Annotated in this window: 52 protein-coding genes (2 of these 52 only partly in view); 33 read left to right on the top strand and 19 right to left on the bottom strand. The window is 71.8% G+C overall.

Annotated features, from left to right (window positions below; all coding sequences use genetic code 11):
* Window positions 1–32, top strand: partial view of an MBL fold metallo-hydrolase gene (locus QSK22_RS19820; protein ID WP_285495730.1) — the final stretch only. Its footprint begins 784 nt before the window's first position; 32 of the gene's 816 nt are visible here — the last part of the coding sequence; its start codon lies off the left edge, out of view; it ends in the stop codon at window positions 30–32.
* A gap of 75 nt (window positions 33–107) precedes the next feature.
* On the opposite strand, the gene QSK22_RS19815 is transcribed toward QSK22_RS19820, so the two are convergent.
* The gene (locus QSK22_RS19815; RefSeq protein WP_285495729.1) at window positions 108–794 is read right to left on the bottom strand and encodes a Crp/Fnr family transcriptional regulator; all 687 of its coding nucleotides are present in this window, start codon (window positions 792–794) and stop codon (window positions 108–110) included.
* A 330-nt stretch (window positions 795–1,124) separates the two neighbouring features.
* Between QSK22_RS19815 and nth the strand changes: the two genes are divergently transcribed.
* The 3 genes from nth (at window position 1,125) to QSK22_RS19800 (ending at window position 3,966) form a co-directional block, all read left to right on the top strand.
* The gene (nth, locus tag QSK22_RS19810; RefSeq protein WP_285495728.1) at window positions 1,125–1,853 is read left to right on the top strand and encodes an endonuclease III; all 729 of its coding nucleotides are present in this window, start codon (window positions 1,125–1,127) and stop codon (window positions 1,851–1,853) included.
* A gap of 126 nt (window positions 1,854–1,979) precedes the next feature.
* The gene (locus tag QSK22_RS19805) at window positions 1,980–2,576 is read left to right on the top strand and encodes an NUDIX hydrolase (RefSeq protein WP_502872339.1); all 597 of its coding nucleotides are present in this window, start codon (window positions 1,980–1,982) and stop codon (window positions 2,574–2,576) included.
* Window positions 2,577–2,769: 193 nt separating this feature from the next.
* Window positions 2,770–3,966 (top strand): MarP family serine protease, encoded by a 1,197-nt coding sequence (locus tag QSK22_RS19800; protein ID WP_285495726.1) that lies wholly within the window; start codon window positions 2,770–2,772, stop codon window positions 3,964–3,966.
* 10 nt (window positions 3,967–3,976) lie between these two features.
* Here QSK22_RS19800 and QSK22_RS19795 read toward each other — a convergent pair whose 3' ends face one another.
* The 5 genes from QSK22_RS19795 to acs all read right to left on the bottom strand — a co-directional run bounded on the left by QSK22_RS19795 (window position 3,977) and on the right by acs (window position 9,577).
* Window positions 3,977–4,438 carry a DUF309 domain-containing protein gene (locus QSK22_RS19795; protein ID WP_285495725.1) on the bottom strand — a complete coding sequence of 154 codons (462 nt, stop codon included), beginning with the start codon at window positions 4,436–4,438 and terminating at the stop codon, window positions 3,977–3,979.
* A 49-nt stretch (window positions 4,439–4,487) separates the two neighbouring features.
* The gene (locus QSK22_RS19790) at window positions 4,488–5,411 is read right to left on the bottom strand and encodes an alpha/beta fold hydrolase (protein ID WP_285495724.1); all 924 of its coding nucleotides are present in this window, start codon (window positions 5,409–5,411) and stop codon (window positions 4,488–4,490) included.
* A 7-nt stretch (window positions 5,412–5,418) separates the two neighbouring features.
* The gene (locus tag QSK22_RS19785; protein ID WP_285495723.1) at window positions 5,419–5,850 is read right to left on the bottom strand and encodes a phage holin family protein; all 432 of its coding nucleotides are present in this window, start codon (window positions 5,848–5,850) and stop codon (window positions 5,419–5,421) included.
* Window positions 5,851–6,032: 182 nt separating this feature from the next.
* Entirely contained in the window at window positions 6,033–7,274 is a 1,242-nt protein-coding gene (nhaA, locus tag QSK22_RS19780; protein ID WP_285495722.1) for a Na+/H+ antiporter NhaA, read from the bottom strand.
* Between the two features lie 335 nt (window positions 7,275–7,609).
* Window positions 7,610–9,577 (bottom strand): acetate--CoA ligase, encoded by a 1,968-nt coding sequence (gene acs / locus QSK22_RS19775; protein ID WP_285495721.1) that lies wholly within the window; start codon window positions 9,575–9,577, stop codon window positions 7,610–7,612.
* A 570-nt stretch (window positions 9,578–10,147) separates the two neighbouring features.
* On the opposite strand from acs, the gene QSK22_RS19770 reads away from it, so the two are divergent.
* The 10 genes from QSK22_RS19770 to QSK22_RS19725 all read left to right on the top strand — a co-directional run bounded on the left by QSK22_RS19770 (window position 10,148) and on the right by QSK22_RS19725 (window position 23,633).
* Complete coding sequence (locus tag QSK22_RS19770) at window positions 10,148–10,945, top strand: Fic family protein (RefSeq protein ID WP_285495720.1); 798 nt, start codon at window positions 10,148–10,150, stop codon at window positions 10,943–10,945.
* Window positions 10,946–12,931: 1,986 nt separating this feature from the next.
* Entirely contained in the window at window positions 12,932–14,014 is a 1,083-nt protein-coding gene (ssd, locus tag QSK22_RS19765; protein ID WP_285495719.1) for a septum site-determining protein Ssd, read from the top strand.
* 333 nt (window positions 14,015–14,347) lie between these two features.
* Window positions 14,348–15,505: a TadA family conjugal transfer-associated ATPase gene (locus QSK22_RS19760; protein WP_285495718.1), complete on the top strand. Its 1,158-nt coding sequence runs from the start codon at window positions 14,348–14,350 to the stop codon at window positions 15,503–15,505.
* Window positions 15,506–15,596: 91 nt separating this feature from the next.
* A complete protein-coding gene (locus QSK22_RS19755; protein ID WP_285495717.1) occupies window positions 15,597–16,388 on the top strand; it encodes a type II secretion system F family protein in 792 nt (263 codons plus the stop codon).
* A 480-nt stretch (window positions 16,389–16,868) separates the two neighbouring features.
* Window positions 16,869–17,447, top strand: coding sequence for a type II secretion system F family protein (locus QSK22_RS19750; protein WP_285495716.1), 579 nt, complete (start codon window positions 16,869–16,871; stop codon window positions 17,445–17,447).
* 114 nt (window positions 17,448–17,561) lie between these two features.
* A complete protein-coding gene (locus QSK22_RS19745; RefSeq protein ID WP_285495715.1) occupies window positions 17,562–17,756 on the top strand; it encodes a DUF4244 domain-containing protein in 195 nt (64 codons plus the stop codon).
* On the top strand, window positions 17,753–18,124 hold the full coding sequence (locus tag QSK22_RS19740; RefSeq protein ID WP_285495714.1) for a TadE family type IV pilus minor pilin: 372 nt from the start codon (window positions 17,753–17,755) through the stop codon (window positions 18,122–18,124). The genes QSK22_RS19745 and QSK22_RS19740 overlap by 4 nt, the downstream gene beginning before the upstream one ends.
* Before the next feature lie 829 nt (window positions 18,125–18,953).
* A complete protein-coding gene (locus tag QSK22_RS19735; protein ID WP_285495713.1) occupies window positions 18,954–19,340 on the top strand; it encodes an Rv3654c family TadE-like protein in 387 nt (128 codons plus the stop codon).
* Window positions 19,341–19,582: 242 nt separating this feature from the next.
* Entirely contained in the window at window positions 19,583–20,917 is a 1,335-nt protein-coding gene (locus QSK22_RS19730) for a hypothetical protein (protein ID WP_285495712.1), read from the top strand.
* Window positions 20,918–23,249: 2,332 nt separating this feature from the next.
* A complete protein-coding gene (locus QSK22_RS19725) occupies window positions 23,250–23,633 on the top strand; it encodes a hypothetical protein (RefSeq protein WP_285495711.1) in 384 nt (127 codons plus the stop codon).
* A 369-nt stretch (window positions 23,634–24,002) separates the two neighbouring features.
* Here QSK22_RS19725 and QSK22_RS19720 read toward each other — a convergent pair whose 3' ends face one another.
* The 4 genes from QSK22_RS19720 to QSK22_RS19705 all read right to left on the bottom strand — a co-directional run bounded on the left by QSK22_RS19720 (window position 24,003) and on the right by QSK22_RS19705 (window position 29,407).
* Window positions 24,003–25,727, bottom strand: coding sequence for an ABC transporter permease (locus tag QSK22_RS19720; protein WP_285495710.1), 1,725 nt, complete (start codon window positions 25,725–25,727; stop codon window positions 24,003–24,005).
* A 1-nt stretch (window position 25,728) separates the two neighbouring features.
* Window positions 25,729–26,460, bottom strand: a complete 732-nt coding sequence (locus QSK22_RS19715; protein ID WP_285495708.1) for an ABC transporter ATP-binding protein — start codon at window positions 26,458–26,460, stop codon at window positions 25,729–25,731.
* 20 nt (window positions 26,461–26,480) lie between these two features.
* Window positions 26,481–27,002: a PadR family transcriptional regulator gene (locus tag QSK22_RS19710; RefSeq protein WP_285495707.1), complete on the bottom strand. Its 522-nt coding sequence runs from the start codon at window positions 27,000–27,002 to the stop codon at window positions 26,481–26,483.
* Window positions 27,003–27,100: 98 nt separating this feature from the next.
* Window positions 27,101–29,407, bottom strand: a complete 2,307-nt coding sequence (locus QSK22_RS19705; RefSeq protein ID WP_285495706.1) for a DEAD/DEAH box helicase — start codon at window positions 29,405–29,407, stop codon at window positions 27,101–27,103.
* A 254-nt stretch (window positions 29,408–29,661) separates the two neighbouring features.
* Here QSK22_RS19705 and QSK22_RS19700 point away from each other — a divergent pair, with 254 nt between their 5' ends.
* From QSK22_RS19700 to QSK22_RS19680, 5 genes are all read left to right on the top strand, one after another.
* The gene (locus QSK22_RS19700) at window positions 29,662–30,015 is read left to right on the top strand and encodes an STAS domain-containing protein (RefSeq protein ID WP_285495705.1); all 354 of its coding nucleotides are present in this window, start codon (window positions 29,662–29,664) and stop codon (window positions 30,013–30,015) included.
* A gap of 14 nt (window positions 30,016–30,029) precedes the next feature.
* Window positions 30,030–30,470, top strand: a complete 441-nt coding sequence (locus QSK22_RS19695) for an ATP-binding protein (RefSeq protein WP_285495704.1) — start codon at window positions 30,030–30,032, stop codon at window positions 30,468–30,470.
* A gap of 356 nt (window positions 30,471–30,826) precedes the next feature.
* Window positions 30,827–31,246 carry a phosphoribosyl-AMP cyclohydrolase gene (locus QSK22_RS19690; RefSeq protein WP_285495702.1) on the top strand — a complete coding sequence of 140 codons (420 nt, stop codon included), beginning with the start codon at window positions 30,827–30,829 and terminating at the stop codon, window positions 31,244–31,246.
* A gap of 647 nt (window positions 31,247–31,893) precedes the next feature.
* Window positions 31,894–34,338, top strand: a complete 2,445-nt coding sequence (locus QSK22_RS19685; RefSeq protein WP_285495701.1) for a sodium-translocating pyrophosphatase — start codon at window positions 31,894–31,896, stop codon at window positions 34,336–34,338.
* A gap of 317 nt (window positions 34,339–34,655) precedes the next feature.
* Window positions 34,656–35,126 (top strand): SixA phosphatase family protein, encoded by a 471-nt coding sequence (locus tag QSK22_RS19680; RefSeq protein WP_285495700.1) that lies wholly within the window; start codon window positions 34,656–34,658, stop codon window positions 35,124–35,126.
* 152 nt (window positions 35,127–35,278) lie between these two features.
* On the opposite strand, the gene QSK22_RS19675 is transcribed toward QSK22_RS19680, so the two are convergent.
* The 4 genes from QSK22_RS19675 to QSK22_RS19660 form a co-directional block, all read right to left on the bottom strand.
* Window positions 35,279–37,540, bottom strand: coding sequence for an FUSC family protein (locus tag QSK22_RS19675; RefSeq protein WP_285495699.1), 2,262 nt, complete (start codon window positions 37,538–37,540; stop codon window positions 35,279–35,281).
* A 104-nt stretch (window positions 37,541–37,644) separates the two neighbouring features.
* Window positions 37,645–38,853: a phosphoserine phosphatase SerB gene (gene serB, locus QSK22_RS19670; protein WP_285495698.1), complete on the bottom strand. Its 1,209-nt coding sequence runs from the start codon at window positions 38,851–38,853 to the stop codon at window positions 37,645–37,647.
* Window positions 38,854–38,934: 81 nt separating this feature from the next.
* Window positions 38,935–39,957 carry an S-adenosylmethionine:tRNA ribosyltransferase-isomerase gene (locus tag QSK22_RS19665; protein ID WP_285495697.1) on the bottom strand — a complete coding sequence of 341 codons (1,023 nt, stop codon included), beginning with the start codon at window positions 39,955–39,957 and terminating at the stop codon, window positions 38,935–38,937.
* Window positions 39,954–41,357, bottom strand: coding sequence for an MFS transporter (locus tag QSK22_RS19660; RefSeq protein WP_285495696.1), 1,404 nt, complete (start codon window positions 41,355–41,357; stop codon window positions 39,954–39,956). Before QSK22_RS19660 ends, QSK22_RS19665 begins: the two co-directional genes overlap by 4 nt.
* A gap of 278 nt (window positions 41,358–41,635) precedes the next feature.
* Here QSK22_RS19660 and QSK22_RS19655 point away from each other — a divergent pair, with 278 nt between their 5' ends.
* From QSK22_RS19655 to QSK22_RS19635, 5 genes are all read left to right on the top strand, one after another.
* Window positions 41,636–42,793 (top strand): GAF domain-containing sensor histidine kinase, encoded by a 1,158-nt coding sequence (locus QSK22_RS19655; protein WP_285495695.1) that lies wholly within the window; start codon window positions 41,636–41,638, stop codon window positions 42,791–42,793.
* A 157-nt stretch (window positions 42,794–42,950) separates the two neighbouring features.
* On the top strand, window positions 42,951–43,646 hold the full coding sequence (locus QSK22_RS19650) for a response regulator (RefSeq protein ID WP_285495694.1): 696 nt from the start codon (window positions 42,951–42,953) through the stop codon (window positions 43,644–43,646).
* 39 nt (window positions 43,647–43,685) lie between these two features.
* Window positions 43,686–44,474, top strand: coding sequence for a PP2C family protein-serine/threonine phosphatase (locus QSK22_RS19645; protein WP_285495693.1), 789 nt, complete (start codon window positions 43,686–43,688; stop codon window positions 44,472–44,474).
* A 676-nt stretch (window positions 44,475–45,150) separates the two neighbouring features.
* Entirely contained in the window at window positions 45,151–45,600 is a 450-nt protein-coding gene (locus tag QSK22_RS19640) for a DUF2752 domain-containing protein (protein ID WP_285495692.1), read from the top strand.
* Window positions 45,601–45,689: 89 nt separating this feature from the next.
* The gene (locus tag QSK22_RS19635) at window positions 45,690–46,385 is read left to right on the top strand and encodes an RDD family protein (RefSeq protein ID WP_285495691.1); all 696 of its coding nucleotides are present in this window, start codon (window positions 45,690–45,692) and stop codon (window positions 46,383–46,385) included.
* 76 nt (window positions 46,386–46,461) lie between these two features.
* Here the strand turns inward: QSK22_RS19635 and QSK22_RS19630 are convergent, their stop codons facing one another.
* Window positions 46,462–47,277, bottom strand: coding sequence for an Rv1486c family protein (locus QSK22_RS19630; protein ID WP_285495690.1), 816 nt, complete (start codon window positions 47,275–47,277; stop codon window positions 46,462–46,464).
* 364 nt (window positions 47,278–47,641) lie between these two features.
* Here QSK22_RS19630 and QSK22_RS19625 point away from each other — a divergent pair, with 364 nt between their 5' ends.
* The 4 genes from QSK22_RS19625 (at window position 47,642) to QSK22_RS19610 (ending at window position 50,053) form a co-directional block, all read left to right on the top strand.
* Complete coding sequence (locus QSK22_RS19625) at window positions 47,642–48,430, top strand: ABC transporter ATP-binding protein (RefSeq protein WP_285495757.1); 789 nt, start codon at window positions 47,642–47,644, stop codon at window positions 48,428–48,430.
* Window positions 48,431–48,515: 85 nt separating this feature from the next.
* Complete coding sequence (locus QSK22_RS19620) at window positions 48,516–49,283, top strand: sulfite exporter TauE/SafE family protein (RefSeq protein ID WP_285495756.1); 768 nt, start codon at window positions 48,516–48,518, stop codon at window positions 49,281–49,283.
* A gap of 64 nt (window positions 49,284–49,347) precedes the next feature.
* Entirely contained in the window at window positions 49,348–49,596 is a 249-nt protein-coding gene (locus QSK22_RS19615) for a DUF8836 family protein (protein ID WP_285495689.1), read from the top strand.
* Between the two features lie 4 nt (window positions 49,597–49,600).
* The gene (locus QSK22_RS19610) at window positions 49,601–50,053 is read left to right on the top strand and encodes a VOC family protein (RefSeq protein WP_285495688.1); all 453 of its coding nucleotides are present in this window, start codon (window positions 49,601–49,603) and stop codon (window positions 50,051–50,053) included.
* Between the two features lie 248 nt (window positions 50,054–50,301).
* Here QSK22_RS19610 and QSK22_RS19605 read toward each other — a convergent pair whose 3' ends face one another.
* Window positions 50,302–51,522: an NsdA family TPR-like regulatory protein gene (locus QSK22_RS19605; RefSeq protein ID WP_285495687.1), complete on the bottom strand. Its 1,221-nt coding sequence runs from the start codon at window positions 51,520–51,522 to the stop codon at window positions 50,302–50,304.
* 81 nt (window positions 51,523–51,603) lie between these two features.
* The gene (locus QSK22_RS19600; RefSeq protein WP_285495686.1) at window positions 51,604–52,824 is read right to left on the bottom strand and encodes a helix-turn-helix domain-containing protein; all 1,221 of its coding nucleotides are present in this window, start codon (window positions 52,822–52,824) and stop codon (window positions 51,604–51,606) included.
* A gap of 155 nt (window positions 52,825–52,979) precedes the next feature.
* Here QSK22_RS19600 and QSK22_RS19595 point away from each other — a divergent pair, with 155 nt between their 5' ends.
* Window positions 52,980–53,267, top strand: a complete 288-nt coding sequence (locus tag QSK22_RS19595) for a hypothetical protein (protein WP_285495685.1) — start codon at window positions 52,980–52,982, stop codon at window positions 53,265–53,267.
* A 21-nt stretch (window positions 53,268–53,288) separates the two neighbouring features.
* Here QSK22_RS19595 and QSK22_RS33785 read toward each other — a convergent pair whose 3' ends face one another.
* Entirely contained in the window at window positions 53,289–53,480 is a 192-nt protein-coding gene (locus tag QSK22_RS33785; RefSeq protein ID WP_352231460.1) for a GntR family transcriptional regulator, read from the bottom strand.
* A 212-nt stretch (window positions 53,481–53,692) separates the two neighbouring features.
* On the opposite strand from QSK22_RS33785, the gene QSK22_RS19590 reads away from it, so the two are divergent.
* Entirely contained in the window at window positions 53,693–53,974 is a 282-nt protein-coding gene (locus tag QSK22_RS19590; RefSeq protein WP_285495684.1) for a hypothetical protein, read from the top strand.
* The gene (locus QSK22_RS19585) at window positions 53,968–54,093 is read left to right on the top strand and encodes a hypothetical protein (protein WP_285495683.1); all 126 of its coding nucleotides are present in this window, start codon (window positions 53,968–53,970) and stop codon (window positions 54,091–54,093) included. Before QSK22_RS19590 ends, QSK22_RS19585 begins: the two co-directional genes overlap by 7 nt.
* 145 nt (window positions 54,094–54,238) lie before the next feature.
* On the opposite strand, the gene QSK22_RS19580 is transcribed toward QSK22_RS19585, so the two are convergent.
* Window positions 54,239–55,165: a Rieske (2Fe-2S) protein gene (locus QSK22_RS19580; protein WP_285495682.1), complete on the bottom strand. Its 927-nt coding sequence runs from the start codon at window positions 55,163–55,165 to the stop codon at window positions 54,239–54,241.
* A gap of 278 nt (window positions 55,166–55,443) precedes the next feature.
* Between QSK22_RS19580 and QSK22_RS19575 the strand changes: the two genes are divergently transcribed.
* Together QSK22_RS19575 and QSK22_RS19570 are read left to right on the top strand one after the other, a co-directional pair.
* The gene (locus QSK22_RS19575) at window positions 55,444–55,947 is read left to right on the top strand and encodes an NfeD family protein (protein WP_285495681.1); all 504 of its coding nucleotides are present in this window, start codon (window positions 55,444–55,446) and stop codon (window positions 55,945–55,947) included.
* Window positions 55,944–56,486, top strand: the 5' portion of a protein-coding gene (locus QSK22_RS19570) for an SPFH domain-containing protein (RefSeq protein ID WP_285495680.1). Its footprint extends 456 nt past the window's final position; the window shows 543 of its 999 coding nt (coding positions 1–543); its start codon is at window positions 55,944–55,946; the stop codon falls past the right edge of the window. The genes QSK22_RS19575 and QSK22_RS19570 overlap by 4 nt, the downstream gene beginning before the upstream one ends.

Genomic DNA, 56,486 nt, shown 5'->3' with positions numbered 1-56,486 from the left:
ACTACCTCAACGAGCGCTCCTCCGGTGCGTGAACCGCGAGGGGAACAGGGGGCGGCCGGCGCTCCCGCAAGATCGCCGGGGCGGTCGCGACCCTGCGGAAGACCGCCTCACTTGGACCGCTTGCGCAGCCGCTCGATGTCGAGGATGACCACGGCGCGCGCCTCGATCCGCAGCCAGTTGCGCTGGGCGAAGTCGGCCAGGGCCTTGTTGACCGTCTCCCGGGACGCGCCGACGAGCTGGGCCAGCTCCTCCTGGGTGAGGTCGTGGTGGACGTGCAGCCCGGCCTCCGAGGGCTGGCCGAACCGCTCGGCCAGGTCGAGCAGGGCCTTGGCGACGCGCCCGGGCACGTCGGTGAAGACCAGGTCGGCCATCACGTCGTTGGTCTTGCGCAGCCGCTGGGCCAGTGCGCGCAGCAGCTGCACCGCGACCTCGGGGTGGCCGGTCAGCCAGGGGCGCAGGTCGTCGTGGCCGAGCCCGGCCAGACGGCACTCGGTGACCGCGACGGCGCTGGCGGTGCGCGGCCGCGGGTCGAACAGCGACAGCTCGCCGAACATCTCGCTGGGGCCGAGCACGCTCAGCAGGTTCTCCCGCCCGTCGGGGGCGGTGCGGGTGAGCTTGATCTTGCCTTCCAGGACGACGTACAGGCGGTCGCCCGTCTCGTTCTCGTTGAACAGCGTCTGGCCGCGTGCCAGCCGCACTTCGGTCACGTTGGCGCGAAGCGCCTTGGCGCCCTGCTCGTCGAGTGCCTCGAACAGCGGGGCTCTGCTCAATACGTCCACGTCGCGGTCGGTCACGCTTTCTCCTTCTACAAACACCTACACGCATAGTGTGACGTACGTCCCACCGCGTACGTGAAGGCAGGCCCACGGCGTACCGGTTCCGCCCCGGCATCCGCGAAGAGCTGGACCGCTCCAGTCCGCTCAGACGCCAGATCCTCCGGCACCAAGTGTACGGACCGCCCGGTGAGGGAGTCACAATCCCGCGAAGCAGGTCATCGCGGGGTGTGCGCGGCGACCACCTCGATTGCGGACGGACCGGCGGGCCGGCCGGGTGCGCCGGCGGGGCGGGACGGCGTGCGGTCATTCCCGGGGCCGCGGCCCCGGGGAGGACGTACTCTTGCCGGCATGGCGAGCAGCACGGACGACGCGGGGCGCGGGCAGGAGACCCGGCTGGCGCTCGTACGCCGCGCCCGGAAGATCAACCGCGTTCTGGCCGAGGTCTACCCCGACGCCAAATGCGAGCTGAACTTCGCCGACCCGTTCCAGCTGCTGATCGCCACCGTCCTGTCGGCGCAGACCACCGACGTGCGGGTCAACCAGACCACCCCGGCGCTGTTCGCCAAGTACCCCACTGCCGAGCAGCTGGCCGCCGCCGACCCCGAGGACGTCGAGCGCATCCTCAAGCCGCTCGGGTTCTTCCGCGCCAAGACCAGGTCCGTCATCGGCCTGTCGGCGGAGCTGTGCGAGCGGTTCGGCGGCGCGGTGCCGCGCACCCTGGACGAGCTGGTCACCCTGCCGGGCGTGGGCCGCAAGACCGCCAACGTCGTGCTCGGCAACGCCTTCGACGTGCCGGGGATCACCGTCGACACCCACTTCGGGCGGCTGGCCCGCCGGTTCCGCTGGACCGCCGAGACCGACCCGGTCAAGGTCGAGCACGAGGTCGGCGAGCTGATCCCGCGCAAGGAGTGGACGATCCTGTCGCACCGGCTGATCTGGCACGGCCGCCGCGTCTGCCACGCGCGCCGCCCGGCCTGCGGGGCCTGCGCTCTGGCCCGGCTGTGCCCGTCCTTCGGCGAGGGGCCGACCGACGAGGAGACCGCCCGCAAGCTGGTCAAGCCCGGCCCGTTCTCCTGACCTCCGCCCGGTCGCGCTGCCAGGGTGGGAAACAAAGCAGGTACTGATCAGGTTGGGAGAGGCGTGAGCGACACTGCAGCCCCCTGTCCGGCATGGCTCGACCGGTTCCTCGCGGAGGCGCCGCGGATGACCGTCCCGCCGGCGATGCGCCCGGCGGCGACGGCGCGTCCGGCGGCGGTGCTGATCTTGTTCGGGGAGGGGCCGCACGGCCCGGACATCCTGCTCACCGAGCGGGCCGCCACGCTCACCAAGCACGCCGGGCAGCCGGCCTTCCCCGGCGGCCGGATCGACCCCGGCGACGACGGGCCGGTCGGCGCTGCCCTGCGCGAGGCGCAGGAGGAGGCCGGCGTGGAGCCGTCGGGGGTGCAGGTGCTGACCACGCTGCCCGAGCTGTACCTGCGGCACAGCAACCACCGGGTCACCCCCGTGGCGGCCTGGTGGCGCACGCCGTCGAAGATCGCGCCCGGCCACCCCGGGGAGGTCGCCACGGTCGCCCGCGTGCCGATCGACGAGCTGGTCGATCCGGGCAACCGGCTGACCGTCCGCTATCCGGACGGCCTGCGCGTCGGGCCGGCGTTCCGGGTCAGCGGCATGCTCGTGTGGGGGTTCACCGCCAAGGTGCTCACCCAGGTGCTGCGCGCGGGCGGCTGGGAACGCCCCTGGGACGACGGCCGCGTGGAAGACCTGCCCCGCGAGATCGTGGACCTGGCCGGCGGGGGCTGACCGCCCGCGCCCGCGTCCGCCGCGGCCCGCCCGGCGCGCATGACCTGCGGGGCCGTGCGGACGCGGGGCGGCAGGCGTTCCGCGGAGCACGGTCGGTGATCGCCCCGAATCGCACTGCGCGGCTACGCGGCACCGTCCAAACTGGTCCACCGAGGGGACGTGCACACGGGCCGTCGCGCTATACGGTGAAGCGATGCTGGGCGACCACATTCTGGATGCGATCTTGCTCGTGTTGATCGTGTTGTTCGCGGTCTCGGGCTATCGGCAGGGGTTCATCGTCAGCCTGCTGAGCTTCGCGGGATTCGTGGGCGGCGGGGTCGTCGGGGTGCTGGTGGCGCCGCCGATCGCCGAGGCGACGGTGGACGGCGCGGCCCAGCAGGCGCTGCTGGCGATCGTGATCGCGTTCCTGGCCGCCACGTTCGGGCAGCTGATCGCCTCGTCCGTCGGCGCGGTGCTGCGCAACCGGGTCACCGGGATCAACGCGCGCGCCGTCGACGCGGCCGGCGGCGCCGTCGTCAGCGCCGTCTCCCTGCTGCTGGTCGCCTGGTTCTTCGGCAGCCTGGTGGCGCGCTCGGAGTTCAAGCCGCTGCGCACGCAGGTCAACGGGTCGGCGATCCTGGGCGGCGTCAACGACGTCATGCCCGAGCAGGCGCAGACGTGGTTCGCCTCCTTCCGCCGGTTCGTGGCCGCCAGCGAGTTCCCGCAGGTGTTCAACGGCCTGGGCGGCGAGTCGGTGACCGAGGTGCCGCCGCCCAACGACGCGGTCCTGCGGACCCCGGCACTGCGCGCCGCCCGGCAGAGCATCGTCAAGGTGACCAGCACCGCGCCGCAGTGCCAGCGCAAGATCGAGGGCACCGGTTTCGTGTTCGCGCCCGAACGGGTGATGACCAACGCGCACGTCGTGGCGGGGGCGCGCGGCTCGTCCACCATCGCGTCGCTGAACGGCACCACCGAGCGCGGCCGGGTCGTGCTGTACGACCCCAAGCGTGACATCGCCGTGCTGTACGTGCCGGGCCTGCAGGCGCCCGCGCTGAAGTTCGCCGGGCCCGCCCGGGTGCGCGACGACGCCATCATCGCCGGGTTCCCCAAGAACCGGCCGTTCACCACGGGGTCGGCCCGCATCCGCGCCCGGCAGACCGCCAAAGGCCCCGACATCTACCACTCGGGCCAGGTCAGCCGCGAGATCTACGCCATCCGCGGGACGGTGGAGCCCGGCAACTCCGGGGGGCCGCTGCTGTCGTCGGACGGCCGCGTCTACGGGGTCATCTTCGCCGCGGCGCTGGACACCCCGTCCACCGGCTACGCCCTCACCGCCGAGGAGGTCGCCCCCGACGCCCGCCTCGGCGCCCAGGCCACCGTCCCCGTGTCCACCCAGAACTGCTCCGACTGACCGCGGGACCTTACGGGGACGAGGTCAGCCGCAGTCGGACGGGGGCGTTGGAATCCGCCGCCCGGGCCGCCAGCGAGCGGGCCTGCCGTACGACACCGGTGACGTCGACACCGTGCGGTGGTTCGGGCGCGTACGGCTCCAGGCGGTCGGCGGCACGGGTCAGCAGGGCCTTGGCCCCCCGCGCGTTGCCGCGCCGCAGATGGGTGATGCCCACGGCGACCTGTGCCAGGCCCCGCCACAGTTCGCGTTCGGGTTCCTCGGCGGACTTCCATGCCGCCTCCAGGACCTCGTGCGCGTGGAAGGGGCGGTCGGCGTCCAGCAGCCGCTGCGCCTCCGTCAGCGCCTCCGCGGGGGTGAGGGACAGGTCGTCCGGCAGGGTGGGCACGCCCACGGCGCCGCGCGGCAGGGGGCGCCCGTACGCGTCACGCGGACGGGCGTTGCGCGGCCTGCCCGCCTCGTCCCGATCACGCATGCCTCCCACCGTACGCGAGCGGTCATCGCGCCGAGGGGCGGTGCGGGGGTCAGTGCTCGGGTTCGGGGTCGGTGAGCCAGCCGATGAGCTGGGAGTCGAACGTCTCGGGACGTTCCTGGTGGGGGAAGTGGCCCGCGCCCTCGATGAGCTTCCAGCGGTACGGCGCCTCCACGTAGCGTCCCGACCCCTGGGCGGAGGCGGGCAGCATGCAGGTGTCCAGGGAGCCGTGCAGTTGGAGCGTGGGCGCCTGGATGGGGCTGCGCATACGGGCGGCGTACCGTATGCCGTCCGGACGCGGCTGGGAGCGGATGAGCCACCGGTGGTACTCCAGCGCGCAGTGCGCCACCCCCGGGATCTGCACGGCCTTCCTCAGGAGGCGTTCGGTGCGTTCGTCGGGCCACCCGGGGCCGGACCACTCGTGCAGCAGCCGCCCCACCAGCGCGGCGTCGTCGCGCACGAGGCGCCGCTCCGGCCACACGGGCAGCTGGAACCCGAAGGTGTGCCGGGCGGCCCACGCCTGGCCGCGCAGGTCGCTGCGTACGGCCTGCCTCAGGCGCAGCGGATGGGGCGCGCTCACCACGGTCAGGCGCTGGACGACCTTGGGGTGGTACACGGCCATCGTCCACGCGAGCAGGCCGCCCCAGTCGTGGCCCACGACGATCGCGTTGGCCTCCCCGAGCGCACGGACGAGCCCCGCCGCGTCCCCGGCGAGGGTCACCAGGTCGTAGCCGCGCGGGGGTTTGTCGCTGCCGCCGTAGCCGCGCAGGTCCACCGCGGCCGCCCGGTAGCCCGCGCGTGGCAGCGACACCAGCTGGTGGTGCCAGCACCACCAGAACTCGGGGAAGCCGTGCAGCAGCAGGACCAGGGGCCCTTCCCCCGCCTCGGCGACATGGAAGCGCGTGCCGCCGGCGCTGACCGCGCGGTGCGTCCAGGGCCCGTCGACCTCGACGATCGACCCGTCGTGTCCGGGCATGGCGTGCTCAGTCCGTCAGCGCGGGGGTGTCGGAGTCGCCTCGGTGCCGCAGCATCGACAGGTCGTCGCGCAGCGTGCGGCGGGTGCGCTTGGCCCCGTCGATCTTGCGGATGCGCAGGTAGCCGAGGCCGAGCAGGGCCAGCGCCAGCAGCAGGTACACGCCGGCCACGATGAGGAACGCGGCCCAGTGCCAGATGCCCAGCGCGACCAGGCCGTACGCCGCGGCCATGGACAGCAGGATCACGATCAGGCCGGCGATGAGCCCGGCGATCGCGAACATCGTCCCGCCCAGCGCGGCTTTCTTGGCGTCGGCCTTCAACTCCATCTTGGCCAGGTCCATCTCGGCGCGGACCAGGTTGGAGATGTTGCTCGACGCCAACGCGACGAGTTCGCCGAGGGATTTGTCCTCGATCCGCTCGCCCGGCAGTGCCTCGGTCATATCGCTACTCCTTCCAGGCCCCCGGCTCCCAGGGGCTGCGCGCCAGCCTGGCAGCCGGGCGGCTCGTCCGGCCACCCGGCATGACCACCGCGGTCCGGATGTGGCCGCGTACACACGGCCGGGCCGCCTGCACACGCAGCCGGGGGGCCGCCTGCGCCGACGTCCGGACCGCCCATGCCGTCCTACCGGTCCGCTGCGTCGGCGGCGACCTCCGCCCGCGCCCGCATCCGCCGCCGGAAGACGATGGTGGCGCCCGCCGACGCGACGAGGCTCGCGATCAGGACCGCTGTCGTCACTCTCTCGAATTGTGCCGGGTCGGTATAGGCCAAACCGCCGATCAGCAGGGAAACGGTGAAACCGACCCCGGCGAGCATCGCGACGCCCGCGATCTCCCGCCAGTGCAGCTCCTCCCCGAGCGTCGCCAGGCCGAGCCGCACGGCCGCCCAGGCGCCGCCCAGGACGCCCACGAATTTACCGATCACCAACCCGGCGATCACTCCCAGGGCTATGCGGTCGGCGGCGACGGCCCCCAGCGACGAGGCGTTCAACGTCACCCCTGCCGACAGGAACGCGAACAGCGGCACGCACACGCCCGCCGAGAACGGGCGCAGCACGTGGTCGGCCTGCTCTGCGTTCGTCCGCTCCGACCCCGCCGTCTCCTTGGACGAGGTCAGCATGCCCAGCGCCACGCCCGCCACGGTCGCGTGGACGCCGCTCTTGTGCACGAAGTACCAGGCCAGGACCGCCAGCGGCACGTAGACCCACGGGGAGCGCACGCTCCGCCTCTGCAACACCCCGTACACCGCGACCAGTGCCACCCCGGCCAGCAGCGGCGGCGCGCTCAGGTGCTCGGTGTAGAAGAGCGCGATGATCGCGATGGCGATGAGGTCGTCGACGACTGCCAGCGTCAGCAGGAACACGCGCAGCGGCGCCGGGCTCGCCGGGAACATCACCGCCAGCACGGCCAGCGCGAACGCGATGTCGGTGGCGGTCGGCACCGCCCAGCCGCGGGCCGCGCCCGGCACTCCCGCGCTCACCGCCAGGAAGATCAGCGCGGGCAGCGCCACGCCCGCGCAGGCGGCGAGCACCGGCAGCGCCGCGCCCCGCGGATCGCGCAGCTCCCCGTGGGTCAGCTCCTCGCGCAGCTCCAGCCCGGCGATGAAGAAGAACACCGTCAGCAGCCCGCCGGACGCCCAGTGCTGCAGGTCCATGTGCCCGAGGTGCAGCCAGGACGGGCTGATCTCCAGCTTCTGAAGGCTCGTGTACGCGTCGGCCCACGGCGAGTTGGTCCACAGCAGCGCCGCCAGTGTGGCGGCCAGCATGACGAAACCGCCGACGGTCTCCAGCCGCAGCGCCTCGGCGACGTGGCGCGCGTAGCGGGCGGTGGGACGAGGCGGCCAGAGCGCGGCGACGCGGCGCTGCATGAAACCCCCGATGGTGACAGCGGGCGGACACGTACCCACGGACCGGTCCGCCGCCGTGCCTGCCGGGACGAAACAGCCCGTCGCCGACCAGACTTCCCGGCACACCTGTCGGGCAGCCTACCCAGATGATCGTCCGATATGTCCGTCCGTCGTCATCGAATCCCGCTGGGGGGCTCCCCTGCGGCACGGAAAAGGGCCTCTGGCGCGCGTGAGCGCGCGCCAGAGGCCCTCGATGCGCCTGTCCCCAGTCCGGCTTCGCACCGCGGCTTCGCAGAGCCGCTGGGCTGCCGAGGCGTCGCGGAGAGTCGCGGGCGGGCCGGTCGGTGTGCTCCGGGTCAGTCCTCCGGCTTGGCGCTGGGGAGCTTCTGGGCGATCAGGTCCATCACGGAGCTGTCGGTGAGCGTCGTCACATCGCCCAGCGAGCGGTTCTCCGCGACGTCCCGCAGCAGCCGCCGCATGATCTTGCCGGAGCGGGTCTTGGGCAGCTCCGGCACGATCATGATCTGGCGGGGCTTGGCGATCGGGCCGAGCGTCTTGGCGACATGGCCGCGCAGCTCGGCCACGAAGTCCTCGCCCTCGACCTCCTCGCCGGCGCTGCCGCGCGGGATCACGAACGCCACGATGGCCTGGCCGGTCACCGGGTCCGTGGAGCCGACCACCGCCGCCTCGGCCACCTTCGGGTGCGACACCAGGGCCGACTCCACCTCCGTGGTGGAGATGTTGTGCCCCGACACCAGCATGACGTCGTCGACCCGGCCGAGCAGCCAGATGTCGCCGTCGTCGTCCCGCTTGGCGCCGTCACCGGCGAAGTACAGGCCGTCGAACCGCGACCAGTACGTCTTGACGTACCGCTCGTCGTCGCCCCAGATGGTGCGCAGCATCGACGGCCACGGCTCCCGGATCACCAGGAAACCGCCGCCGCCGTTGGGCACCGACTGCGCCTGGTCGTCCACCACGTCCGCCTCGACGCCCGGCAGCGGCCGCATCGCCGCGCCCGGCTTGCCCGCGGTCACCCCCGGCAGCGGGCTGATCATGATGGCGCCGGTCTCGGTCTGCCACCAGGTGTCGACCACGGGGCAGCGGCCGCCGCCGATGTTCTCCCGGTACCAGACGTAGGCCTCGGGGTTGATCGGCTCGCCCACGCTGCCCAGCACTCGCAGCGACGACAGGTCGAACCCGGCCGGGATGTCGTCGCCCCACTTCATGCAGGTGCGGATGGCGGTCGGCGCGGTGTAGAAGATCGTGACCTTGTACTTCTGGATGACCTCCCACCAGCGGCCCTTGTGCGGGGTGTCCGGCGTCCCCTCGTACAGCACGCTGGTGGCGCCGTTGGCGAGCGGCCCGTACACGATGTAGGAGTGGCCGGTCACCCAGCCGATGTCGGCCGTGCACCAGTAGACGTCGGTCTCCGGCTTGAGGTCGAACACCGCGTAGTGGGTGTAGGCCGTCTGGGTGAGGTAGCCGCCCGAGGTGTGCAGGATGCCCTTGGGCTTCCCGGTCGTCCCGGACGTGTACAGGATGTACAGGGGGTGCTCGGCGTCGACCGGCTCCGGCGTGTGCTCGTCCGACTGCCGCTCCACCAGGTCGTGCCACCACACGTCCCGGGGGTTCTCGGCCACCTGCTCGCCGGTGCGCCGCACCACCACGACCTTCTCGACCGACGGGGTGTCCTTGACGGCCTCGTCCACCGTCGGCTTCAGCGCGGACGGCTTGCCGCGCCGGTACCCGCCGTCGGCGGTGATGACCACCTTGGCCTGGGCGTCGTCGATGCGGGTGCGCAGCGCGTCGGCGGAGAACCCGCCGAACACCACCGAGTGGGTCGCGCCGATCCGCGCGCACGCCAGCATCGAGATCGGCAGCTCGGGAATCATCGGCAGGTAGATGGCCACCCGGTCGCCCTTGCGCACGCCCAGCTCCAGCAGCGCGTTGGCAGCCTTGCTCACCTCCCGCTGGAGCTCGGCATAGGTGATCGTGCGGGTGTCGCCGGGCTCGCCCTCCCAGTGGTAGGCGACCCGGTCGCCCAGCCCCGCCTCGACGTGGCGGTCCACGCAGTTGTAGGCGACGTTCAGCTCGCCGCCCACGAACCACTTGGCGAACGGGGGGTTGCTCCAGTCCAGCACCGTGTCCCAGCGCTTGGCCCAGGTCAGCCGCTCGGCCTGCCGGGCCCAGAAGCCCAGCCGGTCCGCGGCAGCCTCCTCGTACGCTTCGGCGGTGACGTTCGCGGATTCGGCCAGCTCTGCGGGCGGAGAGAAGCGCCGCGTCTCCTGCAGCAGGTTCGAGAGTGTCTCTTGGCTCTGGCTCAACGCGTACTCCTTGCTTGCGACAGAGGAAGGCGCCTCGGTGTGCCCCACTTCACCAGGCAAGGCACCCTCTTTACAACCCTCACACCGCCACGACCTCCGCTGCATGGCGGGCTTCACCCCGGTTTCCGCCGCTGACGCCCGCTCTGACGCCCCTACACCCACACCAGTCCCACGATTCCCATCGCCGCCCCTGGACGGGCATGGAGGGCGTTAGGGCGTGTTTCGAAGTTGGTCGGAGCCGTTCGTTGATGGTGGCGATGTGGACGGTGGCCTGGTAGCGGACGGCGAGCCTGCCGTTCGGCCGGTTCGCAGATCGCGGCCGCGATGCCTCACTGCGTCCGGCGTGCGACATGCCGCCACTCAGCACACTTCGAGACAGGCTCTAGAGGGCTTCTGGGCGCGGGGAGCCAGGGAATGACGCCATCAGTACCGGGTGACAGGGCAGTCAGCCCTGCCCGGCCCGGCGATCGAGATCGCCCCTCGCCGGGGGCGTGAGGAAGGCAGACGGGCGGTGCCGGGTATCGGCCCCCGCACGCGAGTCGGTGCGGACGACCGCATAAGGTCGGGCCCGTGACCGGATCCGATGCCTTCGCCCAAGTAGCGGCACTGCCCGGAGTGGCCGACGCGGTGGCTGATGCTCGCACGGCGGTGGACCGGCTGCTCGGACATCGCGTCCTGCGTCGGCGCAGTGCCGAGGTCTCCACCGAGTCGGCAGTGCGGGGCGCGCGCGCCTCGGCGGCCTTGGAGGGGGTCTCGGTCCCCCTGGACGAGATGCGCGCGGCCGAGGCCCCCAAGGACCCCGTCGTCCAGGGCGCCCTTCGCGTCTCCGCCGAACTCGGCTCTTTGACGGACACGTGGCGGCAGGCACCCCGGCAGGTGTTGGCGCGGCTGCACGTCCTCGCCGCGGCGGACGCCGTGGACGAAGCCGAGCTCGGACGCCCCAGAGGCGAGGGCCAGGAGGTCAAGGACGTACTCGGCCTCGGACAACCACCCACCGCGCCTGAAGTCGCCGCGCGGTTGGACATGCTCAGCAGCCTGCTCGTGCAACCGACCGAGGCCCCGGCGCTCGTGGTGGCGGCAGTGGTGCACGGCGAGCTGCTCACCCTGCGTCCCTTCGGCTGGGGGGACGGCATCGTCGCCCGGGCCGCCCAGCGCCTGACCATGGTCGAGCGCGGGCTCGACCCCAAGTCGCTCACCGCACCCGAGGTGGGCCATGCCGAGCTCGCAGACGAGTATGCGGCGGCGCTGCGCGGCTACGCCTCCGGCACCCCCGAGGGAGTGGCCGGATGGATCCGCCACTGCGCCGACGCCACGGCCGCCGCTGCTCGGGACGCCCAGGCCATCTGTGAGGCCATCCTGCGGGGCTGACGCGCTGCGCCGCCCCGTCCTCGGCTGCTACGCCGTGCGTCCCGCTCGGAGTCGTACGGCGATGGCATGAGGGGCTGGTGCGGCGTGAAGGCGGGCCGTCTGATGCGAAACCGGGGGGCGGTCTGTTGCATTGAGTGAGAGATGCACCGAGGGTGCATTGCGCGGGTACCCGAACCCGACCGAGAACTGGTCCGTGAACCCTCTGTCAAGCCACTTCCTTGGCCAGTTTTATGGCCTTCTGAGAAAAATGCGAGTGAGAATCTCACAGCCGTCCTGGCGTGCCGTCCTTCCTCGGGCTGCACGGCAGTAACCGCTGCCGTTCGGCCCCCGCCCTCTCGGCCGAACAGCCGGACGGGTGCACGCCTACCCACTCCACGCGCTGCCCGAGGCTCGGCCGAGAGTCAACCCCACCCTTTGCGCCTGCGTCCTCAAGTGGACGTCACCAGCGCGTTCACGTTGACGGCCGCGCACGCGCCGATCGAGCCGCAGAGCCGCGCCGGCACCAGCTGCACGGTGCCGGCTCCCAGGGGGGCCGATGGCCCTACGGGCGACACTCACACGGTCTCAGCGTCCTGCCGCATCCCACCAGCACTCCGCTGATACTCGCCGGACGTGAGGCAAGGCGGCGTTCGATTCCGCTGAGACGAGCCCGGGCCGCTCCACCGTCCGGAACCGACGTGGGACGGCCGCCCGAACATGGCGAACGGCGTCCCATCCGGTGTGGAACGCCGTTCGCCAGCCACGTCACACCGGGTTACCAAGCGTGCACCTCATATTCGTCGGAGCGGGTCAAGCCCGTCACGACGCGCCTCCCGCGGCTGGTCGCGCGTGGGTGCCCGGGTGCCGTGCCTGGACACTTAGTCCTTATGACCTGTCTACGCCTCATTCGTCCAGTTGACAAGCCCTGATGCGTAAAATGAGCGGCTCGCGGCCGCATATCGCGCTCGCATCGTCGGTGGCGGGGGAGGGCTCTGTCGGGCGGCGGCCCGGCATCGCGCCTGACATTTCGGGCGAAACGGATCTTCATTGACAATCTGCAATAGATCACGGAGTGTGATCGGTTCTATTGCGGATCCCGATCCGGCGGTGCAACGGAATGATCTTAGAGATCCCCTGTACGCTCCCACTCTCGGCCGGGAGCTTTCCGGCCGTACGGCAGGTGGTGGGCCGGATGGTGCCGAGCGGCACCGCTTCGCCCGCCGGAGCGGGGATCATCGTAACCAGGTGAGAAAAAACGTTACGCGTCGGGTGACATTACAGCTCGACGGAAGTCACGACGATCGGGCAGCATATGTTGTACCTAGACTAGAGACAGTGAGTTTGCCAGTCCCATAGATCAAACCGCGGCCTGCGCGCCGCGGGTGATCTCCCCCCGAGACTTTCTTGGGAAAACGGCCCGGCTCTACCCCCCCGGAGCCGGACCGTTCGGCGACCCCCGCTCTCCCCCCCGGCGGGGGTCGCCCTGTCTTAACGCAGTCGGGCGGTGACCCGGCCAACGCGCCGAAGCCACCGCCCGACTGCGCCTCCGCGGTGCCCCAATCGGTACGGCATTAGGCGGCTCGGCGGCATGTGCGCCGTACGGGCGGGGCGATGCGGACGACCGGGTCCGGCGGACTGGCCCCAGATGAATTCGCGCGCCGTCTGCCCACGGCGTCGGCCCAGATCACCGACACGCCATTCCCCGATGCCCCTCACATGCCCGCTGACATCCACACAAACGGCGTCAGCCCAGGCATCCATCGTTGACCGGGGCCCTGTCGGCGATTCGCGAGCCGGCCGCACCAGCTCGTCGGAGGCGACCGCCGAAAACCGCTACCGCACCGCCCGGTCCGGACGCGGATCCGCTCGCCGATCATCGCACCCGGCACGCCTCCGAACCATCGTGACCTGCGGTTCCACGAAGTTATCCACATGTTGGGGAAACCCTTTCGCCGCATCCGCGCCGCACCGCAACCTGGTGTCCCCAGGAACGGACGGGAGGGCACGATGACCAACGCGGCAATGATCGTGACGAGCGACTCCATGATCGGTGACGATCTGCTGAGGCTCGCCGCGGCCGCCGACACGGGCGCCGAGATCGTACGGGACGCCGGCGAGGTCCGCGCGGGCTGGCAGGGGTCGCCGCTCGTACTGGTCGGAGCCGAGTCGGCCGAGGAGATCGCAGCCGCCGGCCTGCCGCGCCGACAGGGCGTCGTCCTCGTGGCCAGAGAAGAAGACGCCGACGACGTCTACCGCAAGGCGCTGCAGATAGGCGCACAGGATCTCGCGGTCCTGCCCGACGACGAGAGCTGGCTGATCGACGCGATGGCGGCGGCGTCCGAGCCCGTGGAAACCTGGGGCACCACCGTGTGCGTGTGCTCATCCCGCGGCGGGACGGGCGCCAGCGTCCTCGCCGCGGGACTGGCTCTCAGCGCCGCCCGGATCGGCGCGCGAACCCTGCTCGTCGACGGCGATCCGCTGGGCGGCGGCCTGGAGATCGCGCTGGGCCTGGAAGACCACGAGGGGGCGCGCTGGCCCGACTTCGCCGACCGCCGCGGCCGCCTCAGCGCCGCCACCCTGCGCGAGGCCCTGCCCAGCCTCGGCGACCTGTCCGTGCTGTCCTGGCGACGCGGCGCACCGGTGCCGGTCACCGAGGACGCCATGCGCTCCCTGCTGGACGCCGCGACCCGGGGCTTCGACCTGGTCGTCGTGGATGTCCCCCGCCACCCCGGGGAGATCGGCCGCTGCGCCCTGCGCGCCGCCGACGTGACCTACCTGCTCGTGCCGGCCGAGGTGCGCGCCGCCGTGGCGGGCGACGTCACCGCGGCGACACTCCGCCGCGAGACCGCCCAACTGCGGCTCATCGTCCGGACCCCGGCCCCCGGAGGCCTCACCCCGGAGGTGATCGCCGAGGCCATCGGCCTGCCCCTGGCCGGTGTCCTCGCCTGCGACCGCCGCCTCCCCGCCATCCTCGAAGAGGGCGATCTCGCCCGGGCCCTACGCCGCCGCGGCCCGCTGGCCGACCTCTGCGGTCAACTGGTGTCCGACCTGGGCATCCAGCCGCAAGCCCCGATGGCCGAAGCCGCCTGACTCTCCGAGACCAGCCCACCCCCATCCCGACAGCGCTCAAGGCAGCCGAAGTCGGAGGTCTCGCCAAGGCCCGCCATCGCGGATCACTAGCCGACCTTTGCGGTCAGCTGGTGTCCCGATCAGGGATGCAGTCACAGACCCTGGGGGCTGAAGCCGCTTGCCCCTGGAGACCAGCCCCGCCCGGCCCGGCGGCGGCCAGGGCGGCTGGAGTGGCCGGTCTGCCGGCGGGCGAGCGCCCCGCCGACAGACCAGGCCGCGACGAGGGACAAGAGCACGCAACGCCCTGCCCGACGCCCAGCCGCCATCCCTCTGATCGAACGTGAAGGACGGACGATGAGGAAGCTCTCCGATGCCGTACGTGATCGTCTCCTCTACACCGGAGGCGAGCCCACCGCCGGGCATGTCGCGGCTGCGCTGCGTGCGGAAGAGCGTCTGCTGGGCGACCGTGAGGTGTTGGCACTCGCAGATGAGTTGCGTGCGGAGTTCGTCGGTGCCGGGCCGCTGGAACCGCTGCTGCGCAACCCCGAAGTGACCGACGTCCTCGTCAACGGCCCGGACGAGGTCTGGGTGGACACCGGCAGCGGACTGGTAAGGACCTCGACCCGCTTTCCGGACGAAGCGTCCCTGCGACGTCTCGCCCAACGGCTGACGGCAGCGGCCGGGCGCCGCCTGGACGACGCATCCCCCTACGCCGACGCCCGCCTGCCAGGCGGCATACGACTGCATGCCGTACTGCCCCCGGTGGCGGCCAACGGCACCTGCCTGTCATTGCGGCTCCCCCGGCGCCGGGCGTTCACACTGGACGAGCTGGTCGCGGCAGGCACCCTCCCCTCCAGCGGTGCCGAGTTGCTCGCCGCCCTGGTGTCCGCCCGAGTCGCGTTCCTCATCACCGGAGGCACCGGTACCGGCAAGACAACCCTGCTGAGCTGCATGCTCGGCCTGGTGGACCCCGGCGAGCGGCTCCTGCTCGTCGAGGACTCCGCGGAGCTGAGCCCGGACCACGGCCATGTCGTGCGTCTGGAGGCGCGTCCACCCAACGTGGAAGGCGCCGGCGGTGTCAGGCTGCACGAACTCGTCCGGCAGGCGCTGCGCATGCGACCCGACCGACTCGTGGTCGGGGAAGTCCGTGGCGTCGAGGTTGTGCATTTGCTGGCCGCGCTGAACACGGGGCACGAGGGCGGCTGCGGGACACTCCACGCGAACGCGGCGGCCGATGTCCCCGCCAGGCTGGAGGCGCTGGCGTGTGCCGCGGGCCTGAGCAGGGAGGCCGTGCACAGCCAGCTCGCCGCGGCCCTCGACGTCGTGGTCCACCTCGTCCGCGAACCCGGCGGCGGACGCCGGAGAGTCGCCGAGATCTGCCTGCTGCGGCGAGGACCCGACGGCCTCGTGCAAGCCGTCCCCGCGGTGTCCTTCACCTCTGCCGGCCGAACCCGCACACTGCCCGGCGCCTCCGACCTCGCCGCCCGTCTCGACCACCGGTGGCGCCCATGAACGACGTCGGTGAATCGCCTGCCCCTGTCCTGCTCCGCAGGGGTCCGATTCCTCCCCCGCCTGAAGGCGGGGGTCTCCTCGGAGGTTTTTGATGACCATCACCATCGCGCTGGCCATGATGTGCGCCGCCGCCTGCGCATGGGTTTCGTTCCGCGCTCCCACAGCCTCCGAACGGCTCGTCCGGATGCTCACCACACGGGCTGCCCGCGACCGGCGGCCGTCGGTGTACGGCCTCCTCCAGAAACCGTTCACACACCTGCACGAACTGCGTGAACGTCGAAAACAGCGGCAACGATGGCGCACCGCGGTCATCGGGCTGTGCGACGGAATGGCCGCCGAACTGGCCGCGGGTCGTACGCCCGACGAGGCGTTCCGCTCGGCGGCCGGCGTCCTCGACCGGCGGATCGCGGTCCACCTGCTGAGCGCGTCGCCCGGCCTCGACGGCCCCGCACCGAGCCGACGGCCTCCGGCCTGCGCCATCGACACCCGGGCGGAGGTCCCCACGGCCGACCAGTTGGAGCGGCTCGCCGAACGTCCGGGCGCCGAAGGGCTGCGCCTGCTCGCAGCGTGCTGGCGCATCGGAGCCGAGCGCGGCGGCACGCTCGCCGCGGCCCTGGACGGTCTGGCCGCCGCCCTCCGTGACGAGGAGGAACAACGTCAGGAGATCGCGGCCCAACTGGCGGGACCGCGGGCGACGGCGCGGCTGCTGGCCGGGCTTCCGCTGCTCGGCCTGGCGATGGCGGCCGCGCTCGGCGCCAAGCCACTGGCGTTCCTGTTCGGAACGATCCCCGGCCTGGGCTGCCTGGCCACCGGAGTCACCCTCGACGTGCTCGGCATGTGGTGGACGAGCCGTATCGCCCAAGCCGCGGAGCTTCCCCGATGAACCCCAGCCGCGCACCAGCCCCGCTGCCCAGACAAACAAGAAGCACGTGCCCACAGGCGGAGAGACGAGCGAATGCAGATGCCGCCGCAACTGAAGCAGACAAGGCCGACAGCACCCCCGAGCACCCACCGCCGCCGTCCCAGCCACCGCACGCTCCGCCTGCAACTGCCAAACCCCAAAGCCCGCAGCACAGCAACTCCGTGAGCCCGACAGGAGACGCAAATGATCTTCCTGACCGTCCTGTTCGCCGCGGTGTCCGGCTTCCTATGGCCGAGTGATCACAGGTCCGCCCTCCGCAGATACACCGCCCTCGTTGCCAGCCGCGCGCACCGAACCCCGATGGCCACGCGCAGTCTGAACGGCTCACTGCGCACGGTCCGACTGCGTGGCCGGCCGCCGCCTTCTGCCGAGAAGCCACAAAACGCCCCAGGGCCTGCATCCACGAGAGCCCGGCGCGAAGTACTGACCAGGTACGGGGCGGTGCTGCTGTCCGGAACCGTGTGCGCGGTCGTACTCGGCGGCCTGGTCGGCGTACTGGCGGGCATCGCCGTCGCAGTGGCTGTCGCCCGCGTGTTGGGACGGCTCGAAGACACCGATCAACGACGCAGGAAGGCCCGTCTCGTCGCGGACCTGCCGGTGGCGATCGACCTGCTCGCCGCCTGCCTGCAGGGCGGAACACCCTGGAGCGATGCCGTGGAGGCGGTGGCACGTGCGATCGGCGGACCGCTCGGCGCCGACCTCCAGCGCATCGCCGTACAGATCCGGTTGGGCGTCGATCCGTCCGCGGCCTGGTACGGCCTGGCAGACGAACCGACGCTGGCTCCTCTCGCCCGGACGGCCGTACGCGCGGTCAACAGCGGTGCCGCCATCGCGCCGACGCTCACCCGCCTTGCCCGCGACCAGCGGCGTGAAGCCCGAGCGGAAGCCATGGCCAGGGCCAGAACCGCGGGCATCCGGGTGCTCGCTCCACTCGGCCTGTGCTTCCTGCCCGCGTTCGTCCTGCTCGGCATCGTCCCGACCATCGCCGGGATCGCGTCCACGCTCCTTCTCCCGTGGTGACCACTGGTTGTCCACAGGTCGCCGCTCATCTGTTTCCCGAGTACTCGCCCTTCCAGGCCGGAGCCGGGCAGCGTCTCGACGGCCGGCCACGACATCCAAGAAAAGGAGATCCCCATGCGAAAGATGACGGCTGTCGCACGGCGGTGGCGGCAGGAGGCTCGAGACCTCGGCATGTCCACGGCCGAATACGCGGTCGGCATGATCGCCGCCACCGCGTTCGCCGCGCTCCTCTTCAAGATCGTGACCAGCTCGGAGGTGAGGACCCTCCTTTCGGGAGTCGTCAAGCGGGCGCTCCACCTGGCGGGATGAGCGCCCGTCGCCCCCAGGACGGCGGCATGGTCACGGCGGAGATCGCCGTGGCCCTCCCCGCCCTGGTGCTGGTCCTGGCCGTCTCACTCTGGGCGATCCGGATCGCGTCGACCCAGGTGGCCTGCACGGACGCGGCACGAAGCGGCGCCCGGGCGGCGGCCCGCGGCGAACCCCTACCGGCGGTCCGCGCCGCCGTCGCCCGGGCCCTGCCGCCCGGCGCCCAGATCAGAATCAGCCGCACCAGAGAAAGGACCCGCGTCGACGTGACCGTCCCCACCCGTCCGCCGTCCGCCGGCGGCCTACCCCCTCTCCTGATCAGAGCGCACGCCACAGCCGCCACCGAGCCAGGAGTCACCAGCGACCCGTAGCCGCTGCTGGGTGGGGGACTTTGACCGGCCTGCAGCCTTTGCCGGGTGGGGTGCCATGACTAGGTCGCAGCGCTACCGGGCTAGGAGTCACCAGCGACCCGTAGCCGCTGCTGGGCGGGGGACTTTGACCGGCCTGCAGCTTTTGCCGGGTGGGGTGCCATGACCAGCCCACAGCCGCTACCGGGCCAGAGACGTGGCTCAGCCGCAGCCGCCGCCAGACCACAGCCGTCAATAGGCCGTGGCCGATGCAGGGCCGGGAGGCATGACCGAGCCGCCGCTGCTACCGGGCTGGGAGGCGCGAGCGGGCTGTAGCTGTCGTTGGCTGCGCCTCCACCCGCACTCTAGAACTCTAGAGCTGGATGCCAAGAGACACCGGACGTGGCCTAGAGGTGTGTCCGGTGGATCATGATGGGCTCGCAGCAGTGCGGTGACCGGGGCGATCCCGACCACAGTTGCTCCGTCGGCAGGGCGGCCGCCGCACCGGTCCGCCCGCACATGACGGCGGCGAAGCCGCAGACCCGCAAGCACGCAGCGGATGCCCCGGCCGGCGCCCTGCAACCCGCACTCAAGAGCTGGATGCAAGATCCCCGGACGTGGCCTAGCAGGCGGGAAGGCGTGATCGGACCGTCGTTGCTCTGCGCCGGGGGCATGACCGGGGCGCGGTCGTCCTCAGGGCGAAGCCCCTGCTGAGCCGGAAACACCCCTTGGGGCGAAGCCGCCGCAGCACAGGGGGCCTACAGCTCAGTTCTGCGGAGTATGTGCAGGGGCCGCCAGCAGGTTGAGGGCTGCCTGCTGCCTGTTGGCGGACGTGCTGGAAGGGAGTTGTCACATGAAGAGCGCGGGTGATGAAGGGGCGGGGACGCTGTGGTCGGTCGCCTTCATGGCGATCCTGTGGTTTTCGGCCGTGGCGGCCATGACCGTGGGCGGTGTACGGGTGGCGCGGCACCGGGCGGACGCTGCGGCGGATCTCGCCGCGCTGGCCGCGGCGGCGCGAGTCGCCGAGGGAGCCGGTGAAGCCTGCAGGAGTGCCGCGATCGTTGTGCGCGGTTTCGGTGGGCGGCTGAAGAGCTGCCGGGTACGAGGAGACATCGTCGATGTATCGGTGACCATGGCGGTCACAGGGGCCGTGGCGATCGGCGATATCCGGATCGTTTCCCGGGCCCGGGGTGGTCCCGCAAAGTCAGAAAGCGTACCCTTACCACACCCGACTCGTTGAACGGGGCGTCAATAGCAGGCGGTGATCGTGCGCGCGAGGTGTCGACGACCGGGGACGGCCATCGACGACGCGACATTGTCGCCATACTGTGACGTGGGTTACCCGCTGGTACGTTACGCTGCCCTCAGCCCCCCCGGAATCACCAGACACGGAGCGGTCTCCTCGGCCGCCTGCCGGATGGCCGGGCAGGGTTCGGCGGACGGAGCGAAGTCGGCGGATCGTCCGATGGAGGGATTGAGGCCGTGACCTGGATTCGCAGGATCGGTGCAGTCGTGCTCACGGCACCCCTTGCGATGAGCGTCCCGATTCTCGGCACCGCCGTTCCGGCCTACGCGGCCAGCGCCGGGATCACCAGTCCCAGCGACGGCGCCGTGATCCGCAGCGGTAGCTCGGTCACCGTCTCGGCCACCACGGAGGTGCTGACCGCCTGGCGGTTGGTGGTCGTCAGCCCGAACGGTAACGAGCAGGTCGTCGACTCCAAGGACAGCCTGCGCACCGAGAGCCTGAGCGGAACCGCGGCACTCGGTGACAACGGCCGTTACGAGGTGAAGCTGCAGGAGAAGGTCCTGCTGTCGTGGAGCACCAAGGCGACTCGCAATTTCTACGCGCGGGTCCCGCCCGCGACACCGGGGGGCCTGTCGGCTTCGGTCACGGGTAGCAAGCTCACCGTTCGCTGGAACAAAGGGCTGGAGAACGACCTCACCGGATACTCGATCAGTGCCGGGTCCGTCGGCTCCAAGAGCGGGACGGTGGACGGGCTGTGCTCGGGGACGAGCTGCTCCACCACGTTCAGCGTGCCGTCCGGCACCAGCGGGACGATCCCGGTGCGGGTGCGGGCCAAGCGTTCCGACGGATCCGGAGGGTCGGTCTACTCGGGTTATGCGTCGGCGAGCGTGACCGTCAAGGGCAGCAGCAGTGGTGGAAGCGGCGGTTCCAACACCTCCTCACCGTCCAGTTCCGTGCCGTCCTTGCCGGGGAGCACGTCCCGTGGCTCGACGCCGCTGACGCCTTTCAACAACGCCTCTCCGGTGACCTTGCCCTCGGTCCAGCCGGACGGAGCGACACCCGGCCTGACGTATCCCGCGCCGCAGGTGGCCGACCAGAGCCGGCCCAAGGCCCAGAACGTCGCAGCGCCCGAGAGCCTCCAGTGGGGTACGAGTGTGGCCATCGCCCTCGTCCTGCTGCTGATCGCGGCGCACCTGGGGACGTGGACACGGCGCATGCGGGTCGCCAATTCGGGGCTCAGCAGCCAGGGCATGGCGGCGCGCATCGCGCGGAGCGGGTCTGGACGCAAGCGTGTCGTCAAGGCGAGGAAGCAAATCGCCCGGGCCGAGGCCGTCGCGAGAACCGCGGACCTTTCGTCCCTCGCCAAAGCGGCGAAGGGCGCGCCGACATCGAAGGGCAAGTCGGCGTCCTCACGTAGTGGCAGGGCCCCAGCCCGCGTGGGGCGCCGCCCCGCGACTCTCGGTGGTTCGCGCGCCAGAGGAGCCGGGGGCCGTGTCGCCAAGCCGTCCCGCCAACCCGGTAAGCGCCGAGCCAGCAGAGGCCGCCAGGGCGCACGCCGCAGGGTGAAGTAGAGCGGATCACCTGGTGAGTCGCACGCTGCTGCGCTCGCACCTGCCCACGAGCGACGAACGCAACGGCCCCGCACCGCTGTGCCCCCAGTGGCTGAGGTCGCCCCGAGGTGGCGGTCGTGTGGCCGGGCGGGCTGCCTCGGCCATGTCCGGTGGATCTTGGCATCCGGCTCTTGAGTGCGGGTGGGGCCAGGTCGTCCGCTGCGTGCTGGGCGGAACCGGCCGCAACACCCGCCCTGCTATGGGAGGCCCCGGCGGGCATAGTCTGCGGCTTCGCCGCCGTCGTGTGCGAGCGGACCGGTGCGGTGGCCGCCCTGCCGACGGAGCAACATGGTCGGGGTCGCCCTGGTCACCGCACTGCTGCGGGCCCGTCATGATCCACCGGACACACTCTAGCGCCGGGTAGTCGCGTCACTGGGTCGTGTTAGGGCGTGTTTCGAAGTTGGCCGGAGCCGTTCGTTGATGGTGGCGATGTGGACGGTGGCCTGGTAGCGGACGGCGAGCTCGTCGAACCCGGGTGGTCGGCCACCGCGCACGCCGCGCCGGCGCCGGCCGCCCGCCTGATCGGCTGGTTCGCAGATCGCGGCCGCGATGCCTCACTGCGTCCGGCGTGCGACTTGCCGCCACTCATCACACTTCGAGACAGGCCCTAGGCGGCTCATGGTGGATTTGCGGCAGTGCTGTGATCAGGGGGATACCGGCCCGGCAGTGCCGGGCGAGCGGGCGAGGCGGATGGCGACACCGCGTCATTGCTTGAGCCGGTTGATGCGGCATTCGCACACGTGCGGCGTCGGCCGGGCGGCTTCGCCACTCCTGGTCCGCGGCGGGGCCGCCCGCCGCTCGCTCGCCAATGGCGGCGAAGCTACCGGACTGCAGCAGGCGGCGGACGACCCGGCTGCCGCCCCAGCCACACATGAAGGCATAGGTTCATCGGGGGGGCACCGAGGAACGCTCCGGTTGGCGTGACCATCATGCACACCGCGCGTCCCATGCCGCGTTCCTCGTGCGGTCGTCGTCCTGCACTGCGGGCGAGAGTCCGGCGCGGACTCGGCTCGCGTGGTGGGGAGGGGGCGGACGGTCTTCACGAGCTGGTCAAGGGCTCATGTGAGCGCCACCGGTGCTTCGGGTGTCCCCGCGTACGGTTGCGAGGCGCATCCGGCCAGTGTCTTGCGGGGGATAAGCGGTGCTTCCAAGCACAGCGCGACGGCTCATGTCATCCCGCCGTTCGGTTGCGTCCGGACGGCCTACGGCTCGGACGGCTCACGGAGGCTATCGGTGGGGCGGCCGCAGTGGTTGCATCTGTTCGCCCAACATTTGGTCGGGGTGCCGGATGTTGGTGTCGGGGCGGGTGTGGGGGGTGGTCTGGGAGGATTGGTGTCAGCGTGTGCAGCATTGGCTGGACACCCTTCGTGCCCGGCGCAGAGCTCTTTCGTTGCGGTCGGGTCTTCACCGCCTGGGCTTACACCGTCAGTCACAGTCAGTTGTTGCTGCGTACGCGCACGGCCTGGCGGGGCGGACGCAGGCAGTCCCGCATCGACGTCGTCTACATCGGCCGTTGAAGCCATGAAAATCAGGGTTGAGTACGACGGGCTTGTATTCCGTTGTGCCGCCCCGGCTGAGGAAGAGCGGATTCGCATTGATAACTCCGGCCTTGCTGCGGCCGCCCTGTGTCTGATTTTGGAAAGCGGCAGTAATCAGGACTGCGTCGTGGCCCATGCCGTAGGGTGGGAAAGGGACATGGGGGCCGATCGGGAGCCGAGCAGGCTCGCCGTATTCGCTCCTGGGACCGATCCTGAACGCATTGTGAGATAGTGCGCGGACGTCCTACGGCGCAAGCCGTCCGTGCGCGTGGTTGAGAGGATAGGCGCTGGTCGCGCGGGGTCTCGCTGTAGCGGGCCGTGATCGAAGGCCGGTGGAATGCGGCGTGTTCTGGTCTTATGATGCGCAGGACCATTTCTTTCTGGGAGAAGGGCCTGTTGGGTATATCGGCAGGGGTGATGCCCCGCGTGCGCGTGGTGCGGTGCTGCTTTTCATGTTGACCCTCATGTGAGTGCGATCTTCCGCTGTCGTGGTGATATTTGTCTGTCAGTGGCGCTTGCGCTGTGACAGCCTTTCGGGCTCCGCGATAAGCGGGAGGGGTCGTCGTTCAGGTGGCTGTTTCGGGAGTGATTCTGTTCGGAGGTTGAAGCCGGGACGTGGCAGCGGGTCGGGAGCTTGCTGCAGGTCGGGGGTGCGGCGGATGAAAGTCGCGCGTGGGGATGGCGTCGTAAATGGGAACGGTCTAGGCTCCCTTTCCAGCTGAGATCTCCCCGCGACGGAGAGGAGAACCCTCCGCATGGTCTTCTTGGGGTTGCTGATCATGGCCGCCGCGCTGGTAGTGGGGGCCGGCGTCATCGCGGACAACACCGGCGACGCTGAGCTCACGGTGTTCGGGGAGGCCGTGCCGGGGGTCGCGGCCGAGTGGCAGGTGTTCATGGCGGGTGCCGTGGTCGCCGTCGTGTTCATGGCCGGTGCGGCGATCGCGACGGTCGGGATCAGGCGGGCCGTCGGATTGCGGCGCGAGCTGCGTGAGCTGCGGGACGAGCACGCGGAGTCCATCCAGGCGTTGGAGCAGGAGAAGCGGCGGCTCGAACGCGAGCTGGCCCTTGCTCGGCGCAACGCGTCGGGCCAGCAGCAGGTTCCGGTGGTGTCTGGGCAGGTGGGTATGCGTCGGCCCTGACTTCCGTCGCGTTGTGTGCGGTTGCCTGTCCGCTATGGGGCGGCTGCTTGCGTTGGTGTGATCGGTCCGGGCCTGCGGGTGGGTGTTCTGCGGTGGCCGGGGTTGCTCACGGTTGCAGGTGGTTGGATGGGGCGCTGTGTCGGGGCGGGTGGCGGGAGCTTGGTGGGGGTGGCGGTCAGTGTGGTGACGGCCATGGCGTGGCGCAGTGTCGTTGTTCTGGCAGCTGGTTTCGGTGGGGTGTCTGGGTAGGTGGGGTGCGGCCCCTGACGTGGATGTCGCGTTGTGTGCGGTTGTCTGTCGCGATGGGGGGCGGCTGTGTGTGTTCCGGGCCTGTGGGGCCGTGTTGACGGTTGAGTGGGTGCTGCATTTTCAGGTGGTTGTGAGTGTTGGTGCTATGGGGCGGGTGGCGGCTTGTCTGACGGGGATGGCGGTCAGGGCGGCGATGGCCGCCAGTGCCGTGGGGAGGACGGCGGCCAGCCACAGGATCGGGACGTGGCCGGACGCCGAAGAATGCCCGACGGCGCGGGCCGCCGCGTACACCGCCAGGCCCAGTGGTATACCGCCGGCGGCGGCCGCGGCGGCGGGCAGCATGTGGGCGGCGACGAGGCCGCTGGTGATCTGACGTGGCGTCGCGCCCAGGGCTCGGGCGAGCGCCGAGGTGCGCAGGGTGTCCAGGGACGTGGCCCATGCGGTGAGGACGGCGTTGACCGCGGCGAGCAGCAGCATCGCGACGGCGAGCACCAGGACGATCTGGCTGACGCGTTCGGTGACGGGATTGCCCGCCCCCGGGACGAAGTCGGGCCCGGTCGCCCGGTTGTCCATGCGGGCCACGTCCCGGTTCATGGCGAGCGCGGCGACGATCATGGCGACGGTGACGGCGGTGCTGAGTGCGGCCAGGACCGTGCGGCGGACGCGGCGCGCGGCGATGCGCAGGCCGAGCAGCAGGGTGACCGGCAGCCCGGACGGCACCCCGAGGCGGCGCGGCGGGCGCACGGGGTCGCGCAGGGCTTGCGCCGTGGTGACGCGGGCGCCGCGCAGCGCCGGGAACGCGGTGGCCGTCGCGGTGACGCCCAGCGCGAGCAGCAGGACGGCGGCGACGACGCCGAAGGTGGGGGCGGTGTCACCGGACGCGAGCAAGCCCGCGTTCGGACCCGTCAGCAGGGGCGAGGCGGCCCAGCCCGCGAGCAGCCCGACGACGGCGGCGGCGACCGCGATGAACAGGTGCTCGGCCAGGAGGGCGAGGGCGACGACGGCCGGTGTCGCCCCGGCGGCCTTGAGGAGTCCGACGCGGCGGCTCTGCTCGGCGAGACGGCCGCCGACCAGCAGGGCGACGCACAGACCCGCGAGGATCGCCAGCGCCCAGGAACCGGTGATCAGCGCGTTGTCGGCCAGGCGGAGCTCGGCGGTGGCGTACTCGGACAGGGCCTGCCAGGGCGTGACGCCCGGGTGGCGGGCGGCGAAGGCCGGGGCGGCGGACGGGTCCTCCAGGCGCAGCGGCATGGTCAGCCGCCGCTGCGCGAGCGCGGGCAGGCGGGCGGCGTCGGCGCGGGTCGTCCAGATCAGGCCCGGTGCGGACGACGGGTAAGGCGCCCGGCCGGTCGTCACGGCGATCCCGGCGACGGTGAAGCGGCGTCCGCCCGCAGTGACCTGGTCGCCGGGGCGGACGCGCAGAGCCTCGGCGAACGCCCGCTCCACGACGACCGAGCCGCGGCGCAGCCACGAGCCCGAGGTGACGTAGGGGCGGTCGATCCGGCTCGGCGCGGTGTCGCGGCCCTGGACGACGGCGTTGACCTGGACGTCCCGCACGCCGAGGCGCACGGCGAAGGTCGGGAACGGCCGGACGGCGTCGGCCACGCCGTCGGCCTTCGCCAGGGCCGCCAGAGCCCGGGCGTCGGAGGCGGTGGCGACGGCGTCGGGGCCCGCGGTCGCGGCGCGGGTGCGGTCCCACGGGGCGTCGGCCGCGTTGCGTACCAGCAGGCCGAGCGTCAGCGTCGTCGTGGTGGCCGCGATCGCCACCAGCAGCCAGAACGCCTGGGCGCGGTGCCGCCGCAGGTCGCGCCAGGCCAGGCGGAAGGCGAGCAGGAGGCGTCCCATGTCACACCAGCCCGCTGAGCGCGCCGAGGCCGGTGCCGTGGCCGGTGCGGCCGAGCACGGTCTGGTCGACGAACACGCCGTCCCGCATGGTGATCAGCCGGTCGGCGGCCGCGGCGATCCGGGAGTCGTGCGTGACGATCAGCAGCGTGCGGCCCTCGGCGCGCAGCTCGTCGAACAGCCGCAGCACCTCGCCGGCGGCCGCGGTGTCGAGGTTGCCGGTGGGCTCGTCGGCCAGCAGCAGGCCCGGGTCGTTGACGAGGGCGCGCGCGACCGCGACCCGCTGGCGCTGCCCGCCGGACAGCTGCGCGGGCAGGTGCCCGGCGCGGTGGGCGAGGCCGACGCGGTCGAGCAGGGCGGCGGCCCGGCGGCGGGCGGCGCGCGGGGAAGCGCCGGCGAGCAGGGCGGGCAGTTCGACGTTCTCCCGCGCGGTCAGCTCGTCCACCAGGTGGAACGCCTGGAACACGAATCCGACGGCGCGGCGGCGCAGCCGGGCGGCCGCGGTCTCCGACAGCCGGTCGATGCGCTCGCCGCCCAGCCAGATCTCGCCGCCGTCCGGGCGGTCCAGCATGCCGAGCAGGTGCAGCAGCGTCGATTTGCCGCAGCCGCTCGGGCCGACGACGGCCAGCGCCTCGCCGGAGGCGACGTCGAGGTCGACGTCGTCGACGGCGCGGACCAGGCCGGTGCCCGTGCCGTAGTGCTTGCGCAGGCGCTGGGCCCGCAGGATGGGTTCCACGGTTCCTCACTTCTCTCCGGTCAGCCCCGCGGGCGGTCGGCCCAGTGCGCGGCGCACGCGTCCAGCCAGCGCAGGTCGGCCTGCAGCCGCAGGACGGCGCCTTCCAGGAGCAGCGCCGGGCCGGATCCGGCGGGCTGGGCGAGCGCGGCCCGCTGGACGTCCGCCAGCCGTCGCAGCAGTTCGCGCCGCTGGGCGTCGACGATGTCCACGGGGTCGGCCAGCCCGGACGAGGCGGCGGCCACGAGCTTCAGGTAGAGGTCGGTGGGCGCCGGACGGGGCGCCCGGTCCACGTCGGCCAGCCAGCGGGTCACGCGTTCTTGGCCCGTCGGCGTCAGTTCGTAGACCTTGCGGTCGGGCCGGTCGGTCTGCCCGACGAGCCGGACGGTCACCAGCCCCGCCTTCTCCAGGCGCCGCAGCGTCACGTACACCTGCCCGGCGTTGAGGTCGTCGCCGAGCGGGCCGAGCGCGTGCTGCAGCCTGGCGCGCAGCTCGTACCCGTGCGCGGGCTCCTTGGCCAGCAGCGCCAGCACCACGTCCTGCATCCGACCCCCTAACGGTCAGCCATATAGATAACGGTTAGCTATGAGCGGGTCAAGCGAGCAAGCCCGCTCACGGGTGACGGGGAAGCGCCCCGGCGGCCCTAAGGGGCGGGGGCGTGGCGGAGGAGTTCGGCCAGCATGACCAGGGCGCCGTGCTTGTCCAGCGGGTCGTTGCCGTTACCGCACTTGGGCGACTGGATGCAGGAGGGGCACCCGGACTCGCACTCGCAGGAGGTGATGGCCTCGCGGGTCGCGTGCAGCCACGTGGCGGCGTTGGCGTAGCCGCGTTCGGCGAACCCGGCGCCGCCCTCATGGCCGTCGTACACGAAGACCGTCAGCAGGCCCGTGTCGGGGTGGAGGGCGGTGGAGACGCCGCCGATGTCCCAACGGTCGCAGGTCGCATACAGGGGCAGCAGCCCGATCGAGGCGTGTTCGGCGGCGTGGGCCGAGCCCGCCAGGTCGAGGTCGCCCAAACCCTCCACCTGGGCCTCCGACAGCGTCCACCAGACGGCGCGGGTGCGCAGGGTGCGGGGAGGCAGGTCCAGCGGCTTCTCGCCCAGCATCTCGCCTGTCTGCAGGCGCCGCATCTGGTACGCGACGACCTGCCGTGTCACATCGACGGTGCCGTAGTTGAGGGTCGCCTCGCCCCAAGAGACCGAGCGCAGGCGCTCGACCACGCGGATGTCGGTGACGTCGCGCGCGCTGGTGGAGTAGTCGGGCTCGGCCTCCTCCACCAGCGCGACCGAGTCGTCCAGGTCGAGGGTCTGGACGATGAACGTCTCGCCCTGGTGGATGTACACGGCGCCCTCGTGGACCGTGGTGTGCGCCGACGCCTCGTCCACGGTGCCCAGCAGGCGCCCCGTGGCGGCCTCGACGACCTGGATCGGCGGGCCGCCCGCACCGCGGATGTCGGCCAGGTCGGCGGCCTTGTCGCGGCGCGTCCAGTACCACCCGGCGGGACGGCGGCGCAGCAGGCCGCGGCGCACCAGGTCCGGCAGCAGGTCGGCGGTGGACGGCCCGAACAGGTCGAGATCGTCCTCGGTCAGCGGCAGCTCGGACGCGGCGGCGCACAGGTGCGGTTCGAGGACGTACGGGTTGTCGGGGTCGAGCACGGTGGCCTCGACCGGCGTCCCGAAGATCGCCTCCGGATGGTGGACGAGGTAGGTGTCGAGGGGGTCGTCCCGGGCCACCAGGATGGCCAGCGCGGCCTGCCCGGAGCGCCCAGCGCGGCCCGCCTGCTGCCACAGGGACGCACGGGTGCCGGGCCAACCGCAGACGATCACCGCGTCCAGACCGGACACGTCGACGCCCAGTTCCAGGGCGTTGGTGCTGGCGAGGCCGATGAGTTCACGCGAACGCAGGGCGGCCTCAAGCGCGCGCCGTTCCTCCGGAAGGTAGCCCGCGCGGTAGGCCGCCACCTGGTCGACGAGCTCGGGGGCGGCCTCATCCAGCGCGCGCTTGGCTCCGAGCGCCACCGACTCCGCGCCGCGCCGGGAGCGGACGAACGCCAGCGTCTGCACCCCCTCGACAACCAGATCGGCCAGCAGATCGCCGGTTTCGGCGGTGGCGGTGCGGCGCACGGGGGCGCCCTGCTCTCCGCGCAGCTCGGTCAGCGGCGGCTCCCACAGGGCGAATGTTGCCGGCCCCCGGGGGGACGCGTCATCGTCCACCGCGACCACGTCCAGGCCGGTGAGGCGGGACGCGGTCGTCGCGGGTTCGGACGTGGTGGCCGAGGCCAGGATGAAGACGGGCGACGCCCCGTACCGCGCGCACACGCGGCGAAGGCGCCGCAGCACCTGCGCCACATGGGAACCGAACACGCCCCTGTAGCCGTGCGCCTCGTCCACGATGACGTAGCGCAGCCGGCGCAGGAAGGCGCTCCACCGCCCGTGCGCGGGAAGGATGGAGCGGTGCAGCATGTCGGGGTTGGTCAGCACGTAGTTGGCGTGCTGCCGCACCCAGGCGCGCTCCTCACGGGGCGTGTCACCGTCGTAGGTGGCGGCCCGCACCCGCGTCAACCGCAGTGACCGCAGCGCGCGCAGCTGGTCGACGGCCAACGCCTTGGTGGGGGAGAGGTAGAGTACGGTGCCCTGGCTCCGGGCGTCCTCCTCGTAGATGGAGGCGACGGCGGGCAGCAGATAGGCCAGCGACTTCCCGGACGCGGTGCCCGTGGCGATGATCACAGAGCGTCCCGACCGGGCGTGTTCGGCCGCCTCGGCCTGGTGCCGCCAGGGCGCGTCGATCCCCGCGGCGTTCAGCCGCCGCACCAGCGTCTCCGGGGCCCACTGCGGCCAGTCGGCGCGACGGCCCCGGCGTGCGGGAACCCGCTGGACGTGGGTGATGCGGTCGCGCCGGGACGGCACGGCCAGCAGCCGGTCCAGAGGGGTCGAAGATCTTTGCGGGCCCATCAGGTTTTTCAGTCTGCCAGCCCGGGCACAAGTACGTGAACGCCCCGGCGCCGCAGGGCTGCATCCCCTCGTCACGACCGGCAGATCAGCAGGTCAGACGGCCGTACGAAGTTTCGTCCGACTGGGCGATAACGCGCGTACTCGACGCCGGAGCGTGATTGAATCACGGCGGAGTCCCGGCGCCCGCGAACCGCCCCCCGCGGCCGGTACCGCAGACGACGGGATGAAGTGTGCTGCATGGCGCTGGAGGATCTGTGGACCTTAAGGTGAACGACTACACCACCGACGATGGCCTGACCGTCATCACGGTGGAGGGCGAGATCGACGTCTACACGGCGCCGAGGCTTCGCGAGAAGCTCATCGACCTGGTCAACAAGGGCAAGTTCCACCTCCTCGTTGACATGGAGAAGGTCGAGTTCCTCGACTCGACCGGTCTCGGCGTGCTGGTCGGCGGCCTCAAGCGCGTGCGAGCACACGACGGGTCGCTGGAGCTGGTGTGCACCCAGGAGCGCATCCTGAAGATCTTCCGCATCACCGGCTTGACCAAGGTCTTCGGCATCCACGACTCGATCGCCGAGGCCGAGGAAAAGCGCAAGGGCGCCAAGTAGACGGCCCGGCCGCGATGGGACCCGTTGAGCTCACATTCAGCGCCCTGCCGGCCCATGTCCGCACGGCACGGCTGATCGTCACGGCGGTGGCCCGCCGCAGCGGCGTCGCCGAGGCCCTGCTGGACGAGGTCCGGCTGGCGGTGGGCGAGGCGTGTTCACGTGCCGTCGAGGCGCACCAGCGGCACTGTCCGGACGAGCCGGTGCGGCTGGAGTTGAGCGGCACCGGCCGCCGGTTCGAAGTGACCGTCAGCGACACCGTCCCCAGCGAGGACGCCGGCCGCGGCCTGCCCGCCGAACCGAACGGCCTGGAGTACGCGCTGGGGGACGGGACCGCCGACCTCGGCCTGGCGGTCATCTCCGGCCTGGCGGACGACGTGGAGATCTCCACGACCCCCAAGGGCGTCCAGATCCGGATGAGCTGGCCCGCCGAAGAGGGCGTGCCGCCCCAGAGCTGAGCCCCGTCCGCCGCCCCGGGCAGACCTCGCGGGCCGCCCGGGCAGGCCTCGCCCCCGCACTGGATGCGTAAAGCCGCAGCCCCTGCAGGCGCGCCGCACGGGTGCCGGTGGCTTGCGAGCAGGCGGGCCTGCCCGGCAGTCGGCAACGCGCTACGCCTGGCCGAGGAGGACGGCCCGCCTTCACCGCCGGGAACGGTGAGCCGCCCGGCGGGCTGAGGCCGGGTCGGCGGGGCCAAGGCCGAATCCGCAGACGAGCCAGGAGCCGGTACGAGCGTGGAACGCCGTACCGGCTCCTTGGCGTCTGCCGCACCCGTTCCGCCGCCCCGCCCGGGGCGCCGTCATGGAGGAGGAAGCAGATGAACGAGCTCGAAGAAGGTCTCCGGCTCGAACTCGACTTCGGGAAGCTGGCCGCGGTCGCCGCCACGGGGGCGCAGGTGGTGCCCGTCGTGTTGCAGGACGCCGACAGCAACGAGGTCCTGTTCGTGGGGTATGCGAACGAGACTGCGCTGCGGGCGTCGCTCGACGAGGGCATCGCCGTCCTGTGGTCCACGTCCCGCAACGAGCTGTGGCGCAAGGGGGCCACGTCGGGGGACACGCTGGCCCTGGTCGAGGTCCGCGTCAACTGCGAGCAGAACTCGCTGCTCTACCGGGTCCGCCCCACGACGGGAGGGGCCTGCCACACGAAGCTGCCCTCCGGGCAGGCGCGCCGCAGCTGCTACTACCGGGCGATCGGGGACGAAGGCGCGCTCCGCCCCGTGCCGGGCCTTTACGACTGACGTGCTCCCCGGTCTGAAGACCGGGGATTCAGCCCGTGCACATCGTGCGGCACCTCTGCGTTGTTCCGCCGGGTCCCGCCCACCGCTGGGCGGCGGGGCTTGCGGTCCCTCCGCAGTCGTTCAGCCTCTCCACCCGCCCGGCGGCAGGTATGTCGACGGTGTCCGGGCCGGCGTTCGCTATCGACTTTGCGAAAAGGTGCACGATCGATTATCGATCATGTGCGGTGATTCGTTGCGGAGGGCGGGCGGTCGGAGCGGTGTGGCGATTATGAGATCATCTTCCGGGGCGGACGTGAGGCGCCGGGTTTAGGTTGGTTCGTAAAACGTATTTCGGGTTGAGGTAAAAGAGGTGTCAGGGATTGGTGTGGCGGGGCGGACGACAAGGCGCCATGCCCCGGCGGACTGTGGCTGACCTGCGACGATGTGGCAAGTGACGGCTTTCGCGGAAATATCTGCCGTAAAGCCGGGCATGTTCCAACATTCTCTTCGATGTCGAGCTCACGGGGTTCTCATCTTTCCGCTGCCTGCGTAGACTCCCGGCACCCGCGTTGCCGTGCGAGGTGTCTAAAACGGTCACTCGCGGGGTACGCGGTAAAGATCGTCCTTTTGGACGATCAGAGCTCGCACGCCCCTGTCGAGGAGGACGCATGTCTGGGCTTTCCCTGTCAAGCCCGGCCGCCGCGGACGTGGATCTCGGCGGCGGCGACCAGACACTGGTCGTCGTCGTCGCCGTGATCGCTCTGCTGGCACTGGCCGTCGCCGCGGGACTGGTACGCCAGGTGCTGGGCGCCGGCCAGGGCACCGAGAAGATGCAGAACATCGCGCGGGCGGTGCAGGAAGGCGCGGGCGCCTATCTGAAACGCCAGTTCCGCACGGTCGCGGTCTTCGTAGTGCTCATCCCGCTCCTGCTGCTGCTCCTGCCGGCCGACTCCACCTCCGAACGGGTGGGGCGGTCGGTCTTCTTCGTCATCGGGGCGCTGTTCTCCGCGGTCACCGGGTTCGCCGGGATGTGGCTGGCGGTGCGCGGCAACGTCCGGGTGGCCGCCGCGGCCCGCGAGGAGGACGGCGAGCGCCGGGCGATGCGCATCGCGTTCCGCACCGGGGGCGTCGCGGGGATGTTCACCGTCGGGCTCGGCCTGTTCGGCGCGGCCGTGGTGGTGCTGGCGTACAAGGGCGACGCGCCGAAGGTACTGGAGGGCTTCGGCTTCGGGGCGGCCCTGCTGGCGATGTTCATGCGGGTCGGCGGCGGCATCTTCACCAAGGCCGCGGACGTGGGCGCCGACCTGGTGGGCAAGGTCGAGCAGGGGATCCCCGAGGACGACCCGCGCAACGCCGCGACGATCGCCGACAACGTGGGCGACAACGTCGGCGACTGCGCGGGCATGGCGGCCGACCTGTTCGAGTCGTACGCGGTGACCCTGGTGGCCGCGCTGATCCTCGGCTCCGCCGCGTTCGGCACCGAGGGCCTGGTGTTCCCGCTGGTGGTGCCGATGATCGGTGTCATCACCGCGGTGATCGGGATCTTCGCGGTGGCGCCGCGCGCCCGCGACCGCTCCGGGATGTCGGCCATCAACCGGGGCTTCTTCCTGTCGGCGGTGATCTCGGCGGTGCTGGTGGCGGTGGCGGCGTTCGCCTATCTGCCGTCGTCGTTCGCCGAGCTGTCGGGCGTCACCGACCAGTCCATCCGCGGCCTGGACGCCGACCCGCGCTGGGTGGCCGTCGGCGCGGTGCTGATCGGCATCGTGCTGGCCAGCGCCATCCAGCTGCTCACCGGCTACTTCACCGAGACCAGGCGCAAGCCGGTCAAGGAGGTCACCGGCAGCGCCCGCACCGGCCCCGCCACGGTGATCCTGTCGGGCATCTCGCTGGGCCTGGAGTCGGCCGTCTACACGGCGCTGGTCGTGGGCGCCGCGGTGTACGGGGCGTTCCTGCTGGGCTTCGGCAACACCACCGTGGCGCTGTTCGCGGTGGCCATGGCCGGGACCGGCCTGCTCACCACGGTCGGCGTGATCGTGTCGATGGACACCTTCGGCCCGGTGTCCGACAACGCGCAGGGCATCGCCGAGATGTCCGGCGACGTCGAGGGCGAGGGCGCGGCCGTGCTGGAGCGGCTGGACGCGGTGGGCAACACCACCAAGGCGATCACCAAGGGCATCGCGATCGCCACCGCCGTGCTGGCGGCGACCGCGCTGTTCGGCTCGTTCCGCACGACGGTGGTCGGCGCGCTGGGCGACGCGTCCGCCGACGCCCGCGACGCGCTCGGCTCGTTCGCGAACTTCAGCCTGTCCATCGACAACCCGAACGTGCTGATCGGGCTGATCGTCGGCGCGGCCGTGGTGTTCCTGTTCTCCGGCCTGGCGATCATGGCGGTGGGCCGGGCGGCCGGACGGGTCGTGGTGGAGGTGCGCGAGCAGTTCCGCACCAAGCCCGGCATCATGGACTTCTCCGAGAAGCCCGACTACGACCGGGTGGTCGACATCTGCACCCGGGACGCCCAGCGCGAGCTGGCCACCCCGGGACTGCTGGCGATCATGACGCCGATCGCGGTCGGGTTCGCGCTGGGGTACGCGCCGCTGGGCGCCTTCCTCGGCGGCGCGATCGCGGCCGGTGTGCTGATGGCGGTGTTCCTGGCCAACTCCGGCGGCGCCTGGGACAACGCCAAGAAGCTGGTCGAGGAGGGCGAACTCGGCGGCAAGGGCAGCGAGGCGCACGAGGCCACCGTGATCGGCGACACGGTCGGCGACCCGTTCAAGGACACCGCCGGCCCGGCCATCAACCCGCTGATCAAGGTGATGAACCTGGTGGCGCTGCTGATCGCGGACGCGGTCGTCACCTATGCGGGCAACGTGCCGCTGCGGGTGGGCGTGACCGTGGTCGCGGTCGCCATCGTGGTCGCCGCGATCGTGGTGTCCAAGCGGCGCACGGACCTGATCGGCGCGAGCGGGCCGTCGCCCGCCGTGGCAGGCGGCGCCGAGGCCGGTGCCGTGACCTCCGGTGCGGCGCCCGCCGCGCCCGAGCCCGCAGAGAAGGCCGAACTCGTCGGTGACGGAAAGGCCGACACGGGCAAGGAGTCGTCCGCGCACAAGGCATGATCACAGCCGCGCGCGGGGTCGGCGGCCGTCTCGACCGGTCGCCGGCCCCGCGCACGCGCGTCCGCGCCCCGATCAACACGCCTTGGGGGCGGTGCGGGGGTCGGGTGGGGCGGTCGTAGGCTGAACGAGGGCGCAGCGCGCCCTTAATGATCAGGAGGAGGCGTGCGGTGAGCACGGGGAAGTCCACGATGTCCGGACCCAAGGGGCTGGCCGTCATCCTCGTCGGGATGCTCGGGATCATCGCCCTTCTGTGGATCCTGGCGGCGCTGGTCGCCCCCTGACCGGGCCCCGGCGGCGGGGCGGCTAGGGTGGCGGGCATGCCGACGTTGCTCGTTCTGCGCCATGCCAAGGCGGTCCCGGGCGGAGCGACGCCCGACATCGAGCGGAGCCTCACCGGGCGGGGACGGCGGGACGCCGAGGCGGCGGGCGAGTGGCTGCGCGACCGGGGCCTCGCCCCCGACCTGGTGCTGTGCTCGACCGCCGTGCGGACCCGGGAGACCCTCGAACGGCTGGCGGTCCCGGCGCCGGTGCGGTACGAGTCCCAGATCTACGCCAACGACGCCGACGGCCTGCTCACCCTCGTCCGGGAGACCGGCGACGACGCGCGCACGCTGCTGCTCGTGGGGCACAACCCGTCGGTGCACCAGCTCGTCCACGATCTGACCGGGGCCGCCCCGAACGCCTTCCCCACGTGCGCGCTCGCCGTGATCGAGTGGGAGGGTGGCTGGATGGACGCCTGGCCCGGGGCGGGCACGCTCGTCACGCTCCACACCCCCCAGCAGCCCTAGGCCGCAGGCGGACACCGGTGCAGACGCCACACCTGCCACGCGTCCGCAGTCAGGCGGGAAAGGATGTCTCGCGCGATGACGGTGAGCGGCCGCATTGCGCGGTGCGGACGTCCGTGCGGCGGGGCGCGCCCCAAGGCCGCCAAGCGGCGGCTCTAGACGCGGCGGCCGGGTGACGGGGGCGCGGCGGCCAGGCACTGGGTGACCAGGTCGTCGACGTCCTTGCGCAGCGACCGCAGCGCGTAGCGGGTGCCGGAGACCTGCAGCACCGCATGCCGCAGCGGCGTGTACTCGTCGGTGCTCACGCCCTCCTTGATCTCGGCGCGGCGGCGGCGCGCCAGCTTCGCCATGTGCGCGTCGAGGTCGGCGAAGTCGTCGTCGAGGCGTTCGCGCAGGGGCGGCAGGTCGGCGTCGGTCGGCTCCGGGGCGGACAGGCGGTCGTGGGTCTCCTCCAGGTGGTCGGCGACGCGGTCGAGGATCTCCGGGGCGGGGCCCACGTCCTCGACGTCCTGGCGGGCCATGCGGGCGACCGCGATGAGGTGGTCGCGGACGCCGCGGGCGGCGCTGATCACGTCGTCCAGCCGGGCGATGCGCTCGGTGTCGGGGACGCGTTCGTTCTCCAGGCGGTTGCGCGAGTCGGTCACCGCCTCCACGGCCTGCTCCGCCGCCACGACCTTCTCGTGCGGGAGCCGCTCGGCGTCGCCCTCCACGACCGCGGCGGTGGCGCGCACCAGGTCGGCGTGGACGGTGAGCAGCCGGCCGAGCTGGGCGGGCAGCCGTTCGGCGTGGCCGGTGGGCCACAGCAGCCGCGTCGCCAGGAACGCCAGCGCCCCGCCGGCGAGGACGAGGACGATGCGTTCGCCCGCCGCGGTCCAGTTCGACGGCATGGAGAAGTCCAGCAGCATCAAGAACACCGGTGTGCCGAACAGCATCCAGTAGCCGAAGTTCACCGACCGCAGCGTAAAGGCGATGATCGCGAAGACGAACAGGATGAGTGCCGCGGCGAGCTGGCCGGGCGCCAGCGCCAGCAGCAGCGCGGCGATCGCCGAGCCGAGCACGGTGCCGCCGACCCGCTGGATCAGGTGCGTGACGGTCTCGTCGTAGGTGGCGCGCAGCCCGAGCGCCGCGGTGATCGTCAGCCACTGTCCGTGCGGCAGGTGCAGCGCCGCGGCCAGCGCCATCGCCACGGCCGCGGTGACCAGCACCCGCATGGCCTGCCGGAACCCCGGCGAGCGGGTGCGCACCGCGGTGCCGAAGCGCTCCAGCACCGAGATCCGCTGCGGCGCGGCCGGCAGCCGGGGCGGCCCGAACCCGATGCGCAGGCCGCCGGACGCCACGCGGCGCGCCGACTCGATGCCGCCGAAGACCCGCTCCACCGACCGGCGGATCTGCACCAGCAGCGCGGCGGAGACCAGGTCCTCCTCGCCGGCCAGGCCGGCCCGCCGGATCGCCTCGATCTGGCGGCCCAGGCGGCGCACCGCGGCCGAGTCGGGGTCGCCCAGCGGCCCGCCGTCCGGTGCGGCGACGGCGCCCGCCAGCAGGCGCAGCCGGGCGGCCAGGGCGGCGACGGCGACCCGCGCCTCCATCTCCCATTCGCGGCCGGGCGGACGGCGCCGCGCCGCGTCCATCAGCGAGTGCAGCGCCACCGTCTCGTGCATGATGCGCGACAGCGCGTCGATGAGCCGTTCGGGGCGGGTGGGCTCCTCGCGTCCGCGGCCGGACCGGTAGAAGCCGTAGGTGGCGCGGGCGTTGGCCAGGGCGCGCGACGCGGCCCGGCGTGCCTTCTCCCAGTCGGGTTTGCGGGTGACGGCGGCCAGCTCCGGGTCGGCGACCTCGACGTCGTCGAGCGCCTCGGTGCGCTGCTCGCCGATGTCCTGGGCGACGGCGTCGAGCAGTTCGGCGACGGCGTCGGCGGCCTCGCTCAGCGCGCCGCGCAGGGGGCGCAGCCGCCGCGCGGGCCAGGGGGCGAGCAGCAGCGCGCTGGCCAGCAGTCCGCCGAGCAGTTCGAAGAACCCGTCGTACAGGACGTCCCCGGTGGACGGGCGGACGGCGGTGAGCAGTACGGCGAGCCCGGCGGTCGGGCCGATCCACGGGAACACGCTGCCGAGCGCCACCACCGGCGGCACGACGGCCACCGCAAGCCACGTGTGCCCGGACAGGTTGCCGCCGATCGTCGCGCCGACAGCGACCACCAGAACGGCGCTGGCCAGGTTGCGGGCGCGCGCCCCGTACGGCCCTTCGGGCGCCCGCAACGCCACCAGGTACGCGCCGAGCGCGATCATCGCGCCCTGCGCCGCATGCCCGGTCAGCGCCCCGACGATCAGCGGGAGGGCCAGCGCGAGCGCGGCGGCGGTCCCGTAGAAGGGCGTCGCCCGGCCGCCGATGGCGGCGTACGCCTCACGCGCACGCTGCAGCACCGTTCACCGTCCCTGGACTCGCGCGATCATCCCACCAGGCATGTACCCTCGACCCGGACATTGATGATCGTACGGTGTCGTAACGGACGTCCGGGAGGGCGGGTTCAGTGCGCGGTCGCCGCGTCCGCCGCGTCGGCGGCTTCGACCTCCTCGCGGGAGATGCCGAGCAGGAACAGGATCGTGTCCAGGTAGGGGACGTTGACGGAGGTGTCGGCGGCCTGCCGCACGACCGGCTTGGCGTTGTAGGCGATGCCGAGCCCGGCGGCCTGCAGCATGTCCAGGTCGTTGGCGCCGTCGCCGATCGCGACGGTCTGGCTGATCGGGATGCCCGCCTCGCGGGCGAACCGCTCCAGCGCCGCCGCCTTGCCGGCCCGGTCGATCACCGGCCCGATCACCCGGCCGGTGAGCTTGCCGTTTTCGATCTCCAGGGTGTTGGCGGCCGCGTAGTCGATCCCCAGGTCGGCGGCGAGCGCGTCGGTGACCTGGGTGAACCCGCCGCTGACGATGGCGAACTTGTAGTCCAGCCGCTTGAGGGTGCGCACCATCGTGCGGGCGCCGGCGGCCAGCTTCACCTCGCGCCGCACCTCGTCGATGGCGGTGGCGTCCAGCCCGGCCAGCAGGGCGACGCGTTCACGCAGCGACCCCTCGAAGTCCAGTTCGCCGCGCATGGCCGCCTCGGTGACCTTGGCCACCTCCGCCTGGCAGCCCGCGTGCGCGGCCAGCAGCTCGATGACCTCGCCCTGGATCAGGGTGGAGTCGACGTCCATCACGATCAGCCGCTTGGCCCGCCGGTGCAGCCCGCCGGGCTGCACGGCGACGTCGACCTGCCGCTCGGCCGCCTCCACCGCCAGCGCCGCCCGCAGTGCCTCCGGGTCGGCGCCGGAGACGTCCATCTCGATGCAGGTCACCGGGGTGTTGGCGAGGCGTTCGATGCGGTCGATGTTGGCGCCGGACGCGGCGATGCGGCCCGCGATGCCCGCCATGGCCGCCGGGCGCAGCGGGGCGCCGAGGACGGTCACGTGCAGTCGGCCGCGGCGCCGCGGCATGGTGCGGAACCGTCCGGTGGACAGCTCGATCTCCATGTCGAGGTCGGTGGCGAGGCGTTCGGCGGCCGTCCACACGCGGCCGATGTCGACCCCGTCGGAGTAGGAGACCAGCACGCCCAGTACCAGGCGGCCGCGGATGACGACCTGTTCGACGTCGAAGACCGTCAGCGGGAATTCGGCGAGTGTGCTGAACAGCCGGGATGTGACGCCGGGGCGGTCGCGGCCGGTGAGTGTGATGAGCAGCGTGCGCTCTGCTGTCCCGTCCATGCTTTGCACAACGGTACCGGCCGCGGTCCGGCCGACGCGCGGGAGGTCCGCCATGCGGACACCCCTGGGGCGGCCGGTGTGTCAGGGGAGGATGAGGTGGGAGTCGCCGAACTCGTGCCACAGGTAGCCGTCGTCCAGGGCGGCCCGGTAGGCGGCTTCCATCAGGCCGGGGCCGGCGATCGCGGCGACCATCTCTAAGTGGGACGCCCCGGGGGCGTGGAGGCCGGTGAGTAGCCCGTCCACGGCCCGTACGTCGCTCTCCGGGGTCACGACGTGCTCGGTCCACCCCCGGGAAGGGCGGACCCGGCCATGGGCGTCCACGGCCGTTTCCAGGGCGCGCACGACGGTCGTCCCTACGGCGATGACCCGTCCGCCCCGGGCGCGTACGTGCTCGACCAGGGCGGCGGTCGCCTCCGGCACCTCGTACCGCTCGGCGTAGGGGGGTTCGTGTGCCCGCAGTGACGCCACCCCCGTGTGGAGGGTCAGCGGCGCCAGGAGCACCCCGCGGGAGACGAGCGCGGCCACCAGTTCCGCGGTGAACGGGCGGGCCGCGCTGGGCATCTCCGCACCGCCGTCGCCGCGGTCGTGGGCGAACACGGTCTGGTACGCGGCGAGGGGCCAGTCGCGACGCACGTGGCCGTACCGGATGGGCACCCCGTGCCGGTGCAGGTACGGGACGACCCCGGTGCTCAACCGCGCCGCCCACAGCCGGCCGGTGTGCCGCCGTAGGAGCGTCAGCGTCGCGCCCCCCGGCATTGGGAGCCACTCACCCGTGCGGCCCCCGCCGTAGGGGACGCTCGCCTCCCCCGAACGCAGTCGCAGCTCCACGAGCCACAGGTCGTCCTCGCCCGGCAGCGGTGTGGAGAAGTGCACGGCGAGCTTGTCCAGCCGCACGGCGGCGGGCAGCGTCGCCGAGGTGTTGACCACGAGCAGGTCGCCGGGGGCGAGCAGGTCGGGCAGGTCGCGGAACCGGTGGTGGCCGACCTGCCCGGTGGCGCGGCGGCCCACCAGGAGCCGCACGCCGTCGCGGCCCCGGCCGCGGGCCTCGGGCGGCTCGCGCGCCTCCAGCGCCGCCGGGAGCGTGAAGTCCGGAACCGGCGTCACCCGGCCTCCTTCGACGGTGTGAGGCGGAGCGCGGCGAGCATGCCCAGCGCGGCGATCGCGGCGGCCAGCGCCCCGGCCACCGCCAGCCCCGCCCGGAGCCGGTCGGCGCCGAACCCGGTGACCAGCGCCCCCGATATGCCGATCACCAGCGACGAGCCGAGCATGTCGGCGATCTGCAGCGACGAGGAGTTGACGCCCTGCTTCCGCTCGGGCGACAGCTCCAGCAGCAGCACGCTGAGGCTGCCGATGGCCAGGCCCATGCCGACGCCGCCCAGAATCCAGGCGGGCGCCGTCCACCAGCCCGGCAGCTGCGCTGTGACCGCCACCGCGACGACCCCGGCGGTGACGAACCCGGCGCCGGCCGGCACGAGGAAGGCCCGGGGCCGGTTCGAGCGGCCCTGGTACTGCGACGCCGCCGACCAGCCCAGCGAGGCGACCATCAGCACCACGCCCGCCTGCGTGGGCGTGAACCCGTGCAGCGACGTCAGGGCCAGCGGGATGAACGCGTCGGTGCCGAAGAACGCGCCCGCCAAAAGCCCCCGCGTCAGCACGACGCTGGGCAGCCCGCGCCGCATCCGCAGTGTCCCGGCGGGCAGCAGCCGGACCAGCGCGTACCCGAGCCCGGCCAGGGCCGCCGCGCCCACGGGCAGCAGGATCCGGCTCGGGTGGTCCAGCACGTACAGCAGCGCGGCGGTGCCCGTCGCGGCCACGACGGCGGCCATCAGCCGCGCGGTGCCGCGCTCGGACGGCGCCGCACCCGCGGACGGGCGCACCCGGCGCAGCGCGGGCACCAGCATGACCGAGGGCGGGACGACCAGCGGGATCATGCCGAGGAACACCCAGCGCCACCCGGCGTGCTCGGCGACCGCCCCGCCCACCGCCGGACCCAGCAGCGACGGCAGCACCCACGCGGCCGACAGCGCCGCGAACACGCGGGGCCGCAGCGACTCGGGGTACACGCGGGCGATCAGCACGTACAGCGGGACCATCGCCAGGCCGCTGCCGAACCCCTGGACGGCGCGTCCGAGGACGAACACCCACATCGCCGGGGCGGCCCCCGCGACGGCGAGCCCGGCCACGAACGTCGCCAGCCCCGTCATGAGCGGACGCACCGGGCCGGAACGGTCGGACCACCCGCCCGCGAGGACCAGCGCGAGCACGCCGGCGATCAGCGTGCCGCTGAACGCCCAGGCGTACAGCGCAAGGCCGTCCAGCGCCCGCGCGGTCACGGGCATGACCGTCCCGACCGCCATCTGCTCGAACGCCAGCAGCGTGACGACGAGGACGATGCCGAGCGTCGGCGTCCGGTACCGGCCGCGCAGCAGCCCCTCGGGCCGCCCGGCCGCGGTGTTCCCGGTGTCGGACGAGGCCGGGCCGTGGGGATCGACGGTCGTGTTCATCGCGTCTGCCCGTTCGGCTGCTCCCTCGCGGCCTTCGCGCCGTGGCTGCGCGCGTCGTCGGCGGTGAGTGTCGTCTCGCTTGTCATGCCCCGACGGTATGAACGCAGTGGCGGCCGGCGCATCGGCCGCCGGGTCCGGTACGGCCTGCGCCCATGGTCCTAGGGCATTGGACGCACAAGCTGATTCGGGACCGCCAGCTCAGCGAGTACGGTCTTCACGTGGACGGCGGCGCGACCGGACACGGACGGGCATCGGACGGGAGACGGGGCGGACGGCGGATGGACGGCGGGCAGCGGGACTGCGGGGATCCGGGTGCGACCCTGCACGCGGTCAGCTCCGCCGTGCTGGCCGTCACCCGGCACCTGTCCGTGCACGAGGTGCTGCAGGTGATCGTGCGGGCCGCGGCGCAGCTGCTGGACGCCCGCTACGCCGCCCTCGGCGTGCCCGACGACCGCGGTTCGTTCGCCGAGTTCGTCGTCGAGGGCGTGTCCGAGGAGGAGTGGGAGCGGATCGGCCCGCTGCCCCGCCAGCACGGCATGCTCGCCGCGATGCTGCGCGACAACGAGCCCAAGCGGCTGGCCGACATCCGCCGCGAACCGGAGTTCGAGGGCTGGCCCGCCGCCCACCCGGTGCTCAAGGACTTCCTCGGCGTGCCCATCCGCGACGGCGACGACGTGCTCGGCATCCTGTTCTTGGCCAACCGGCGCCGCCCCGGCGGCTTCACCCGGGCCGACGAGGACCTGCTCACCCTGTTCGCCGCGCACGCCGCCATCGCCATGACCAACGCGCGGCTGTACGAGCGCAACCGCGAGCTGACCGTCGTCGCCGAACGCAACCGGCTGGCCCGCGAACTGCACGACGCGGTCGCCCAGAAGCTGTTCTCGCTGCGGCTGACCGCGCAGGCCGCCGCCGCGCTGGCCGAACGCGACCCGACCCGCACCGTCCGCGAACTGGCCGAGGTGGAGCGGCTGGCCGCCGACGCGCTCGCCGAACTGCGCGCCGTGATCTTCGAGCTGCGGCCCGCCGACCTGGCCGACGGACTGGCCGCCTCGCTGCGCAAACACGTGGAGGTCCTCGACCGCGCCTACGACGCCGACGTGCGCTTCACCGCGGACGGCACCGTCGTCCTGCCCGAGGAGCACGAGGCCGTGGTGTTCCGGATCGCGCAGGAGGCCCTGCACAACGCGTTGCGGCACGCCTCCGCCCGCACCATCCGGGTTCGGCTGGGCGTGCTGGACGGCGGTGCCGTGCTGGAGATCGCCGACGACGGCACCGGCTTCGACCCCAGTGCCGCGTCCGCCAAGAACGGCGGCGAGCCGCACGGCGGGCTCGGTCTGGCGTCCATGCGCGACCGGGCATGCTCGATCGGCGGCACGCTCACCATCGACGCCGCGCCCGGGACGGGCACGGTCGTGCGCCTGGAGGTGCCGCTGTGAGAACGTCGGCGGACACCTTCCGCGCGGCCGTTCGCCGGAAGCCGAGCGTGCGGCCCCCCGGGCGGGATAGAACGACGGTGACGGATGTGACGAGCGACACTGGGAGCGTGCCATGCGCGGGGCCCGACGAGTCGGGACGCGGTGAGCGGGGGACGCCGTGATCAGGGTGCTGATCGCCGACGACCACCCGGTGGTCCGGCAGGGGCTGCGTACCTTCCTGGGCGTCCAGGACGACATCGAGGTCGTCGGGGAGGCCGGGGACGGCGCGGCGGCGGTGCGGCTGGCCGAGACGCTGCGGCCCGATATCGTGCTGCTGGATCTGAAGATGCCCGGTGCCGGCGGACTGGCGGCGCTGACCGAGCTGCGCGCCCGCGGGGTGACGGCCCGGGTGCTGGTGCTGACGAGCGTCACCGAACGCGACCACGTCCTCCCGGCTGTACAGGCGGGGGCGGCTGGGTATCTCTACAAGGATGTCGACCCGCGGGCGCTCGTCCAGGCGATCAGAGCGGTGCACGACGGGCACGTCCTGTTCGCGCCCGACGCCGCCGAGGCGGTGCTCGCGGGCGGGACATCGCGGCCGGGGCCGGCGCCGCACGCCGGTTCCGCCGCGGACGCAGAGCGCGGCCGCGCCGCGCTGACCGAACGGGAGCGGGAGGTGCTGGTGCAGATCGCACGGGGCAGGTCCAACCGGGAGATCGCCCGCGCGCTCATGGTCTCCGAGAAGACGGTCAAGACGCACGTCAGTAATCTGCTCATGAAACTGGGAGTTCAGGATCGGACGCAGGCGGCGCTCTACGCCGTCCGGCACGGCATCGACTCCCCCGGTGCGGCCGGGGAAGCGGCCGGCGGCTGATTACAACTCCTCTGACAGGATCGTCATCGAAATATCAGTATGGACGTAATAATCAAGTACGCAGCAGGCAGCGACATCGGGTGCAGCCGGGAGAACAACGAGGACTCCGGGTACGCCGGCGCGCGGTTGATCGCGGTCGCCGACGGCATGGGCGGCTATGCCGGCGGCGAGGTGGCCAGCTCCACCGTCATCGGCTCGCTGCGCTCGCTGGACACCGACGCCCATATTGACGATCTTGTCGAGGCGCTGGGCCGGGCCGTCGCCGAGGCCAACGAGAAGCTGCGGATCGTGCGCGAGGAGCGGCCCGACCTCAGCCGCATGGGCACCACCCTGACCGCCATGCTCTGGCAGGGGCAGACGGTGGCGCTGGCCCATATCGGCGACTCGCGCGGCTACCTGCTGCGCGACGGCGAGCTGTTCCAGATCACCAAGGACCACACCATGGAGGAGCTGCTCAAGGCCGAGGCCGAGCAGCAGGGCGGCTCCCCCGAGCAGACCGAGTCGTCCCGGCTGGCGCACGTGCTGTACCGGGTGCTGGACGGCCGGGAGGACCGCGAGCCCGACCTGCAGCTGCGCGAGTCCCGGCTGGGCGACCGCTACCTGCTGTGCTCGGACGGGCTGAGCAACGTGGTGGACCCGCAGACGATCTACGAGGTGCTGACCGCCGAGCCCGAGCCCGGCCGGGCCATCGAGGCGCTGGTGCAGCTGGCCCGCGAGGGCGGCGGCCCGGACAACATCACCGCCGTGATCGCCGACGTCATCGAGATCGACCACGTCACCGAGCAGCAGCGCGGCCCCTACACCGTCGGCGCGGCCGCTCACGTCTGACCCGGCGGCCGGCCCGCGGTCGTTCACGCGTCGCCGCCGATGCGCGGCCGTCCGAACACCCCGGGTTCCGCCCTGCCGCTCTGCGGCCGCCTGCAGGCCCGGAGCCTGCCCGGGAGCGCCGCTTCGGCCCGCCCACACGCGCACGTGAGGGCGCCCAGGCGCCCACCGTGCATCGGCAGGTCCGACCGATCTTCCTTGTGCGCGGACGCCGCATCCGGGGCTGCGCTGTGCCCGTCGGCAGCCGCCGCCGGTGGCCGGCCGAGTGGTGTGCGCCTGTCTGAGGCGTGAATTCCTGTCGAGCATTCGGTGACGGCAGGTGCGCCGCTGGAGGGCCGTGGAAGGCGCCGTGTCATGCGGTCGGTGCGGTGACCTCAGGGGGGCGCCGCCGACTCGCCGGGTTCGCTTGTGTGACGTTGCTCTCTTTGCGAACCGGTCGTCGGGCCCCTGCGACGCGGCTCATGGGGCGCTCCGGCGCGGCACGCGCATACCAGATCCGGACGGGCTTCCGGGGAAAGTTGAGGCGTGCGGTGCCTGGTTTATCCTACCCTCTTATTCGGGGCGGCATTGGTCAGGATTGAGGTAACGGTCCGGCTGCGGATCGTTGTCGCGACTTGACCTACCTCAGGGTGTTCCCTGTATACGGGTCACCGGACCAGTCATCGAGGCGGAGGATTCGTTGGGGGGAGAGTCCGAGGCGACGGCTGCCGGTGCACAGCGGAGTGCGCTCGGCGGCCTGGTCGGCCGGATTCTCGCCGCGGCGCAGTACGGCCCACGCGGGGTGGTGCTGCGCGTCTCGGCGATGGCCGTCGCGGCCGTCGCCGTGGCGTGGATCCACCGTGTCAACGATCCCGGCGTGCTCTGCCCCCTGCGGGCGCTCACCGGAATCCCCTGTCCCCTGTGCGGTGGCACGACGGTGTTCATCGAGCTGGGTTCGGGCCGCCCGGGCGCGGCGCTGCTGGCGAACCCGGTGGCGCTCACGGGCGCGGCCGGACTCGCCCTCGCGCCGCTGGGACTGGGGCGCCGGTGGTGGGCGCTGGCGCCGAGCACTCGCACCTGGGTGCTCGGGATCGCCCTCGTGGGGTCGGAACTGTGGCAACTCGCCCGGTTCGGGCTCCTGCGGGTCTGAGTCGCCGTCAGAACGTCGGCCTGACTTGCGGAGCCCTCCGAGTCCGGCGGGCGTCACATAACCACAGGGTCAATCAAAAAGGAGCAAGTGTGGGTAACCCCTACGACCCGTACGGTCAGCAGCCGGGCTACGGTCAGCCCCCGGCCCAGCCGGGGTACGGACAGCCCCCCGCGCAGCCCGGGTACGGACAGCCCCCCGCGCAGCCGGGTTACGGCCAGCCGCCCGCGCAGCCCGGGTACGGTCAGCCCCCGGCCCAGCCGGGTTACGCTCAGCCGGCCGCGCAGCCCGGGTACGGGCAGCCTCCGGCCGCCGCCCAGCAGCCCGCCTACCAGGAGGTGCACCACCACTACTACGGCTCCAGCGGCCAGCTCGCCACCTGGGGCGCCCGGTTCGCCGCCCGGCTGATCGACGGTCTGATCGTCGCCGTGCCGGTGATCGTCCTGTACATCCTGGGCGCGATCCTGAGCGCCGCCGGGGACGCCGCCGCGGTCCTCGGCTTCCTGCTCATCATGCTCGGGTACGTGGCGGCGCTCGGGGCCGGTCTGTGGCTGTGCTACCAGGAGGGCACCACCGGCCAGACCATCGGCAAGCGCCAGATGGGCATCAAGCTGGTCAGCGCGCAGACGGGCCAGCCGGTCGGCTTCGGTTGGGCGTTCCTGCGGCAGCTGTGCCACAGCACCATCGACGGCTGGGTCTGCGCCCTCGGCTTCCTGTGGCCGCTGTGGGACGACAAGCGCCAGACCTTCGGCGACAAGATCTGCAACACCTTCGTCGTGCGCAGCTGACGCACTCCCCCTCTGCGACGGGGCATCCGCCACGGCGGGTGCCCCGTCCGCTGTTCAGGGCCGGTCGCGGACCCGTTCAAAGGACGGGGTCGAAGGAGCTGTTGCAGGCGGCCACCATGGCGCGGCGCACCGCCCGGTCGAGCATGCGCAGCGCCTCACCGCGCCGCCGCATCTGCTCGGCGGTCAACCCGCGGTCGTCCATGCGCCGCGCCAGGTCGACCACCAGCGACAGCCGCCCGGCCAGCGCCGCCACCCGGTGCGCGCGCTGCGGATAGCCCGGGGCGAGCGGATGGTCGTCCGGCCCCGGCTCGCGCAGGTCGGCCAGCGCGTCGGCGATCTCGGGCGGGACGGCGCCGGACGCGGCATCGTCCACCGTCAGCAGCACCTCGGTCGCGTCCCGCATCGCCAGCTGCAGCTGCCGGTCGGCATCGGGCAGCGACGGCACGTCGGGCACACCGGTCGCCGCGTCCCGCGCCTGCCACCGCACCCCCACGTACGACGAGCCGCGCCGGTCCTCGGCCGGGATCAGGCCGACCGCGCGGTCCGGCAGCACGGCGATGACGGCGGCCTGGGCGTCCAGCGCCGCCCGGTTGAAGTCGGGCGGGCCGGTCAGCCCCAGCGGGTCGCCCGGCGCGGGCAGCGCGACCCGCAGCGCCGCCAGGCCCGCGACGCGCAGCTCGCCCAGCCCGGCCCGCAGCGGCAGATCCCGCTCGGTGCCGCCGGTGCCCGGCACGCCGCCGCCGACGATCTGCGGCCCGGCCGTCTTCTCCACCGTGTCGACCGCCTCATCCAGGCCGACGTGCCCGGTCAGCCACGCGTTGCCCCAGGCGACCAGCGCGGTCGCCACGCCTCCAAGCCCGTTCATCGCGCCCCGCCGAGCCCCTGCGTACATGCAGACCACCATAAGTGCTCGCACCCGTTTGGACTCAGGCTCCGACAGCTCGGCCGCCGGGCGGATACCGTCCTGCGGATGGCGCGGCGGCACGTCCCGCCGCGCCTTCCGCCGGCAGCGTCGTCGCGGGTGAGCCTGGCCGATCACATGAGAGGCGGACGGAGCCGGCAGCGCGCCACGCACGTGAGGACGGTTGCGGGTCGGTGTCCGTGCGCGGCGGGCGGACGCCCGCGGTGGGCGATTCGTCGGAGTTGCAGTTTTCGTCACGAGAGGTGGAAGCGGTGGCTTGCTGCTCCCGGGGTGCTGGGAAATCGCATAGGTTCATTCCCGACGGACGGAGCTAGTTGTGGGATACGGGCAGGCGATGACCGACGAGGTGCTGCACCTGCGCGCGGTGGGGGTCCGGCGGGAGGGCGCCGACCTGCTGCGCGAGCTGTCGTGGACGGTGAACGAGGACGAACGCTGGGTGGTCGTCGGTCCCAACGGCGCGGGCAAGACGACGCTGCTGCAGGTCGCCGGGGCGCTGTTGTATCCGACGACGGGTACGGTCCGGGTGCTGGGCGAGGAGCTGGGCCGCACCGACGTGTTCGAGCTGCGGCCGCGGATCGGCATCGCCAGCGCGGCGGTGGCGGAGAAGGTGCCGCCGGACGAGAACGTCATCGACGTGGTGCTGACCGGCTCGTACGCGATCCTGGGGCGCTGGAAGGAGGAGTACGACTCCACCGACGTGACCCGGGCGGTGGCGCTGCTGGAGGCGCTGGGCTGCGCCGACCTGCTGCGCCGCAGGTTCGGCACGCTGTCGGAGGGCGAGCGCAAGCGGGTGCAGATCGCCCGCGCCCTGATGCCCGACCCCGAGCTGCTGCTGCTGGACGAGCCCGCCGCCGGGCTCGACCTCGGCGCCCGCGAGGATTTGGTCGGTCGGCTCGGGCGGCTGGCCGACGATCCCGGCGCCCCCACGATGGTGCTGGTCACCCACCACGTGGAGGAGGTCCCGGAGGGCTTCACCCATGCGCTGCTGCTGCGCAAGGGCACGGTCGTGGCACAGGGCAAGGTGGACGAGGTGTTCACCCCCGAGCACCTGTCGAACTGCTTCGGCCTGCCGCTGACCGTGGAGCGGCGCGACGGCCGCTGGTACGCGCGCACCGTGCGCTAGCGCCACCCCCGTGCACGGACAGTGAACCGGCGATCCCTACCATCGTGGGTCGATCAGCGACGCGCCGAAATGGGTGGGGATGAACGTGAACATTTTGGACGCGGCCGCCGTGTTCGCAGCCGGGGTCGCCGCAGGGGGCATCAACACCATCGTCGGTTCGGGCTCCCTCATCACATTCCCCACCCTGGTGGCGCTCGGGTATCCGCCGGTGGTGGCGAACGTGTCCAACAACCTCGGCCTGGTGCCGGGGAACGCCTCCGGCGTCTACGGATACCGGCGCGAGCTGAAGGGGCAGCGCGAGCGGCTGCTGCGGCTGGGGGCGGCGTCGCTGGTCGGCGGGCTGACGGGCGCGCTGCTGCTGCTCACCCTGCCCGCCGAGGCGTTCAAGATCATCGTACCGGGTCTGATCGGGATCGCGGTCGTACTGGTGATCGTGCAGCCCAGGATGCAGAAGTGGGTGCTGGCGCGGCGCGAGCAGCACTCGCCGCACGGCGGCGCCTGGCTGTGGCTGGGCGTGCTGGGCGCGGGCATGTACGGCGGCTACTTCGGTGCGGCGCAGGGCGTCATCCTGATCGCGATGCTGGCCATCGCGCTGGACGATGACCTGCAGTCTTTGAACGCCGTCAAGAACGTGCTGGCGACGGTGGTCAACACCGTCGCCGCGCTGCTGTTCGTGCTGATGTGGGCGATCGGGCGCACCGACGTGAGCTGGGCGGCGGCGCTGCTGATCGCGGTCGGCTCGTCGCTGGGCGGGCTGCTGGGCGCCACGCTGGGGCGGCGGATCCCGCCGACGGTGCTGCGCGGGGTGATCGTCGCGGTGGGCGTCCTGGCCATCGTGAACCTGCTGGCCTGAGCGCGTGTTGTGCGTGTTTCGTCCGGGTATATATCGAATACCTGTTCGAGTCGGAGGGGCGCGCATGAAGGGCGACAGGGTCGAGATCGTGATCGACGTCGGCGGGGAGGGGACGCGGACGTACGAGGTGGTCGCCACCCGCGCCGGCCGCCGGGTGGAGATCACCAACCGGCGCGGCGTGGTGGAGGTCAGCGAGGTGACCCGGACCGGCGGGCCGGTCCGCACCGCGCGTTTCATGGCGAGCCGGGTGCTGGCGCTGGTCGAGCACCCGGTGCTGGACGAGCAGGGGCACCGGCCCCGTGACCCGCGGTGACGCCATGGCAGGACTGACCCGCGCCCGCTGGACGCACGTCGCGCTTCCCACGGGCGACCTGGACAAGGCGCTCGAGTTCTACACCGCCCTCACCCCGCTGGTGGTGGTCGAGCGGTTCCAGGACGCGGACGGCGAGAGCGCCTGGCTGTCCAACGAGGGCCAGGCCGAGACGCCGTTCGTGCTGGTGCTGGTGTCCTTCAACAAGGGCAGGGGGAAGCCGCAGGGGCTGCTCCAGCCATTCGCGCACATCGGCATCGAGGTCCCCGAACGCGGCGACGTGGACGCCATGGCCGAACGCGCCCGCGAGATGGGCTGCCTGCACTGGGAGCCCCGCGACATGCCCGGCCCCGTCGGCTACATCTGCGCGTTGAAGGACCCCGACGGCAACGTCGTCGAGATCTCCCACAACCAGAAGGTCTTCGAAACGGTCCGCAAGCTTTGGGGCGACGGATCCTGAGCACCGGCGCCGCCGCGACGCGGGTCGAGGAGCGCCCCCCTCGCCACGGTGCCGTGCACCCGATCATGGTCGGCAGCGGCAAGCGCCTCTTCGACGACGGCACCCCAGGTCCCTCTCCGCCTGGCCGACTCCAAGACCTTCGGCAACGGCGTCGTCCACCTGACCTACGAACGCGCAGACTCCTGACCGCCCGCGACGCCTGGCGCGGCCATCGCCCGGCTCGGCGGCGCTGTGCCGACGCGCCCTGGTCAGCGCGGCGCCGCTCGGGATGCGGTGCTCTCCATGAGCCCGCGCAGGTGGGCGGCGGCGTCGGAGACGGTCGAGGGGACGCCTTCCGCACGGCCGATCTGGGCGAAGAGCCGCCGCAAAAGGTTCGCGGTACGTCCGGGCGCGATCGCGTCCGCGATGCCCGCGATGTCGGCGATCACTTCCTCGGCGCGCGTCCAATCGCGCACCTGTATCAAGCTTTCGAGTAGCTGGGCAAGGTCGAGCTTTCCATACAGGTATTCGCCCCGGCAGGCCAGCACCACCTGCTCACGTAGCGGAACGGTACGGTTCCACTGGCCGAGTTGTGCGTGTGCCGTCGCCATGTGCCGGGTCAGCTCGGTTTCGTCCAGCCACCACGTCCATTGCGGATCGCGCGGGCCGATGCTCTCCGACAGGGTGCTCCTCGCCTTGGCGAACGAGGCGAGGGCGGACGATTCGTCGCCTAGTTGGGCGAGCGCTCGACCCTTGCGGATCTCGAACATCGCGCTGACACGGGCGGGCAGCTTCTCCGCCAGTGCCCGGTTCGCGATTCTCAGCGCCTCGGCAGGCCGACGCTGGTGCAAGGACGGCATGGCGAGATGACCCAGCTCGAACAGCTCCATGTCGCGGTCGCCGACGGCCCGGGACAGCTCGAGCGCCTCACGAATGATCTGCCGTGACACGGCCTGGTCGTCGGCATCGTACGCCAGCCACGCGGCGATCTCGCCCGTCTCTCCGGCTGCGGCCATGAGATCGCGCTCGACCTTGGCCACGTAGGCACCGGTGGCGATTTTCTGGTCCGCCGTGCGGAAGACACGCGCGGCCAAAGGGAACACATCGGACGCTCCGTGGAGAGCGTCCAGTCGTACAAGTGCCTGGTTCGTCTCCCGGAGAGACTCCACGTATTCCATGTCGGCCGGACGTCCGTTGGAGTGCGATAGGCGTAGGACGTCCAGGTCAGGACCGGTAGCCGCCTTCTGGTCGAAGAGCTGCTCTATGTCCATGTCGAATGCGGCGGCGTAGGCGAATTGGTAGCGCTCGCTGATGCTGACTTTTTCTGCTTCCCAGCGTTTGATGTAGAAGATCAGGGTTTCCCGGTCGGGGCATTGGTCGGGGACGTGCGCGGCGAGGCGCCGGGCCATGTCGGGTTTGGACCAGCGGCGGCGTCTGCGCTCGCTCTGGAGGAGGGCGCCGATGCGGCGCCGCTCGTCGGCGGTGGTCATCGCATGTCTCCCGGTGGGTTCGCTACGAGCATGGGCAGTGCGTGTCCGCTTTGCAGGCAGTCGATTGCGTATGTGCGGCTCTCAGTGCGGTTGCTCATCCAGACGCCCCAAGAGGTCATGCGCGATGTCCGAGACCGTGGACGGTGCGTCCGCATCACCTATATGGCGAACGATGCGGCGGAGCAGATTGGTGGTACGGCTCGAACCCACCTCGCCGACCTGGGCGGAGATATCGCCGATGACCTGTTCGGCGTCCGCCCATGAGGCGGCATGGACCAGGGCGTTCAATAGGTGGGCGCGATCGTTGTACAGGGCACGTTGGAAGGCCGCGCGCCCTTCGACCGTTTCATGGAGCAGAGGGATGGCGGCTCCCCAGTCGCCGAGTTCGGCATGGGCCATCCCCTGATGCCATGCGACCTCCGTTTCGGTGACCCACCATGTCCAGTAGGGATCGCGTTCACTGATACCGCCCGCGATGGCCGACCGTGCGCTGCCGATGGCGTCGAAAGCGCCATTCCGGTCGCCGAGTTGCGCCAGCGCCCTGCCCCGCCGGATGTTGAGCACTGCCGCTACGCGCGGCGCGAGGTGCTGGGCTCCGAGAAGCCCGTCTGCGATCCGCAGTGCTTCCGCCGGGTGGCCGAGATACACCGACTGCATGGACAAGTGGGCGAGCTCGAACAGCTCCATGTTGCGGTCCCCGGCCTGCCGGGACAGCAGCAACGCCTCAAGGATGATCTGCCGTGACTCGGCTTGCCGATCCGCATCGTATGCCAGCCACGCGGCGATCTCGCCGACCTCCCCGGTCGCCGCGACAAGGTCTCGCTCCACCTTGGGCTCATATGCTCCGACGGCGAGTTTCCGGCGGGCATCGCGAAAGACGCGCAGCGCCAGCGGGAATACTTCATCGCCGCCGTAGACGGTATCCAGCTTGACGAGCGTTTGACCTGTCTCCCGGAGATTCGCCACGTATTCCATGTCGGCTGGACGGCCGTTCGAGTTGGGCGGGCCAAGCGCGCCCGCGGCGGCGAGTTCGTCCGGTGGTCCGGCAGCCGCTTGCCGCCCGAACAGCTCCTCTATGTCCATGTCGAATGCGGCGGCGTAGGCGAATTGGTAGCGCTCGCTGATGCTGACTTTTCCTGCTTCCCAGCGTTTGATGTAGGAGATCAGGGTTTCCCGGTCGGGGCATTGGTCGGGGACGTGCGCGGCGAGGCGTCGGGCCATGTCGGGTTTGGACCAGCGGCGGCGTCTGCGCTCGCTCTGGAGGAGGGCGCCGATGCGGCGCCGCTCGTCGGCGGTGGTCATCGCATGCCTCTCGGCTCGTCGTGCTCCGGCGTGCTCCCCCCCTGCTCCTCATTGTGCCTCTGGTGGCGGCATGTGTACCGCGTGTTCACTCACAGTCACCAAAGTGTCGATGCCGCAGTGGCGTCGCCGAGACGACCTCGCCGGAGGTACGACCGATGAACACGTTGGCGCCCGGGCCGCCATGGTGGGTGATCCACATCGAGTGGACGCTCGCCGAACTGCGCGCCCGATTCACCGGGGTGCTGTTGTGGTACGGCCGCTACACCGGCAGTCTGTGGAGCCTGGTGAAAGACCGGGCCGGACGCGACCGGCTGGTCGAGGCGGCTGACTTCGCCGAGCTGGTGTCCATCCTGACGCGCCTGGAGCGGCGGACGGTTCCGGTCGAGGCGTCGAGCCCGCGACCCGATGAGCGACGTATCACCGCCCGGGAGCTCTTCTTGTAAGCGGGTCTCGTGTAGCGCGGCTCAATCACGAACCGCCCACGTGCCCCGCCCGGGTGTGGTGATGGCCTGCCCGCGCCGTACGAGTTCTTGAACCGCATGCGCGGCAGTTGCGTGAGCTACGTCGTATTCGCTTCCTATTGCCCGAACGCTGGGCAGGCGCGGCCCAAGTTCCCCGGCCGCGACGCGTTGCCATAGATCGTCGGCAATCTGCACGTAGATAGGCCGCGGATCTTGGTCGAAGTCGAGCCGTCCCACCTAGCCAGGTTAGAACGTAATAGGACGTGCTAGACGAGCCATAATGGGCTGTCCGCACTAGCATGACGTATAACGGAGCAGAACACTGGGTACACAAAGACGGCCCCGACACGGCGACGCGACCGCCGTGCGGGGCCTGGATCGACCGCCTTGTAGGGAGGCGACCGACCTTGGACCGCAATGCTACGTCTGGCGTGTCCCGGCGCTGGAGTGAGCCGGAGTACGTCGAGGAAGGCGGGTACTGGACCGCGAGTCTCACGCAGCCTCCGACCCCCGGCGAACTCGCGGTGGGAGTGGAGCTGCGCGCCTTCGGGCCGGACCGCGCCGCCTGCATCCGCGAGACGCGGCGCCTCGATGCGCTGTGGGCGCGGCTCCCGATGAAGACGGGCGACGCGAAGGCCGTCGAGCGGCGGCGCGCCTACCTGCGCGGCGAGGGGGACGGCCGATGCTGACTTTCGCGATCGTGCTGGTCGCCGCGGTCGGCTTCGGTCTGCCGGCCGGAGCCGCGGTGCTGGTGGTCGCCGACCGCCGGAGGCCCCGTTACGTCGGCCGCCACAGGTCCCCGTTCTGAGACTTCCGCGAGCACCCATGTCATGCGCTGCGGCCGTATCGCGACGGCCGTCATCAAGACGCTTTTCGTCGTCGGCGGTTGGGGGCCCGCCGACGGCCACCGGGACATCGCCCGGCTGTGGGAGTTCTGTGGCGTGTGGGGTGGGTTACGGGATGGCGCGTACTTGGACGGTGCCTTCTGTCACTCGGGACTCGAAGGCGGGCTGGCGTCCTGTGGCCGGGCCCCGCACGACCGAGCCGTCGCGCACCCGGAACGTGCTGCCGTGCCAGGGGCAGACGACACAGGTCTCGGCCTTGTCGTCGGTGATGATGCGGCCCTGGTGCAGCGGCCCCGCCAGGTGACTGCAGCGGTCGGCCAGGACGTGGATGTCGTCGCCCTCGCGCAGGACGAACAGGCTGATGTAGCCCAGGCGGCGCAGCACCGGCCACCCGTCCGGCAGCTCTGTCACCGGGCACAGGTCGTGCCAGCCCAGCGGCACCAGGTGCGCGATCTGGTCGGCGTGACTGGCCCCGGCGGCCTGGCGGAACGCCAGGTGCCCCCCGAGGTAGCCGCCGGCCAGCAGTGCGGTCAGCCCGACGAACCCGAGCGTCCGCCCGACGACCTCCCGGCCCCGCCGGCGCGCCACCAGCGACGCCGCGTACAGGGCCGTCGCCGTCGCCGTGCTCACCGCGTGCACCACACCGACCCGCTGCTGCTCGCGGTGCAGCACCGACCAGTCGGCCAGCCCGGTCAGCGCGGTCGGCACAGCCGTGGACAGACCCGCCGCGACCAGCGCCCGGGATGCGCGCTGCGTGCCGGCGGCCGGGGGCATCAGGTCCAGCACGGCGGCCGACATCCAGCAGCCCATCGGCAGGTCGGTCAGCGGCGGATGGGCCGGGTGGCCGAACGGGACCCCGTGCAGCAGGTCTTTGGCCGGGCCGGGGCGCAGTGTCCGCCGTACGACGGTGGACACGCCGCGGATGACGCGGTCCAGGGCGCTGGCGTGCTCCAGGCCCTCCACCATCTCCACAGGGTGCGACCGGACCGACGGCCGGGGGCCGCGCCGGAAGATGTTGCTCGCCCGTCGGTTCATGTCCCTCCTCGGGTACGCGGTCCCGAATCGGCCTCGCGGCTCGCCCGTCTGCGACAGTAGTCCCCCCGGTCATCCGCGGCCACCCTGGGCGCTCTCCGGCCGTCCACGATCTGCCGCGGCCCGCGCGGTCACTCTTACGTACCTGGCGGTAGTGGGACCTAAACCCCCGTTCCGGACGCGCCGGACATGCGAAAGCCCGGCAGCGCCCCCCATGGCCCCGGGGAACTAATCGGAGATACCGTGACAAATAGGACTTCGAGCGCAACAAGGTGGTTGCGATGGAGGCGTGGGTCATCTGGCTGCTGGCCGCCGCGCTGCTCGGGATCGCCGAACTGCTCACGCTCACGCTGGCGCTCGGCCTGCTGGCCGTCGCCGCCCTGGTCGCGGGCCTGACCGGCGCACTCGGGCTGCCGGCGGGCGCCCAGGCCGCGGTGTTCGCCGTCGTCTCGGTCGCCGGGCTGGTGGTCGTCCGCCCGGTGGTGCGCCGGCACGTCCGGCAGCCGCCCCCGCTGCGCTCCGGCACCGCCGCCCTGGTCGGCCGCGAGGCGTACACGCTTACCGAGGTCAGCCGCACGGGCGGCCGGGTGCGCATCGGCGGCGAGGAGTGGTCGGCCCGCCCCTACGACCCGGCCGCGGTCATCCCCGCCGGCGCCACCGCCGACGTCCTGGCCATCGAGGGAGCCACGGCCCTCCTCTACCCCACGACGACCGGCGGCCCGGGGGGACGTGACACCGCCGGGGAGACGGCGGCTGACAGGGGGACCGGGAAGGAGACGTCATGACCGACATCGCCCTGGCGCTCCTGGTGGTGGTGATCGCCGGGGTGCTGGTGCTGGGCATCACGGTGATGCGGTCGATGTGGATCATCCCGCAGGCCAGGGCGCGCAACGTGGAGCGGCTCGGCCGCTATCACCGCACGCTCCAGCCGGGGATCAGCTTCGTCGTCCCGTTCGTGGACCGGGTCAAGCCCCTGATCGACCTGCGCGAACAGGTGGTCTCGTTCAAGGGGCAACCGGTGATCACCGAGGACAACGTGGTGGTGCACATCGACACCGTGCTGTTCTTCCAGGTCACCGACCCGCGCGCGGCCGACTACGAGATCGTCGACTACATCAAGGCGATCGAGCAGCTCACCGCCACCACGCTGCGCAACGTCATCGGCACCCTGGACCTGGAGGAGACGCTGACCTCCCGGGACCGGATCAACACCGCGCTGCGCGGGGTGCTGGACGACGCCTCCGGCAAGTGGGGCATCCGGGTCACCCGCGTGGAGATCAAGGCGATCGAACCGCCGGTGACGATCAAGGACGCCATGGAGAAG

Source organism: Actinomadura sp. NBRC 104425 (assembly GCF_030269545.1).
Classification (GTDB): domain Bacteria; phylum Actinomycetota; class Actinomycetes; order Streptosporangiales; family Streptosporangiaceae; genus Spirillospora; species Spirillospora keratinilytica.
This window is presented reverse-complemented; position numbering and strand designations above follow the sequence as displayed.

Coding starts and splice junctions, on each gene's coding strand:
- nth (WP_285495728.1), top strand. CDS start 1,125: ATGGCGAGCAGCACGGACGACGCGGGGCGCGGGCAGGAGACCCGGCTG.
- QSK22_RS19805 (WP_502872339.1), top strand. CDS start 1,980: ATGACCGTCCCGCCGGCGATGCGCCCGGCGGCGACGGCGCGTCCGGCG.
- QSK22_RS19800 (WP_285495726.1), top strand. CDS start 2,770: ATGCTGGGCGACCACATTCTGGATGCGATCTTGCTCGTGTTGATCGTG.
- QSK22_RS19795 (WP_285495725.1), bottom strand. CDS start 4,438: ATGCGTGATCGGGACGAGGCGGGCAGGCCGCGCAACGCCCGTCCGCGT.
- QSK22_RS19790 (WP_285495724.1), bottom strand. CDS start 5,411: ATGCCCGGACACGACGGGTCGATCGTCGAGGTCGACGGGCCCTGGACG.
- QSK22_RS19785 (WP_285495723.1), bottom strand. CDS start 5,850: ATGACCGAGGCACTGCCGGGCGAGCGGATCGAGGACAAATCCCTCGGC.
- nhaA (WP_285495722.1), bottom strand. CDS start 7,274: ATGCAGCGCCGCGTCGCCGCGCTCTGGCCGCCTCGTCCCACCGCCCGC.
- ssd (WP_285495719.1), top strand. CDS start 12,932: ATGACCAACGCGGCAATGATCGTGACGAGCGACTCCATGATCGGTGAC.
- QSK22_RS19760 (WP_285495718.1), top strand. CDS start 14,348: ATGAGGAAGCTCTCCGATGCCGTACGTGATCGTCTCCTCTACACCGGA.
- QSK22_RS19755 (WP_285495717.1), top strand. CDS start 15,597: ATGACCATCACCATCGCGCTGGCCATGATGTGCGCCGCCGCCTGCGCA.
- QSK22_RS19745 (WP_285495715.1), top strand. CDS start 17,562: ATGCGAAAGATGACGGCTGTCGCACGGCGGTGGCGGCAGGAGGCTCGA.
- QSK22_RS19740 (WP_285495714.1), top strand. CDS start 17,753: ATGAGCGCCCGTCGCCCCCAGGACGGCGGCATGGTCACGGCGGAGATC.
- QSK22_RS19735 (WP_285495713.1), top strand. CDS start 18,954: ATGAAGAGCGCGGGTGATGAAGGGGCGGGGACGCTGTGGTCGGTCGCC.
- QSK22_RS19725 (WP_285495711.1), top strand. CDS start 23,250: ATGGTCTTCTTGGGGTTGCTGATCATGGCCGCCGCGCTGGTAGTGGGG.
- QSK22_RS19720 (WP_285495710.1), bottom strand. CDS start 25,727: ATGGGACGCCTCCTGCTCGCCTTCCGCCTGGCCTGGCGCGACCTGCGG.
- QSK22_RS19710 (WP_285495707.1), bottom strand. CDS start 27,002: ATGCAGGACGTGGTGCTGGCGCTGCTGGCCAAGGAGCCCGCGCACGGG.
- QSK22_RS19705 (WP_285495706.1), bottom strand. CDS start 29,407: ATGGGCCCGCAAAGATCTTCGACCCCTCTGGACCGGCTGCTGGCCGTG.
- QSK22_RS19695 (WP_285495704.1), top strand. CDS start 30,030: ATGGGACCCGTTGAGCTCACATTCAGCGCCCTGCCGGCCCATGTCCGC.
- QSK22_RS19690 (WP_285495702.1), top strand. CDS start 30,827: ATGAACGAGCTCGAAGAAGGTCTCCGGCTCGAACTCGACTTCGGGAAG.
- QSK22_RS19685 (WP_285495701.1), top strand. CDS start 31,894: ATGTCTGGGCTTTCCCTGTCAAGCCCGGCCGCCGCGGACGTGGATCTC.
- QSK22_RS19680 (WP_285495700.1), top strand. CDS start 34,656: ATGCCGACGTTGCTCGTTCTGCGCCATGCCAAGGCGGTCCCGGGCGGA.
- serB (WP_285495698.1), bottom strand. CDS start 38,853: ATGGACGGGACAGCAGAGCGCACGCTGCTCATCACACTCACCGGCCGC.
- QSK22_RS19660 (WP_285495696.1), bottom strand. CDS start 41,357: ATGAACACGACCGTCGATCCCCACGGCCCGGCCTCGTCCGACACCGGG.
- QSK22_RS19655 (WP_285495695.1), top strand. CDS start 41,636: ATGGACGGCGGGCAGCGGGACTGCGGGGATCCGGGTGCGACCCTGCAC.
- QSK22_RS19645 (WP_285495693.1), top strand. CDS start 43,686: ATGGACGTAATAATCAAGTACGCAGCAGGCAGCGACATCGGGTGCAGC.
- QSK22_RS19630 (WP_285495690.1), bottom strand. CDS start 47,277: ATGTACGCAGGGGCTCGGCGGGGCGCGATGAACGGGCTTGGAGGCGTG.
- QSK22_RS19625 (WP_285495757.1), top strand. CDS start 47,642: ATGACCGACGAGGTGCTGCACCTGCGCGCGGTGGGGGTCCGGCGGGAG.
- QSK22_RS19615 (WP_285495689.1), top strand. CDS start 49,348: ATGAAGGGCGACAGGGTCGAGATCGTGATCGACGTCGGCGGGGAGGGG.
- QSK22_RS19610 (WP_285495688.1), top strand. CDS start 49,601: ATGGCAGGACTGACCCGCGCCCGCTGGACGCACGTCGCGCTTCCCACG.
- QSK22_RS19605 (WP_285495687.1), bottom strand. CDS start 51,522: ATGACCACCGCCGACGAGCGGCGCCGCATCGGCGCCCTCCTCCAGAGC.
- QSK22_RS19600 (WP_285495686.1), bottom strand. CDS start 52,824: ATGACCACCGCCGACGAGCGGCGCCGCATCGGCGCCCTCCTCCAGAGC.
- QSK22_RS19595 (WP_285495685.1), top strand. CDS start 52,980: ATGAACACGTTGGCGCCCGGGCCGCCATGGTGGGTGATCCACATCGAG.
- QSK22_RS19585 (WP_285495683.1), top strand. CDS start 53,968: ATGCTGACTTTCGCGATCGTGCTGGTCGCCGCGGTCGGCTTCGGTCTG.
- QSK22_RS19580 (WP_285495682.1), bottom strand. CDS start 55,165: ATGAACCGACGGGCGAGCAACATCTTCCGGCGCGGCCCCCGGCCGTCG.
- QSK22_RS19575 (WP_285495681.1), top strand. CDS start 55,444: ATGGAGGCGTGGGTCATCTGGCTGCTGGCCGCCGCGCTGCTCGGGATC.